Here is a 57,671-nt window from a genome sequence, read left to right as displayed (position 1 = left end):
GTTGGCAAACGCCATCAAGGCCCCTGGGGCCGTCTTGGGTTTGGGGGCGGCGTGCCCCGGCGAGGGGGCATGGCCATCCTCCGCAGCCGGAAGGGTTCCGGGCAGATTGCTGAAGTCCAGCCTGGCCGCCTTGTCCAGTAACTTGTTGCTCTTCATCTCATCCCTCCATCTGTTCGATCTGGGCCGCCCACACGGCCACGATCTGCTGCTCGATCAGTTCGCACATCCGGTCGAACGCGTCACGGGCGCGTCCGAACGTCTTCGAATTGACGGCCCCTCGGGGCAGGTCATAGACGGTCCCGAATTCGGCCGAAGCCGTGGCCGCCACCGAGGTCTTCGGAATCTCGATCGGCAACACCTTGTCCGTGTAGGCCTCGAGCACCCACTGCCGAACCACGGAGCTGGCCGCGTCCGAAGATTCGACCCGTGACAGCAGCACGTCAATGAACTCGAAGGTCTTGTCCTGACCCCGACTGCGGATCAGCTGGTTGCAGAGGTCGCTGAACAGATCCCAGAACTGGGCCGAGGAGGCAAAGTCGAGTGCGGAGGGGGGCAGGGGCATGATGACCCCATCGGCCGCCATCAGCGCGTTGATCGTCACGTAGGACAAGGCGGGCGGCGTGTCGATCAGGATGACGTCATAGTCCATGCGCGCCTGATCGAGTCCACGGTCGAGACAGCGCCAGAATTCGAACCCCGGATCCCGGGTCTGCCGTGCGGGCAGAGCGAACTCCGCACCAAAGAGCAGGGGGGCGGCGCAGATGAGATCGATCCCTGGCCAATAGCTCGGACGGATCGCATAGCTCAGATCCTCTTCCTCGCCGGAGAACAGCAGCATGGCCGTGTGCTCGGGTTCGACTTCAGCGCCTGGGAGGACGCCAAACAGGGTGGTGGCCGAGCCCTGTGGATCCAGGTCCACCACCAGCACCCGGTGGCCCCGCATCGCAAGTCCTTGTGCCAGGGTGACCGCGGAGGTTGTCTTGGCCACCCCGCCCTTGAAGTTCGCGACAGTGATGGTGGTCCCCGCCGCTTGAGCCGGACGCATGTGCTCGTGCCGCAGGTCGCGCACCCAGGTCCGCGCATCGGTCATGGCCCACTCGCGCCGATTGCCGACCATGGTCCCTGCTGGCAGATCACCACGGGTGAGCCGGTAGGCGATCTTGCTCTTGTCCACGCCGCACAGTTCGGCAAGCTGCGCAGCGCTCACGGCAGGCGCCTGCTTGACCGAAGCCGGTGGAAGCATGGCCGTGCGAATCTGACCCATCATGGCCGCGATCCTTGCGGCCTGGGCTTCGATATCGGCCAGTGACTGTCGGCGAATCGGGGCTCGGTGAATGCGGATGCCCTCACCAGATGGCGCAAGTTTGGTGCTCATGGGGTCAACGTTCCTGTTGCAGAGGATTTGATTGTCCCCTCAGTTCTCGAAAATTCAACCAGAACCGGGCGGCTGCGTACACCGCCAGCGTCTGATCTGGCGCATCCGTCATTGCCCACGCACTGGCCTGGTGTTCGTGTTCGTTCCTGGCCTTGCAAACTTCTCTGGCGGGAGATTTAAAAGAATCTAAGTCCTTAAAGAGATTAAGGCGGCCAAGGATTAAAAAAAATCTTTTTATATCAATGACTTAGAGAAGATTTCCGCTGCAGTCTGTCCAACTTCTACCCGGAATCGTCCAGCTTTTTCCCGGATCCGTACGGTTTCTACCCGGAAAGCGTCCAGCTGCTACCCGGCTGGAGCCTCCTTGCCGGTCCGCCCACTTTTGCGCGTCGCACAGCGTGGCTGTCGGTTGTTCCTTCCAAGTGTCCAGCTTTTACCCGGTGCGATCCGGTGGCACGGTGGCGCGACCGCCCCAGAAAATGTCCAGGATCTACCCGTTTCATCTCGGCTGTGCGGGGCACTGTGGCGCCGGCGCTGGAATTGTGTCCAAACAGGGTTGGACATATCATGGCGGGCCACTTCACGTCATCACCCATGAACACCCCTGGAAGCCGGGACGCGGTTGCCGAAGGACCGGAACTCCGCAAGCCGCACGAGATGATCGTCATGATCCCGCGGTCACGGCGGGTGACCCTGACAGGGCGGCGGCTCTACAACGCGATGCTCCAGGTTGCCCAGTCGCGGCTGCTGGCGATGGACACCATGCCCCGGGCCGATTACCTGTTCGAGGCGCCGCTGCCGGCGCTGCTGAGAACGACGGGATCCAGTGGCGAGGACCGGACCGCCGCCAAACGCTATCTCCGCGAGATGCGCGGTCTGGAAGTGGACTGGGAATCCACGGCACCGGGCGACAGCGTCAAGTGGCGCGGCTTCTCGATGCTGTCCGAGGTGGCCATCGAAGTGCGCAACGGCGAGAACTGGGTGGCCTGGTCCTATCCCCCGTCCATCATGAGCGTGCTGCGTGAGCCGCAGCGCTGGGCCAGCCTCGATCTGGATGTGCTGGCGCGGCTGGGGACCTACACGGGCATGGCCCTCTACGAGATCTGCGCCCGCTACCGGGACAATCCATCGGGCGTGACCAGCCGCAAGTCGATCGACTGGTGGTCGGATGCGCTGAACCAGGCGCCCGGCGGGGCAGAGCGGCGCGAATGGCGCAAGTTCAAGTCCGAGCGGGTCAAGCCGGCACTGGACGAGATCAACCGCGAGACCGACATCGAGATCGAACTGATCGAACACCGCCAGGGCCGCACGGTGACCGAGGTGCAGTTTGCCGTGCGACGCAAGCATGTGCCGCCTCGGAGTGGCGCTCTCATGGGCGGCCCGGTGGACGCGAATCTGGTGCTCCGGGCCGAATCCCTGGGCATTCGCGAAATCAAGCTGGATGGGCTGCTCACCGAGTTCGGTGATGCGGCGGTTCGACTCAAGCTCGATGTGCTGGAACGGCGCATCGCCAACAACCGGCGCTCGCCGGTCGAAGATGCCTACTCCTACCTGCGCACGCTGCTGCGCACCGATGCGGCGGTGGTGGTCGAGCCGCAGGCGGTGGCGGCTCCTGCGGCCATTCCCGTGGTGCTTGCAGCGACCGTGAAGCCTGTTGCCATCGCCAGTCCGGTGGCGCCGCGTCAGGAGGTCGATGCGCAGGTTCAGGTCGACTGGATGAACGCCAGGATCGCCGCGATCCGGCAGGAACTCCTGGCCATGCCGGCCGCAGAGCGCAAGGTCTGGGTCGATCTGGCGATCAAGGAACTGTCTTCCAAGGGTTCGCTCAGTGCCGTGATCGTGCGGCGCGCGGCCCAGGGGGACGTCCTGCATGGGCTGCTCGGATCGGTGATCGTGCGCCTGTATGCCGCTGCAGTACACGGCGATTCGTGGAACCGTTACCCCGGAACGCCATGATTGGCCAGATACAACATCAAAGCGGATTCATCGAATTGATGTTGCAATTAGATCTTTGAATAGATTTTGCATGAATTGATGTAAAAATGTATTATTCGGACAAGGAGACACACCATGTCCGATGACACGACCGATCTGTCCGACGAGACGATTTCCCCCGGCATGGGGCCACCGCGCGGTGCGATCAAGCTCAAGCTGGCCATGGAGCTGAGCCGCTGGGCCGGCTCGGCACAGTCGTTCAGAGCCTTCTTTCCTGCCCCAATCAAGGGCGAAGGCTCCTACCACAACGTCTACACCCCACTGCAGATCCGGCAAGCCCGTCTGCGCATGATGGGCATCGAGCACGAGCCGCAGCGCCCGCTCGGCCTGATGCCGCCGATCATCTATTGCCGCATGGCCAAGGGCGGGGTGGGCAAGACGACCATCGCGGCGAACATCGCGTCTTGCATGGCGATGCAGGGCCACCGCGTGCTGATGATCGATGCCGATCCCCAGGCCTCCCTGACCAGCCTGTTCGGCATCGACTGGACCTCCGAGAAGATCCGCCACATCGGCCACGCGCTCCGGGACCACGAACAGGGCCGGCCGGTCGTGTTCGACGAGTCGATCCTGCGGCCCATCTACCCCGACGGCATGCTGGACCTGCTGGCCAGCGACATCACGCTGGCCAACATCGAGTCGTGGCTGTCCACCATCATGAACCGGGAGGCGGTGGTCGAGCGCCTGTTCAAGGCCTATGTCGAGCTGTGGTCGGCCTATGACGTGATCGTGATCGACTCGGCGCCCGGGTCCTCGCAGCTCAGCAATGCGCTGATGTATGCCGCCAAGCGTGTGCTGGCCGTGGTCATGCTGGACGGGCAGTCGATCAAGGCCATGGAGGTGCTGGCGCACAACCTGCACGAACTGAACCGCGCCTATCCGGAGCTGCGTGCCACCGTCCACCTCGTCGCCAATGGCTACGACGCGCGCCAGACGACCTGCCAGGCCTCGCTGGAGATCCTGCGCGCGGCCTACCCCGGCATGATCGATCCCTGCATCATCCCGCGCTATGCCTCGTTCGCGCGCCAGGTGTCGCTCTACAGCGATGCCGAGAGCGGCCCCATCCTGGAGCGCGAACCCAACTCCCCCGCCGCCAAGGCCATCATCGACCTGACCCGCTCGCTGGTTGGGTTCTTCGACGTCAAGCTGGCGGAACAGATCCCGGTGGTGCCGGACTCCACCCGTGCCCGCAGGAAGGGCTGAACCCATGGAACCCAGAATCATGCAGGTCAAGTCCTCGGGTCTGCTGAGTGCCGACCAGCAGGCAGAACGCGAACGGCGTCTGGCCATGGCGGTCGGGCGGCTGCCGTCGTTCTCGGCCGCTGCGGCCGAGCCGTCCGACGCGGTGAGCGCGCCGCCCGCGTTGCTGGTGGCCGGCAGCCCGACGCAGGTGCTCGACCCTCGGCTGATCGTGCGCAGCCGCTGGGCCAACCGGCACCCGTCGAACTTCAGCGGCGATGCCTTTGCCCAGCTGCGCGAAGAGATCCGGCAGGCTGGCGGCAATGTCCAGCCCATCAAGATTCGACCGCTGAAATCGCCCGGCACCCCGGCGCAGCCGGGCGAGGTGACGCCCCGCTACGAGATCGTCTTCGGCCATCGCCGGCATGAGGCCTGCCTGCTGGAAGGGCTGCCGGTGCTGGCCATGGTGGCCGATCTGGACGACCGGACGCTGTTCATCGAGATGGACCGCGAGAACCGCGTCCGCAAGGACCTGACCGCCTGGGAGCAGGGCGTCATGTACCGCCGGGCGCTGGACACCGGGCTCTTCCCGTCCAAGCGCGCGCTGGCCGGTGCGCTGGGCGTCGACCACAGCGCCCTGACCAAGGCGGTCACGCTGGCGGATCTGCCGCAGGCGGTGCTGGACGCGTTTCCTTCACCACTCGATCTGCAGTTCCGTTGGGGTCAGCCACTGGCCGCAGCACTGGCGGCCGAGCCGGAGGCACTGCTGGCCCGGGCTGCACAACTGAAAGGCCGGTCGGGGCCGATGCTGGCCAAGCGCGTCTTCGAGCACCTGATCGGACACATGACTGCGGAAAGCGCCGACGCTGCGCCCAGCCTTGAACCGATCCGGATCGAACACGCGGGCAAGCACGCCGAGGTCGTCCTGACAGCCAAGGGCGGGGCCCTGGTCCAGATCGCTCCGGGCTCGATGGCGCCGGAGCGGCTGGACGAGCTGGCGAACCTGGTTGCCCAGTTCCTGGCGGGATGAAGGTCTCTGGGGTGTGGAACGGTTCCACACCCCCCAGGTGGTTTTGCCTGCAGGACCGTCGCAATGGACTGTGTCCGTGGAAATGAGCGGGTGATTGCGACTGGATGGCTATGGACGTCTCTGCGGAAGGTCTTCCACCGTGAACACGATCATGCCGCGCGCATTGCGGCCCTGGTGCAGGTCTTCAAAGGCCTGAGGGGCTTCGTCTATGGTGTAGCGGTGCGTGATCAGCTCGTCGAGCTTCAGCCGGCCACTGCGGTACAGCGACATCAGGCGCGGAAAGTCCTCGCGCGGGCGGGCCGAGCCGAAGTAGCTGCCGGTGAGCGTTTTTTCCTCGAAGGTCAGGCTGGCGGTGCGCACGCTGGTCATGTCCTTGGCGCCCGCCACGCCCACCACGACTGCAGTGCCGCCCTTGCGCAGTGCACCGTAGGCTTGGGCCACCACCTCGCCCCGCCCTACGCATTCAAACGCGAAGTCGGCGCCACCACCGGTGAGCTTGCGCAAGGTCTTGACCAGGTTCTCGTCGCCCGAGGCGTTGACCGTGTGCGTAGCGCCGAACAGGCGGGCCATCTCCAGCTTGCTGTCCACGCGGTCCACCGCGACGATCATCGAGGCGCCGGCCAACGCACAGCCCTGGATGGCGTTCAGGCCCACACCGCCCGCGCCGAAAACGATGGCGATGCTGCCTGCGGTCAGCTTGGCGGTATTCACCACGGCACCGACGCCGGTCATCACGCCGCAACCGATCAGGGCGCAGCAGTCCAGCGCAATGTCGCTGGCGGCGTGTACGACGTTGTCCACATGCAGCGTGGCGTACTCGGCCATCACGCCGCAGCCGGAGAAGACGTTGAGTGGGTTGCCTTGCAGATCCCGCGTGCGCAAGGTCCCGTCGGGCAGCGTGGTGCCCGCCTTGGCAGCCTGGTCGCATAGCTGGGGCCGGCCGGTCTGGCAGTAGCGGCAATGGCCGCACATGCTGACGAAGGAGCTGATGACGCGGTCGCCGACCCGGAAGGCCGTGACGCCCTCTCCGACTTCGACCACCGTGCCGGCGCCTTCGTGACCAAGCACCACCGGCATCGGGAAGGGGATCGTGCCGTTGGTCGCGGACAGGTCGGAGTGGCACACCCCGCAGGCGGCCAGGCGGATCGTGACCTCGTTGCGCCTGGGCGGGTCCACCAGAATGGTCTCCACCGTGACCGGCCCGCCCAGGGTACGGGCGACGACAGCACGGGCTTGGCGGGCAGTGTTCATGAGAGGGACTCCTTCAGGACTGTTGAGGCTTGGCGTCGCGCGCAGCCTGCTGCTCTTGCAGTTCGCGCCACATCACCTTGCCGGTGCCCGATTTGGGCAGGCCGCTGACGAACTCCACCAGGCGCGGCACCTTGTAGGCCGCCATGTGCTCATGGCACCAGGCGCTGATGTCGGCCGCTGTTGGCGGCTGGTCCAGCCCCGGACGCAGCACCACCAGCGCCTTCACCGTCTCGCCTCGGCGTTCGTCGCGCGCACCGATGACGCAGGCTTCCTGGATGGCCGGATGGCGGTACATCATGGCCTCCACCTCGGAAGGCCAGACCTTGAAGCCGCTGGCATTGATCATGCGCTTCAGGCGGTCGGTCATGAAGAAGTAGCCATCCTGGTCGGTACGCGCCAGATCGCCGGTGCGCAGGAAGCGCTTGCCGTCGAGGGTGATGAAGGCCTCACGCGTGCCCTCGGGCTGACGCCAATAGCCCTGCATCACCTGTGGACCGTGCACCACGATCTCGCCGTGTTCACCGGGGGCGACCTCGGCCAGCGTGTCCGGATCGATCAGGCGCGCGTCCACGTCGTAGACGGGAATGCCCAGACATTGCGGCTTGGGCCGGTGCGGCGGATTGATGTGGGTGGCGGCCATGGTCTCCGACATGCCGTAGCCCTCGATGAAATCCAGCCCGGTCAGCGACTTCAGTTTCGCGCACACGGCCGCCGGCATGGCGGCGCCGCCGCCGCGGATGCCGATCAGGCTGGACAGGTCGTACTCGCCGATGCGAGGGTTGTTGACGAAGTCGATCACCATGGTGGAGATCGACTGCCAGGTGGCCACGCGGTAGCGCTGGATGCACTGTGCTGCGGCGTCGCGGTCCCAGCGCGGCAGCACGACGATGGTGCTGCCCACGTAGATGGGCCCGTTCATGCCGCCGGCCATGCCGGTGACGTGGAAAAAGGGCAGCACCGACAGGGCGACCCAGTCCTGGTTGCGGGTGAACCATTGCACGCCCGCCACGGCTGTGCTCATCACGCTGCGGTGCGTGTGCATGCAGCCCTTGGGCAGCCCCGTGGTCCCTGAGGTGTAGGGCATCACCGCCAGGTCATCGGGGCCGGCCTGGCAGGGTCCAGGCGTGCGCGCCGCAGCCAGCATCGCCGACCAGGACACCAGACCGTCACCCTTGAGGACGACGGGCGGGGCAGCCACCACCTCGGGAACCTTCAAGTCGGTGGGCGTGCGCAGATGGTCGCTGTAGGTGGCCACGATGAGGTGTTGCAGCCCGCCGGGCTCGCCCAGCATCGGTTGCAACTCGGGCAACAATTCCTGGGCGGTGAAGGCGACACGGGCACCCGAATCGGCCACGTAGTGGCGCAGTTCGTCGTGCTTGTTCATCGGGTTGACCGGCACCACCACGGCGTCGGCGCGCAGGATGCCGTAGTAGGCCAACACCCACTGCGGACAGTTCTGCATGTCCAGCAGCACGCGGTCGCCCTTGGCCACACCGCAGTCGTGCTGCAGGAAGCCGGCGATGCGTTCGGCTTCGGCCTGGAAGTCGGCGTAGCTCAGCGCACTGTCGTAGAAGATGGTGAAGGCCTTGTCCGGAAAGCGGGCCGCCGAGACCTCGACGTTGTGGAACAGGTGCGTGGCGGGCAGCGTCAGGTGACGCGACTGGCCCGCGGGCCAGTGCTGGAAGTGCAGTTCATTCATTTGGACGCTCAAAGGTAACGTGCCAGTTCCACCTTGGCGATGGCATTGCGATGCACTTCGTCGGGACCGTCGGCATAGCGCAGCGTGCGGGTGCTCGCATAGGAGCGGGCCAGGCCGAAGTCCTGGCTCACGCCGGCACCGCCGTGCACCTGCATCGACCAGTCGATCACCTGCAGCGCCATGGCGGGGGCCGCCACCTTGATCATCGCGATCTCCTGCCTGGCGCCCTTGTTGCCCACCTTGTCCATCTTCCAGGCGGCATGCAGCACCAGGAGGCGCGCCTGGTCGATCAGGATGCGCGACTGCGCGATGCGCTCGCGCGTGACGCCCTGGTCGGACAGCTTGCGGCCGAACGTGGTGCGCGAAAGGCTGCGCCGACACATGTCTTCGAGCGCGCGCTCGGCGCGACCGATGGCGCGCATGCAGTGGTGGATGCGGCCCGGCCCGAGGCGGCCCTGCGCGATCTCGAAGCCACGGCCTTCGCCCAGCAGCACGTTGCTGACGGGCACGCGCACATTGACGAAATCCACTTCGGCGTGGCCGTGCGGCGCATCGTCGTAGCCGAACACCGAGAGGTGGCGCAGCACCTTCACGCCGGGCGTGTCCATGGGCACCAGCACCATGGATTGCTGCTGGTGACGGTTGATGTGGTCGGGGGCGGTCTTGCCCATGAAGATCAATATCTTGCAACGCGGGTCGTTGGCGCCACTGGTCCACCATTTGCGGCCATTGATGACGTAGTCATCACCGTCGCGAGTGATGCGGGCTTCGATGTTGGTGGCGTCGCTGGACGCCACGTCCGGCTCGGTCATCGCAAAGCCCGAGCGGATTTCACCGGCCAGCAGGGGCTGGAGCCATTGCGCCTGCTGCTCGGGCGAGCCGTAGCGCACCAGCGTCTCCATGTTGCCGGTGTCCGGCGCCGAGCAGTTGAAAGGCTCGGACCCGATGGGCGAGCGGCCCATGATCTCGGCCAGCGGCGCGTATTCGGCGTTGGTCAGCCCGGCACCCAGAGGCGATTCGGGCAGGAACAGGTTCCAAAGCCCCTCGACCTGGGCCTGGGCCTTCAGCGCCTCCATCACCGGGGCCGGTTGCCAGGCGTTGCCGGCGGCGCGGAAGGCGGTCATCTCGGCTTCGAACCGCGCTTCTGCCGGGTAGACATGGGCTTCCATGAAGGCCGTCAGACGCTGTTGCAGGTCGCGAACCTTGGGGGACAGATCGAAATCCATGGTGCTGCTTTCTCGCTCAGAGTGTTCGGGCCAGGGCCCAGGCCTGCTCGGCCAGGGGCCGTGCGCGCTTTCCGGTTTCCACGGCGGTGGCGTTCGAGGCGTTGCCCTGGCAGGCCCGCTTGGCAATCCCTTGCAGGATGCCCACCAGCCGGAACATGTTGAAGACCAGGTAACAGGTCCAGTCCGCGTCCGATACCGGCGCATGGCGCCCGCATCGGGCCATGTAGAGGGCACGGTATTCGGCCTCGGTCGGGATGCCGAGTGCGGCCAGATCGGCCCCTGCCAGGCCGCGTGCGGCGCCGGGGGCCATGCGCCAGCTCATGCAGTGGTAGGCGAAGTCCACGAGCGGGTCTCCCAACGTGGACAGTTCCCAGTCGAGCACTGCCAGGATGCGAGGCTCGCTGGGGTGGAAGATGACGTTGTCGAGCCGGTAGTCGCCATGCACGATGCGCGTCTCGCTCTGCGCCGGCAGGTGCTGCGGCAGCCAGGCGATCAATGCATCGGCGGCGGCGATGGGCTCGGTCTCGGCCGCCTTGTACTGCCGGGTCCAGCGGGCTACCTGGCGCGCCATGTAGCCGCCGGGCTGACCGTAGTCGGCCAGCCCTGTCGCCGCAGGATCCACGCGGTGCAGTGCGGCCATCACGCGGTTCATCTCGTCGTAGATGGCGCCGCGCTCCGCGCCGCTCATGCCGGGCAGCTGCGGGTCCCAGAAGATGCGGCCATCGACGTGGTCCATCACGTAGAAGTCGGTGCCGATGACCTCCGGGTCCTGGCACAGCACATGCACCTTCGCCACCGGCACGTCGGTGCCGGCCAGTGCGCCGATGACACGGTATTCACGGTCCACCGCATGGGCCGACGGCAGCAGCTGACCCGGCGGCCTGCGGCGCATCACGAAGCGCCGTTCTCCTGCTGCAAGCAGGAACGTAGGGTTGGACTGGCCGCCCTTGAACTGCGCGATCTGCACTGGTCCGTCCAGCCCCGGCATGCGGGGGCGCAACCAGGCCAGCAAACGCGCTTCGTCAAAGGCGTTCCGGGCCACCACCGGCTGGGTGCCGGTGTAGGCGTTCGAGGGGTCGTTGTCGTTGCCCATTGGTGCCGCCTTGGGCCTGTGGCTCGGCCCTTCCGATGGCGGATTCGCCCCTTCGGGCGGCCGTGCGGGGATCATGCGCGTCAGATGGCCGAGGCGCCGCCGTCCACCGCCAGGTACTGGCCGGTGACGTGGCGCGAGGCTTCGCTGGCCAGGAATACCACGGCGCCCATCAGGTCCTCGTTGCCGCCCAGGCGCTGCAGGGGCGTGCGCGCCAGCACGGCGTCGCCGATCTTGTCGAGCAGGCCTGCCGACATCTTCGAGGGGAAGAAGCCCGGGCAGATGGCGTTGACGTTGATGTTGTAGCGACCCCATTCGCTGGCCAGCGCGCGGGTGAAGTTGATGGACCCGGCCTTGGAGGTGTTGTAAGCGATGGTGTGTACGCCCGGGCCCATGCCCTTGAGGCCTGCTGCCGAGGCCACGTTGATGATCTTGCCGTGCCGCCGCGGGATCATGCTGCGGCGGCCCACCTCGCGCGCCAGGAAGAACGGTGCGTTGAGGTTCAGGTTGATCACCTTGTGCCAGGCCTCGTCGGGGTAGTCCTCGGCCGGCGCGCCCCACGTGGCACCAGCGTTGTTGACGAGGATGTCGATCTCGCCCAACTGGTCGCGCACGGTCTGCACCAAGGGCGCAATGGCCTCGGATCGCTGCAGGTCGGCGACCACGGAGAGCACCGAGAGGCCGGCGGCCTCGAGGCTCGCCTGCGCCTCGGCCAGCTCGTCTGCCTTGCGCGCGGTGATGGCCAGCCTGCAGCCCATCTCGCCCAGCGCGCGGGCCATCTGCAGACCCAGTCCGCGCGAACCGCCCGTCACCAGGGCCACTTGGCCGTCGAGCTTGAACAGGTCCTGGATGGCCATCTCAGCACACCTCGAAGAGACCGGCCGCGCCCTGACCACCACCGATGCACATGGTCACCACCACGTACCTGGCGCCACGACGCTTGCCCTCGATCAGCGCATGGCCGGTCAGGCGCGAGCCGCTGACGCCGTAGGGATGGCCCACCGCGATGGCGCCCCCATTGACGTTGAGCAGTTCGTCAGGGATGCCCAGCTTGTCGCGGCAGTACAGCACCTGGCACGCAAAGGCTTCGTTGAGTTCCCACAGTCCGATGTCGCTGACCTTCAGGCCCGCGCGCTGCAGCAGGCGGGGCACGGCGTAGATGGGGCCGATGCCCATCTCGTCGGGCTCGCAGCCAGCCACGGCAAAGCCGCGGAAGATGCCCAACGGTGCCAGGCCCAACTGCTCGGCGCGCCGTCCGTTCATCACCACGCAGGCCGAGGCACCGTCACTGAACTGGCTGGCGTTGCCGGCGGTGACCACGCCGCCGGGCAAGGCCGAACGGATCCGCGAGACGGCCTCGAAGGTGGTATCGGCACGGATGCCTTCGTCGGCCGCGATGGTCACCTGCTTCGTGGTGATGCGGCCGCTGGCCTTGTCGACCACGCCCATGGTGGTGGTCATCGGCACGATCTCGGCGTCGAACCTGCCGGCCGCCTGCGCGGCCGCGGCGCGCAACTGGCTGCGCACGCCGTACTCGTCCTGGGCCTGCTTGCTGATGGCATAGCGCTTGGCCACCGTCTCGGCCGTCTGCAGCATGCTCCAGTACAGCTCGGGCTTGTGCTCCTGCAGCCAGGGGTCACGCCGCATGTGGGTGTTGGCCTCGTTCTGCACGCAGGAGATGCTCTCCACGCCGCCCGCCACGATGGCGGGTGCACCCTCCAGGATCACGCGCTGGGCCGCCAGCGCAATGGCCTGCAGGCCCGACGAGCAGAAGCGGTTGATGGTGAGGCCGGCGGTGTTGACGGGCAGGCCTGCCCGCAGCACGATGGCCCGGGCGATGTTGCCGCCGGTGGTTCCTTCGCCAAAGGTGCCACCCATGATGCAGTCTTCGATCTCACCAGGATCGACGCCGGCTCGGGCGACGGCGTGCGCCACGGCGTGGCCACCCAGCGTGGCGCCATAGGTCATGTTGAAGGCGCCCTTCCAGCTCTTGGCCAGAGCTGTGCGGGCGGTGGAAACAATCACTGCGTCGGTCATCTCGAAACTCCGGAATCAATTGAAGCTCTTGCCTTCATCGGCCAGACGAACCAGCAGGGGCGCGGGTTGCCAGCTGGGGTCGGCGCCGGGCTCGGCGGCGAAGCGGCGCAAGGCCCGCACGACGTTGGCCAGACCCATCTCATCGGCATAGCGCATCGGGCCGCCGCGGTGCTTGGGAAAGCCGTAGCCGTTGAGGTAAACCAGGTCCACATCCGAAGCACGCACGGCGATGCCCTCCTCCAGGATGCGTGCGCCCTCGTTGACGAGCGCGTAGATGCCGCGCTCGATCACCTCTTCGTCGCTGACCGTGCGCGGCGTGCAGCCCTTGGCGGTGCGGTAGTCGGCAACCAGCTGATCCACCACCGGGTCGGCCAGCGGCTCGCGCACGCCGGGTTCGTATCGGTACCAGCCGGCGCCGGTCTTTTGGCCGTAGCGGCCCAGCTCGCAGAGCTTGTCGGCCACAACCGGCTCGAAGGGTCTGCCCGCCTCGGCGGCCTTGCGCTTGCGCGTGGCCCAGCCGATGTCCAGCCCGGCCAGATCGCCCACGCGGAACGGCCCCATCGCAAAGCCGAAACGCTCCAGCGCCCTGTCCACCTGCTGCGGCGACGCACCGGCGTTGACCGAGCCGTAGGCCGCGGCGCCGTAGCGCGCCAGCATGCGGTTGCCGATGAAGCCGTCGCAGACGCCCGACACCACGGCGACCTTCTTGATCTTCTTGCCCAGCGCCATGGCGGTGGCCAGCACGTCGGGGGCGGTTTGCGCACCGCGCACGATCTCCAGCAGCCGCATGATGTTGGCCGGGCTGAAGAAGTGCAGGCCCAGCACGTCCTGCGGACGCTTGGTGAAGCTGGCGATGGTGTTGATGTCCAAGTAGGAGGTGTTGGAGGCCAGGATGGCACCGGGCTTGCACACCGCGTCGAGCTGGCTGAAAACCTTCTGCTTCACGTCCATCTGCTCGAACACCGCCTCGATCACCAGATCCACATCGGCGAAGGCGGCGTAGTCCAGCGTGGGCGTGATCAGGCCCATGCGGTGCTCCACCTGCTCGGCGGTGAGCTTGCCCTTCTTGGCGCTGGATTCGTAGTTGCGACGCACCGTGGCCAGGCCACGGTCCAAGGCCTCCTGCGAGGTTTCCAGCACCACCACGGGCAGGCCGATGTTGAGGAAGTTCATCGTGATCCCGCCACCCATGGTGCCGGCCCCGACCACGCCCACCTTGGCGATGGGACGGGTGGCTGTTCCGTCGGGCAGGTCGGGGATCTTGCCGGCCGCGCGCTCGGCTGCGAACACGTGGCGCGCGGCACGCGACTCGGGCGTGTTCATCAACGCGAAGAAGGCTGCGCGCTCGCGCCTGAGGCCTTCATCGAAGGGCTGCGTCACGCTGTCGGCCACGCACTCCACGCACTGCACCGGTGCAGGCAGGCCCTTGGCGGCAGCCTTCGCGCTGTTGCGGGCGAACTGGACAAACGCATCAGCCCCGGCGGTGGCCATCTTCACGTCGCGCAGGCGGCGCAGTGGCCGGCTTTCTGACACCACGCGCAGAGCGAAGGCCACGGCCGCCGGCAGCAGGTCGCCTTCCACCAGCTCGTCCACGAGGGCGGTCCCGGCAAAGCCGGCGGCCTGCTGCGGCTCGCCCGAGACGATCATGTTCAATGCCGCCTCCAGACCGATGGCGCGCGGCAGCCGTTGCGTGCCTCCGGCCCCGGGCAGCAGACCCAATTTCACCTCGGGCAGGCCAAGGATCGCGTCCTTCCTGGCAACGCGCCAATGGCAGCCCAGCGCCAACTCCAGTCCACCGCCCAGCGCGTGTCCTGCCAGCGCCGCCACCACAGGCTTGGACGAGCCCTCGAGCGCGCGGATCACATCCGGCAAGTTGGGTGACATCGCCGATTTCGGTGTGCCGAACTCGCGCACATCGGCGCCCCCCGAGAAGACCTTGTTGCCGCCGGTGAGCACGATGGCTGTGATCGCCGGATCGGCCAGCGCCTGATCCAGCCCGGTCACGATGTCACCGCGAAGGGCGTGGCCGAGGCCATTGACGGGCGGGGTGTTCATTGTCAGCACGGCCACCGTGCCGTGCAGGGCGTAGTCGAGGTTGTCCATGGTTTCCTGGGCAGCGATGAGAAGAATGGGGGAGGGCGCGACGATGACCCCTGGTTTTGTTCTGCTGTGCAGTTTTCTATTCCGCAATACGGTCTATGATAGTGAGGTCTTATCAGGTTTGTAAAGCGGGGCAACGCGGAATGCCGTCCCGCCAACGAGCGATCCACCGGCACTGGGCTGAAACAGATGACCCCTCACGACCTCATTTCTTCTCGCGACTTGTCGTTCCAGCTTTTCGAAGTACTGGATGCTGTGTCACTGACCCGGCGTCCCCGCTACGCCGAGCACAGCCGTGAAACCTTCGAGGCGGCCATTGCGACCGCCCAGGCCATCGCCCTGGACCTGTTTGCGCCCCACAACCGCGAGGCCGACGAGACAGAACCCCAGTTCGTCGACGGTCGCGTGCAGATGGTGGCGGCGGTGGCACCCGCGTTGCGGGCCTTTTGCGAAGCCGGCTTTCTCTCTGCCACCGACGACGAAGCCAATGGCGGCATGCAGTTGCCTGTGCTGGTGGCGCAAGCCTGCTGGTCGCTGTTCCGCAGCGCCAACATCGCCACCACCTCGTATGTCGGCCTCACGGCGGCCAACGGCAACGTGATCCGCCGTTTCGGCAGCGAAGCCCAGAAGCGCCGCTACCTGGGCGGGCTGCGCGCAGGCCGGTTTTTCGGCACCATGGCCCTCACGGAACCGCAAGCCGGCTCCAGCTTGTCGGATCTGTGCACCCGCGCGACTCCGCTCGCTGACGGTCACTACGCCATCCGCGGCCAAAAGATCTTCATTTCGGGCGGCGATCATGAACTGGCCGAAACCATCGTGCACTTGGTCTTGGCCCGGCTGCCCGACGCGCCGGCCGGCGTGCGCGGTCTGTCGCTCTTCATCGTGCCAAAGCATCGGGTGGATGACCAGGGCTGTGTGGGCGAGCCCAACGACGTGGCGTTGGCCGGGCTGATTCACAAGTGCGGCTGGCGCGGCACCACGTCCACCATGCTGTCGTTCGGCGAGAACAACCAGTGCGTGGGTGAGTTGATCGGATCACCCAATGAAGGCCTGGCCTGCATGTTCCACATGATGAACGAAGCTCGGATCGGCGTGGGCATGGGCGCCATCATGCTGGGCTATCGCGGCTACCTGGCCTCACTGGCTTACGCGCGCGAGCGCGTGCAAGGCCGGCACCCCGGCGCCAAGGATCCCACCGCACCGCAGCTGCCGTTGATCGAGCACGCTGACGTGCGCCGCATGCTGTTGGCGCAGAAGGCCTACGTCGAGGGGGCCTACTCATTGGCCATGACCGCGGCTCGACTGGTGGACGAGCAGAAGACCGGCGAGACCGAGCAGGCCCGCTCTGAGGCGGCGCTCCTGCTGGATCTGCTCACGCCGGTGGTGAAGTCGTGGCCCAGTCAATGGTGCCTGGAGGCGAACAGCCTGGCCATTCAGGTACTGGGTGGCTATGGCTACACCCGTGAATACCCGGTGGAACAGTACTGGCGCGACAACCGGCTGAACATGATCCACGAGGGCACCCATGGAATCCAGGCCATGGATCTGCTCGGTCGCAAGGTACTGATGAAGCAGGGGGCTGCGCTCGACTTGTTCGGCAAACACGTCCAGACGACGCTCGACCAAGCGGCCGACTTGCCTGAACTGCGTGTCTACGCGCTGGAGTTGGGGGCGGCCTGGGCAGACGTCAGAGCCACCGTAGAAACACTGCGAGCCTCGTTGGTCAGTGATCCCCGCACCAGCCTGGCCAACGCGCATTTGTTCCTCGATGCCTTTGGACATCTTGTCATCGCATGGTCTTGGCTACGTCAAGCCGTCGTGGCGGAACGGGCCCTGAAGGCCGGCGCCAGCGAGGCTGATCGGTCTTTCTACCGCGGCAAGCTGCAGGCCAGCCGCTGGTTCTTCCGCTGGGAACTGCCGAGAGTGACCTCGCAACTGGCCTTGTTGCGGAGTGCCGACGACACGGTGCTGACCACTTCGGCCGACTGGTTCTGAGCCGCACCACTTTCCAGGTGTGGCGCGTCCATCCAGCCACGCGCGGTGGGCAGTCCGATCAATGAGGCAATGACGCTTCCAGGCGATTGACGAGGTCGATCAACCGGGGGCGCACTTCCTGCAATAGAAACTCGGGCGAGAGACTGAAGGCAGGCCCACCGACGTTGATGGCCATCATGGGCAAGCCGTTGCCGGGATCGAAGGCCCGCGCGATGCCGTTCACGTCCTTTTGCCAATCGCCGAACGAGCAGGTGACACCCAGTTCGGCGTAGTCTCGCAAGGACTGCTCGATGCCCCGCTGGATCGCGGGCCAGGCGAAGTCGTCCAGTTCGCGAACCTGCTCCATCACGTTCAGCCGCTCACGCTCGAACACCGTGGCCAGCCATGCGCGGCCCATGGCCGACGTTGCGATCGGCATGCGCGAACCCACATCAAGCGTGAGCGTGAGGGCGGCAGCGCTGCGGCAATGCTCCACATAGATCATTGACAACTTGTCGCGAACCCCCAGCGAGACAGTGGAGTTCGAGTAGGTGGCCAGTTCCTGCATCAGCGGTCGGGCGATCTTGCGTACATCCAACCGGGTCAACATGGCGCTCCCGAGCGCCAGGCACGCCGTGCCGAGACGGTAGCGACCGCTGTCGGAGACGTGTATGAGGTAACCCAGCTTGGTGAGCGTCATGGTCAGCCGCGTCACCGTACTCTTGGGCAATTTGCAGCGCTGTGCGAGTTCCTGATTGCTCAGGGCACTCTCGCCGGTCCGAAAACAGGACAACACCTCTAGCCCACGCGCCAACGCCGTCACAAAATGCCGGTCTTCCTTGGCCCTGGGGGGTGGGCCGCGCCGGCCCGTGCGCTTGGGGGTTTCGCCAACGTCCCCCTGGTCGTCTACAACCCGTGGCTCCTGCGATGTGGTCTCGGCTGCCTTGCTGATCAAAATGGAACTCCGTTCTGCAGGATGACCTAATGTACGCGATGCAAAGTGTGTGCCACGCCTACAGTGCGCGGACCCAAGCGTGCCCACCGACAGTCTAGGCCGTCTGAAACGACGACCCAGACCGTGGGCCTGGGCTTGCAGATCGCCTACCGAGGGGGGCGCCCGGCGGGATGGCTCGATCGGTTACTTGGCCAGTTCACGCAGCTTGATTTCTCGAACCTTGCCACCTTCGATCACGGCCACGCGGGTGTTGGCGAGCGAGCCTCCCTTGTCATCCACACCATCCAGGTCGTTGGGGTTCACGGCATCTGGCAGAGCCTTCATGGCCTTGTCGAGATGGGCGCGAATAGCGGCAGCATCGGTGGTGGTACCGGCCAGCTTCATGGCCAAGGCAGTGGCGTGCACGGCGGTGTAGTTCAGAGAGATTTCAGAACTCGGGTCACGGCCCGGATGCGCCTTGAGCCAGCGCTCGGTGAAGGCTTTGGCTGTTGCACTGCTGTCGTCGACCATGGGCAGTACACCGATCGATCCTTCAAGGGGCCCGTAGCCGCCGACGATGGGCTTCATCTGGTCCATCTTGGCCTGGTCGATGATGACGAATCCACCCTTGAAGCCCAGTTCGCGGGCCTGCTTGGCCACCAGGCCTGTGGGCTCGCTGGCGCCGCCGATGAACAGCACGTCAGGCTTGGAGGCCAGCGCCTTGCTGACGCCGCTATAGAAATCGGTGGAGCGGTTGTAGCTCATGGGGTTCTCTGCAACCACTTTGCCACCGGCCGCTTCCCAGGCCGGCTTGAACACAGCGATCCACGCTTTGGCGTAGTCATGGTCGGCGCTGGCGATGGCCAGATTCTTGCCGTACTTGGTCATCGCGTGTTTCAAGAAGGGCTGTACGTAGGTGGTGAACTCCGGCGGGATCCGCAAGGTGAGCTTGTTCCCGCGTGAGGTGACCTGCGGCACGCTGGTGTAGGACAGCAGCAGCACCTTCATCTGCTCGTTTGTGGTCTGGATCGCAAAGCTGCCCCCCGAGTGCGGGCACATCACCACGGGCGTCTTGTGTTCTTGCACCAGGCGCTGGAAGTTGATGGCGGTTTCACTGGGGTTGTACTTGTCGTCCAAGGCCACGATCTCGAACTTGACCTTCTTGCCATCCACCTGAAAGCCACTGGCATTGAGTTCATCGGCGGCGAACTTCATGCCGTCCAGCGTGTTCTTGCCGTACTGCGCGGCGCCGCCACTCAAGGGGCCTGAATAGCCAATCTTCACCACCTCTTGCGACCATGCGGTCGAGGCTGCGAACAGAGCGCTGGTGGCCAGCAGGTGGCCGGTCCAGTGGGCGAGCTTTCGGGATGTCGTCATAGGTGTCTCCAGGTTGTGTCAGGTTTGGCAAGGGTGGACGGACTGGTTGCGCTCAGGAGCCAATGTAGGCGCGGCGCACGGCTTCGTTGTTCATCAGGCTGTCGCAGTCGCCTTCCAGCACGATGCGACCACGCTCCATCACGTAGGCCCTGTGGGCAATCTTGAGCGCTGCGAATGCGTTCTGTTCGGCGAGCAACACCGTGGTGCCGGCCCGGTTGATGCGCTGGATCACCTCGAACACCTGTTTCACCACCAAGGGTGCAAGTCCTAACGAGGGTTCATCGAGCAGCAGTACCTTGGGGCGACCCATCATGGCGCGGCCGATGGCCACCATCTGCTGCTGGCCACCGCTGAGCGAGCCGGCAGGGTCGTTCTGCTTCACGGCCAGGATGGGGAACAAGGCCAGGACTTCGTCCAGGCGTTGCCGGTTGCCGACCTTGTCGCTGCGGTGCACGTACGCGCCCAGCATCAGGTTCTTCAGCACCGACATCTGCGGAAAGAGCTTGCGTCCCTCGGGGCATTGCACGAGGCCCTGGGCCACGATCTGGGAAGGTTTCATGCCCACCAGCTCGGTGTTGCCGCCAAAGCGGATGCTGCCGGACGCCGCGCGATGCAGACCGCTTGCAGTGAGGAACATCGAACTCTTGCCTGCGCCATTCGCGCCCAGCAGCACGACCAGTTCGCCGGGCTTGGCGTGCAGGGTCACGTCGTCAAGGGCCCTGAAGCTGCCGTAAGAGAGCTGGACCTTGTCAAAGCTCAGCATGGTCGCTTCCCAGGTAGGCGTCGATGACAGCCGGGTTGGCACGCACCTCTGCGGGCGTGCCCTCGGCGATCTTCTCGCCGTAACTAAGCACGAGGATCTTGTCGGCCAAGCTCATGATCATGTCCATCTTGTGTTCGACCAGGCACACGGTGATGTGGTGCTTGACGATCTTGCGGATCAGCTCCGCCAGGCCCAGCGTTTCTTCGGGATTGACACCGCCGGCGGGCTCATCGAGCAGCAGCAGCTTCGGTCCGGTAGACAGGGCCAGGGCGAACGCAACTCGCTTGCGTTCCTCTTGCGTGATGTCGCCGGCCATGCGGTTTTCCAGGTGCGCGAGGCCGACGAAGTCGAGCGCCTCGCGTGCCTTCTCGCGGCACACGCGCTCTTCCTCCTTGAGACGGGGAGAGCCCACCAGGACATCCCACAGGCCCGACTTGGTGCGAAGGCGATGACCGACGATGAGGTTGTCCAGCACCGTGGCCATGTCGAACAAGGTGGTGGCCTGGAAGGTGCGGGCGATGCCCAGGCGGGCGACCTGATCGGTGCGCAGCGTGGTGATGTCTTGCCCATCAAAGGTGATGGTTCCGCCAGAAGGCAGGTGCACTCCACTGATCAAGTTGAAGAAGGTCGTCTTTCCCGCACCGTTCGGGCCGATGATGGCGTTTACCTTGCCTGTCTCGATGCTGGTGCTGACATTGTTGACGGCCGTGTTGCCGCCGAATCGTTTGGTCAGGTGTTCAATCTCAAGCACGGGTGCGCTCCTTGGCCTGGTCGGCATCCGCCGCTTGCCGTGCACGCCAGCCCAGCCATGTGCCGACGATGCCGTGGGGCATGAAGATCACCAGCACCACGAGGATGGGGCCGAAAATCAGGAATCGGTACTCCTGCAGGAACTGGAGGTACTGTGTGGTCCAGGGCACCAGGAGTGCGCCTAGCAAGGGGCCGAGGAGCGTGCCCAGGCCACCGATGAGCATGAACATGGTCATGTCGAAGGTGTGCGCTGCACCGGCCAGATCCGGTCCCAGGAAACGCACAAAGCCCGCATACAGTGCCCCAGCCCAGCCGGCGTAGAGCACAGAAAGCAGGAACGCCGTGAGCTTGTTGCGCATCAGGTCCACGCCCAGTGCCTCCGCGAGGTCATCTCCATTGCGGATCGCCACGAAAGTACGCCCCAGCAGAGAATTGACGATCCGGCGTTTGACCCACACGCCAAGCACCAGAAAGGCAAGCACCAGGTAGTACAGCGATAGCGGCGTCTCGAAGCTGAGCGGACCGATCGGACCGGGCGACGGGATGCCGATGAGGCCTGCGGTTCCGTGGGTGAGGTCTTCCCACTTCTCGATCAACATGAACAGGATGGTGCCGACACACAGCGTGAAGATGGAGAAGTAGTGCCCTCGCAGTCGCAGTGACACGCGACCGAGTGGATAGCCGATGGCCACGGTCACCACGCCAGCGGCGAGGAAAGCCCACCAGAACGGCCACTGATGGTCCACCGTGAGAATGCCGAGCGTGTAAGCCCCGATGGCCATGAAGCCGGCATGTGCGAGATTGAACTGGCCCGTGTAGCCGGTGATGATGTTCAGCCCCAAGGTCGCGATGGCGAAGATGTAGGCAGTGGACATCACGGTAAGGTGATAGTCGTTTCGGGCCAGAAGAGGGAATGTGATGCCGGCGGCAAGCAGCAGCCACCAGCCGAGTGCAGCTTTGAGCTTCGACATGTCAGCGCGCTCCATTGGTGAACAGGCCCTGCGGGCGCAGTGAAAGAATCACCACCAGGAGCACAAAGGCGATGATGTCCTTGTAGTCGGTGGAGATGTAGAAGGCGCCCATCGATTCTGCAAAGCCAATGATCAGGCCGCCCGCGATGGCACCAGGCACACTGCCCATGCCGCCCAGGATGATGATGACGAAGGCCTTGGTGATCACGAGGTGCCCCATCGCCGGATACACCAGATTGATGGGCGCATAGAGCGTTGCGGCCACCGCGGCCAGCGCACCCGAGATGGCGAAGGTCAGCATGGTCACTCTGCTGGCGTCGATGCCCACCAGCGAGGCGCCATCCCTGTTCTGTGCCATCGCCACGATGGTCGACCCCGCCACGGTACGCGTGAGGAACCACTGCAGTACGGCCATCAAGGTGAACGCGCCGGCGATGATGAGCAACCTCTGCACCGGCGCGGTGATCCCGCCGATCTCGACGACCCCAGTAAAGGGCGTGGGCATGCGCAGGAAGTCGGCACCCCACAGGGCTTGGGCGCCGGCTTCGAGAAACAGCAGCAGACCGATGGCCGCGATCATGGGGTGCAGGCCGCTGGCATGGCGCAGCGGATGAAATACAAGCCGCTCGGACAGGGCCGCCAGACCCGCGACCACGATGGCAGCCATGATCATGGCCAGCCAGTAGTTCAGCTCCCACCCGGTCATCAGCTTCAGCGCCACGAAGGCACCCACCATATAGAAGGCCCCGTGCGCGAAGTTGGGCACCTCCAGGATGCCGTATACCAACGTGAGTCCCAGGGCCACGAGGCTGTAGATGCCGCCGAGGGTGAGCCCATTCAGCACCTGTTGCAGGAAGACGTCCATCGCTCAGGCCCCCTCATTCCGGACGGCTCGGCAGCGCGTCGGCGCAGAAGCAGATGACGCGAACGAGAGTGGCACTGAATGCATGTGGGTATGCTCCGGTTTCGATGTCAAAAATGGTACTTTAGACTGCATGGTGGAACTTTATATTGGGGCTACCACCTGTTGCATTGGCGACGACACCCTTGAAATCTCAGTTGAGGGCCTTGATATGCGCCGCAACAATTCCACCATGCAGTACACTGTTTCATTATTTGAGGCACAATGGACGTGCTGGTCGCGGTCATGCGAGTCGTCGACTACACCGTCAAGGTGCCCGATGTGGCCACCCTGGTGAACAAGCTGCAGGACGAAGCGAAGGTGATCTGAGATGGTTGCTCTGGCCATGGCCGAACACGAACTCGGCCGCCCGAGCTGGTCAACGCACTGCGCTGATGGTCCCGGAGTTCGCCCGCAGGTCCCATGCACCTTCGCCACGCGGGCCATCGCGCCTGGACTTGTACATCTTTCGAGACTTCAACGAGGACATCCCATGGATCTGAGTTTCTCCCCTGACGAAGAGGCCTTCCGGGCCGAAGTGCGTGCCTTTCTCGCCCAGCAGTTGCCTGCCGAGCTTTCGGGCAAGGTCCGTCTGGGCCGAAGTCTGAGCAAGGCGGACATGACCTTGTGGCATGACCGACTCAACCAACGCGGCTGGCTCGCGCCCCATTGGCCCGTCGCCTGGGGTGGACCCGGATGGGGGCCGATCAAGAACTTCATCTTCGAGAATGAGTGCGCTCTGGCCCATGCGCCTCGCATCGTGCCCTTTGGGGTGAACATGCTTGGCCCCGTGCTCATCAAGTTCGGCTCGGAAACCCAGAAGGCACGGTGGTTGCCGCGGATCTTGGATGGCTCGGACTGGTGGTGCCAGGGGTACTCCGAGCCCGGCGCGGGTTCCGACCTGGCGGGCGTGAAGACGCTTGCGGTGCGATCCACCGATGCGGAAGGCGATCACTACATCGTGAACGGCCAGAAGACATGGACCACTCTGGGGCAGCACGCCAACATGATTTTTTGCCTGGTTCGCACGGACCGCGAAGCAAAGAAACAGTCGGGCATCAGCTTCTTGCTGATCGACATGAGCTCCCCGGGCGTTGAGGTGCGGCCCATCATCACGCTGGACGGCGAGCACGAGGTCAATGAAGTGTTCTTCACCGACGTCCGCGTGCCTGTCGAGAATTTGGTCGGCGAGGAGAACCAGGGTTGGACCTGCGCCAAGTACTTGCTGACTTACGAGCGCACCAATATTGCAGGCGTAGGTTTTTCGATCGCTGCACTTGAGCAACTCAAGCATGTGGCAGCCAAGCGGATCCGGAATGGTCAGCCCTTGGCTCGAGACCCGCTCTTTGCCGCTCGGCTGGCCCGAGTAGAGATCGAATTGGAGAACATGAAGACCACCAACTTGCGCGTGCTGGCCGCCGTGGCCGGCGGTGGCGTTCCGGGGGCGGAAAGCTCAATGCTGAAGATCTGTGGGACCGAGATTCGGCAGGAGATTTCGTCGCTGCTGCGTCGTGCCCTGGGTCCGAACGCGCGCGCGATGGAGGAGGAGGGCTCGGGAGCCGCGATCGGTGCAGGCACCGATGAAGCCTTGCCGGCCGCCACCGCGCGCTATTTCAACAACCGCAAGCTGTCGATCTTCGGCGGCTCCAACGAGATCCAGAAGAACATCATCTCGAAGATGATCCTGGGCCTTTGATCCGGCGTGCGAGGAAAAAATGAATTTTCAACATACCGATGACCGTCGCATGCTGAGCGACTCCCTGAACCGCTTTGTGCGTGAGAAGGTTGACTTTGGGGTGCGGCAACGTGCAGCCGCCTCGAGCGAGGGGGGATCCCGCTCCACCTGGGCCGGCCTGGTCGAGCTGGGCGCGCTTGCAGCGATGTTCACTGAAGACCAGGGTGGCATGGGGGGCACCGGCTTTGACATCGCCGTCGTCTTCGAGGCCCTGGGGCGTGGCCTCGTCGTGGAACCGTTCGCTGGCGCCTTGATGGCAGGCCAGGCCCTGGCGGCGTCGGCGTCGGCGAGCGAAGCTGCACGTGCAGAACTGGACGCGCTCATCGCTGGCGAGCAGATGGCGTTGTTGGCTCACGAAGAGGCCGACACCGGCGCCGACCCGAGTCGCGTGAGCGTGCGCGCGGCCCGCAGCGCAGAAGGATGGCGACTGTCCGGCACCAAGGTCAACGTCCATCAGGCCGAGATGGCGGATACCTACGTGCTCAGTGCAAGGACTTCCGGACAAGTCGGGGATACCGCCGGCATCAGCCTGTTCCTCGTCCCGGCCAACGTACCAAACTTGGTCCGACGCGGCCATGCCCAGGTGGATGGCGGTCGTGGCGCAGACTTGATCCTGGACGATGTGAGCCTTCCCGAGAGTGCGTTGCTGGGTGCCGAGGGGCAATCCTTTGCCGCACTGGAGCGTGCGGTGGGATGCGGCCTGCTGGCGTTGGCGGCGGAATCGCTCGGGGCCATGGAAGTGGCCAAGGACCAGACGCTTGAGTACCTGAGAACTCGCAAGCAGTTCGGTGTGCCGATCGGAAGCTTTCAGGCGCTGCAACACCGGATGGCCGACCTGCTTCTGGACGTTACCCAGGCGCGCTCGGCTGTCATCAATGCAGCAGCCGCCCTGGACAATGATGCACGGCTGGTGCGCGAACGCGCACTCTCGGCCGGCAAGTACACCGTAGGCCGCGCAGGCACGAAGATGGCCGAGGAGTGCATTCAGTTGCACGGCGGTATCGGAATGACCTGGGAGTTGCCCCTGGCTCACTATGCCAAGCGCCTGGTGTTGATTGACCACCAGCTCGGCGATGAGGATCAACACCTGCAGCGCTATATCACCTTGTCCCTGGTGAATAGGAACTAGGAACGGCTGATCTGGGCGATGGAGCGGTGCGGCTGCTGCGCGTCACACCGCAGCAGCTTGGCTACGCGCTCCTGAAGCACCGGATCGAGGTCGAGGTACGGAAGTTTTAAAAAGAGACTAACGGCTTTCTTTTGAGTTGAATTTCTTCTGAATCTCGGCGACGAACAAGCAACTCTGTTTGACGTTAGTGTCAAACGGAGCGTCGCCGGGCCCACTTGATGCCTTCGAACCACCCCACACTCAGCAAGCCCAGCGCGCTGGCCGCTGCCAGTTCGTGCATCGGCAGGGGTGCGAACCTCAGCACGCCGACGGCCCAGGGGATGTAGAGCGCCCCCAGCAGCAGCCCCCACGCCAGGCCGACCACCACCCACAGCGTCCTGTTCGGTGTGCGCAGTGTCGTCCACAGCGACCGAGTGGCCGAGCGGTTGGAGAGGATCAGGGCCAGGTTGCCCACCACCAGGGTGGCGAAGGCAAAGGCGCGGGCTTCAGGCTCGGGAATGCGCGTGTGCGCCCAGGCGAACGCCGCCATCACCACGGCCAGCACGCCCAGACCTTGCACCAGGGCCAGCCACAGCGTTGCACCGCCGAACAGCGGTGCGGCGGCATCGCGTGGCGGGCGCTGCATCACGTCGCTTTCCGCCGGCTCGTTCTCGAAGGCGATCGAGCAGGCCGGGTCGATGATGAGTTCGAGAAAGGCAATGTGCATGGGGAACAGCAGCGCCGGCCAGCCGAACAGGACCGGCAGCATCGCCATGCCGGCGATCGGAATGTGCACCGCCAGGATGTACGACATCGCCTTGCGCAAGTTGTCGAAGATGCGGCGCCCCAGCCGAACCGCTGCGACGATGGCCGCGAAGTTGTCGTCGATGAGCACCAGCGAGGCCGACTCGCGGGCCACATCGGTGCCGCGACCGCCCATCGCCACGCCCACGTGTGCCGCCCGCAAGGCCGGGGCATCGTTCACGCCGTCGCCCGTCATCGCGACGATGTCGCCCCGGGCCTTCAGCGCCTGCACGATGCGCAACTTCTGCTCCGGCGCGATGCGGGCACAGACGCTGACGGTGGCCATGCGCTCGCGCAGCGCGTCGTCCCCCAGTGTGGCCATCTCGTCGCCCGACAGCACATCGCCGTCGCGCTCGGCCAGTCCGGCCTGGTGCGCGATGGCCCGCGCCGTGGCCGGATAGTCGCCGGTGATCATGACCACGCGGATGCCGGCCGCACGGCATTCGGCCACGGCGGCGGGCACCTCGGCACGCACCGGATCGGCCAGACCCAGCAGCCCGATGAACTCGAAATCGAAGTCGTGTTCGGTTGTCGGCCAGTCCTGCCCCGTGAACGACCCACGCGCCACTGCCAGCACGCGCAACCCCTCGGCGGCCAGTTCGTCGACCACGCTGGCGATGTGCGCCTTCTGCGCATCGTCGAGGTGGCACAGATCGATCACCGCTTCCGGCGCGCCCTTGGCCGCGACCGTCTGGGCGCCATCGCCCGCGGCGGCCCACACGTGCGACATCGCGCGCAGCGCCGGGCTGAGCGCATAGGTCTGCACCAGGCGCCAGTCGCGGTGCAGGTGTTCGGTGTCGGCCAGGAAGCGTTCACCGAGCTGGTGGAAGGCCTTCTCCATCGGATCGAACGGATCCACCACGCTGGCCAGGATCGCCACTTCCACCAGGGCGTGGAAGGCCTCGGGCAGATGGCCGGCAGCGACTGAATCCAGCGCGAGCCTGTCCTCCAGATCGACACCACCCGCGGCCAGGTGCGTCACCGTCATGCGGTTCTCGGTCAGCGTGCCGGTCTTGTCGCTGCAGAGCACCGTGGTGGCGCCCAGCGTCTCGATCGCATTGATGCGCCGGGTGAGCACGCCTTCCTTCGATAGCCGGCGCGCCCCGAGGGCGGGGAACACGGTCAGCACCACCGGGTATTCCTCGGGCAGCATCGCCATGGCCAGCGCGATGCCAGCCAGCAGGGCCTGCAGCCAGTCGCCCTTGATCAGCCCATGCACGACCACCAGGGCCAGGCTCAAGGCCAGCGCCAGGAGGGCCAGGTTGCGAACCAGCCTGGCCGTCTGCTTCTGCAGCGGCGAGCGCTCGTTGTCCACGGTGCCGAGCGCGGCGCCGATGCGGCCGATCTCGCTGCGCGTGCCGGTGGCGGTGACACGCGCCAGCGCGTGGCCCTGCACGATCAGCGTGCCGGCGTAGACCGCCGGCTGGTCGTCGCCCCCGGGCACAACGCGCGCGGTGTCCGCAGGCTTCTCCAGGACCGCCAGTTCATCGGGCTGCGCCACCCGCTTGCCGACCGGCACAGCTTCGCCCGTCAGCAAGGACTCGTCGGCCCGAACGCCATCGGCCGATACCAGCAAGGCATCGGCCGGGACGCGGTCGCCCTCGCTCAGCTTGAGCAGGTCGCCGCGCACGACGTCGCTCCCGGCGATGCGCTGCGGCTGCCCGTCCCGGATGACCAGGGCGCGCGGACTGGTGAGATCGCGCAGGGCCTCGATGGCGCGCTCGGTCTTGCCTTCCTGGTACAGGGTGAGGGCCACGGTGACGAGCACGAAGCCGAAGAGCGTCAAGCCCTCCTGCAGGTCACCGAACACCATGTACAGGGTTGCCGCCGCGAGCAGCAGCAGGAACATCGGCTCGCGCACGGTCTCCACGGCGATCGACAACAAGGAGCGGCGCTGCCCGCCGGGCAGTGCATTGGGGCCGTCAGCGGCCAGACGCTGGGTGGCCTGGGCGGCAGACAGCCCCGCGTCGGGGATGGGCAGATCAGTGTGGTTCGCAGGCATTTTTGTCAGAGCCAGTATTCCCAGAGTCGCCCGAACCATTCCTGAAGGTGCAGTGTCGGGCTGCGGCGCTCCCATGCGGCGAGATCGATGGCATCCGACGCCGCCAGATCGCGCTCGAACATGGTCTGCACCTGCTGCCCGAATTCGGCACCCAGCATGACGGCGTTGAGTTCATGGTTGTGGAGGAAGCTGCGCCAGTCCAGGTTGGTGGAGCCCACGGTGGCCCACACGCCGTCCACCAGCGCTGTCTTCGAATGGAGCACGACGCCGCGGCGCTCGAAGATTTTCACACCTGCGCGCAGCAGGCGGTCGTAGTGGCTGCGCCCGGCGTGGAAGACCAGCCAGGAGTCGGTCCGCGAAGGCAGGATGAGCGTCACCTCCGTGCCACGCGCCGCTGCAGCAACCAGCGCGGCCAGCAACTGCGGGTCGGGCGCGAAGTACGCGTTGGTGATGCGCACGCTGGTTTCGGCACTGCCGATGGCCGACAGCAGGACGGCATAGATCAGGCTGTAGGCCTCTTCGGGCGAGCTGCCAATGGCGCGCACGACCTGCTTGCCCACGGCCGGCAAGGGTGGAAAGTAGGCACGTGGCGGCAGTGGCGGCCCCTGCTGGTCTTTCCACGCAGCCAGGAAGAGTTTCTGCAACTCGGCGACCACAGGGCCCTGCACCAGCAGATCGGTATCGCGCCAGGCCAGCGCGGCGTCTGGATCGACTCTCTTGGCCTTGCCGAAGGAGCCGCCCGAATACACGCTGCTGATGTTGATGCCACCGAGGAACGCCGTCTGGCCATCGACGATGAGCAGCTTGCGGTGGTCGCGCTGGTTCCATTCCCAGCCTTCGCGCGCCGTCAGCGGATTGACGGGGTTGAACTCCAGCACCTGCACGCCGGCTGCGCTGAGGCGCTGGAAGAAGGCCTTCGGGGTGCCAAACGTGCCGACGCTGTCGCGCAACAGGTTGACCTGCACGCCCTGCGCCTGCTTGGCCAGCAAGGCCTGTGCAAACTGGCGGCCGACGGCGTCGTCGTCCAGGATGTAGGTCTCCATGTTGATGTGGTCCCGCGCGCCGGCGATGGCCGCGAGCATGGCGCGGTAGGTGGCCGGACCGTCCTGCAGCAGGCGCACGGCGTTGCCCGTGGTCAGCGGGCTGCCGACGATGGCTTCTTCCAGCGCCAGGTGGCGGCTGAAGATGTCGGTCGGCTGCCCGCCGCTCTGCAAGCGCTGCAGGATGGCACGGCTCTGCGCGGCCGACAGCGGGCCGTGCACCCCCTCCAGCGGCACCGGCCGCACCGGCTGGCGCGCCAGATCGGGAATGAAGGTGGGCAGGCTGCTGCAACTCAGGCCCAGCACCACGGTGGTGGAGAGGGCCGCGTACAGCCAGGGAGCACGGCGGTGGCTGTGCGAGGTCATCGGGTCCATTCGAAACGGCGCGCAGCACTGCAGGTGCCGCTGAAGCCGCTTATCGGACGAATCGATGCGTGTGTCTGTGCGCTAGCTGACGCAGGCCGCAAAGCGGATGCGGATGACCGGGCAGCGTTCCGGCCAGGTGCGTCGCATGCGGTTCTTGCCCACGCAGTCATGGCACTGCTCCCCCGCGCAGATCCTCCAGCAGCACCTCGATGACCGCTTCTTCGGCCACCGCACAGCCCTGTGCCTGCAGCGCCGCCAGGTGCATGAGGCCGGCCGCATGGGGCCGGCCGACTTCACCGAGATGGGCGACCTGGCCATCAAGCGTCCAGCAGCAAGCTCGCGAACAGCGCCAGGAAGCCGCTGCCATCCGGATCGACGCCGTCCGGGTCGGCGATCGCGTCACTCTGCGGGATCACCTTGGTATCGGTCGGTCCGGCCCAGACCGGCGAGCAGCGCCCCAGGCCGCCCGTGGCGAGCAGGTCGGCCAGCACGTCGAAGGCCCCTTCCGGTTCGGCCAGCCGCGTCCACAACGCACTGCTGTTGCCCGGACCGGAGGGCACCGCCACCCCGAGATTCTGCGCCATCAACTCCTGCCGGAAGCGGGCGATGCCGGTCGAGGTGCCGCGGGCATTCAGTGCTCGGTCAAGGCTGACCACGTCGCAGCCGCCGTCGAAGGTCATGCCGCGGCGGCGGAAATGGCTGCTGCCGACCAGCGCCCAGACATCGTCCACGATGACCACCGTGCTCCGGATCGCGGTCGGCCGTCCCGGGAAACCGATCGGGTGGAAGGCGGCCACCCGCTGGCGGTCCTGGGCGGTGAGGGTCTCGATCGCCTGCTTGCGGTGCGCCAGGGCGGCGCGCACCCAGTTCGCCTTCGCGTTCACGAAATCGGGCTGGCGCGGCACGCAGACCATCACCTTCAGCCGCCGGTTGGCCTGCAGACGCGCGCGCAGGCTTTCGACCAGATCGATCTCGTGCGGCTGCGGCGTGCCGCCCGGGCGGGCGGTGCGCGCGAAGGCCGGGCTTTCGATGTAGACGAACTCGCGGGCCTGGCCGATCGCGCGCGTCAGCGCCCACAGGGCGTCGCGCTGGCCTTTCTTCGCGGTGATCATCTCGCGCTGCAGTTCACGGCGCAGGCGGCTTTCGTTGGCGAGGTTGATCGTCTGGTGCGGCACGCCGAGCGCGTCGGCCAGTGCGTTGACGGCGCCCTGGATCGTGTCGGTCGGCTGCGGCACCGGGATGCCGGACAAGCCCAGCTCGGGGCTGTCGCAGAACGGCGCGATCGTTTCGAGCATGGCGGCGGACACGGTATTGGCCGCGATCGGGTCGGGTGCCGGATCGCTCCAGTTGTCGCCGCCGGTGGTGACCAGCCAGCCGGTCGCCGCGGGCGCCATCGGCAGGATCGACTGGGCGCGCTTGAGCGCGTGGAGCGCCAGGTCGTAGGCGAGCTGTCCTGCGACGTGGACCCCCGCGGCGTGCAGGTCGGGGCCGGGCGGGTTGCCGGGGTCGCCGAGTTCGGGCTGGGCGCAGCGGCTCTCCAGGCTCCAGCGCGCGCCGCTCAGCACCGCGCGCCACGCCAGCGGTTGCCCCGCCGCTGGCGCGGCGCCGAGCGCGAACACGGTCTCGAAGCGGCCCTGCGTCGGCAGACGTGGCCCTTCGCGTGGCGAGGTGGTCTCGTGCGCGAGGCGGCGGACCAGATCCAGAATCGTGCCGGGTGCACCACCGCCCGGGGGCGTGGTGGGTGGGATGCCGAAGAGCGAGGCCGGCGCGACCGAGGTGCTCGCGGAGGCGCTCATCAGCGCAGCCAGCGCCGGCAACTGCAGCAGCGCCGTGCCGCCGAAGCGGGCGCTGTTGTCGACGAAGGGCTGGGGCGTGGGGTTGACGGTCAGCGGGAGGGCTGAATGCAGGCGGCGGCGCCCGTCGCGGCCGGTGGCGACGACATCGACTTCGAGCTGCGCCGGGGACGGCAGCGGCGCCACCGGTGCCAGTCCGTACGGGTTGACCAGCAGGATCGGCGTCGGCTGGCCGGCGACCGCGACGCTGGAGCCACCGTCGCCGCGCACGAATGAGGGCTGTTCACCGATCGCGTCGATCTCGACGAATCGCCGCGGGAAGACGCGCAGATGAACGCCCGCCGGGACCGCGTCGGCCGCGATCGTGACGATCACGTCCAGCCCGGCGTTCGGGCCGTCACCCGGCGCGCGGAATGCGGCGGTCATGCCTTGCGTGGCGTCGGCCGAGGGGGGCAGGGTGCCGCCGGGGTTGGACGAGGGGAACGCCGGCCAGTGACCGGTCGCCCCTGGGCCGGGCGGCACCGTGGTGGCCGGGTCGATCTCTGCGGAGGCCAGCAGCGCGAGCACGTCGGTGCCGGTCGGAGGAAAACCAGTCGCGATCTGCCCGGCCGCGCCGAGCACATCCAGACCGTCGATCAGATAGTCGAAGTTCGGCACCGCGGTGCGTACGACCGGCCGCGCGAAGTCGGGCACGCTGCCGTCGTCCGCCGGGATGCCGTCCAGGGCGCTAGCGCTGCGGTTGCCGAGCAGGTGCCAGTCCAGATCGACCGCGACGACGCGGAAGAACTGCGTAGCGAGCGTCATACCCGCGGGCAGGTCGGCCGGGTCGGGCAGCACGAGCGGCGTGCGCCCGAGCGTCCCGTGGGGCGACAGGCCCCACTGCAGTGGGGGGCGCTGCGGCAGGTTGGTCAGTGCGGTGTTTTCGGCGGTGTTGTCGGCCGCGGACCGACCCAGGCGCTGCCCGGCGACGAGGTCCACGAGCCCGCTGTCCGGCACGGCGCTGACTTCGGCGTCCGTGCTGTCGATCACCTTGAGCCGCGCGACATCGCGGGTCGCGTGGTAGCGGCGGCCGTGCGGGTCGATCACGTGGCCGCGCTTGGCGGCCGTCACGAGGGCCACGATGCCGTTCAGCCCGCCGGCGGCGCCCACCGCCGGCATGCCGGCATCCCCCAGCCGCAGCGCCGGACGCCAGCCGATCAGGTCAAGGAACAGCGCGGCGACCGCGAGCGGGTCGATCGGTAGCCCGCGTGCATCATGGAATGACACAGGCTGAGTGCCCGCCAGTCCGAGGGGGGCGCCGGCCTGGAACCAGTTGATGGCGGTGGGGGCCGCGGGCATGGTGACCCCATGCACCAGCATCGCCACGGGCACCGGCCGGTTCAGCGGCGCGCCCAGCCGCACCTCCACCAGCTTCGCCAGGCGCCGCGCGGCCTCCGGGTGCAGCGCCAGCACCGCGACCGGACCCGCCACAGGGTCTCCCGCCACGTCGCTCCACACCGTGGGGGTGGCTTCGAAGCGCAGCGGCGCGCGAAACGGTGCGAGCGGCGTGTCCAGCGTCAGCCGCAGCGCCGCTGCATCGACATCCCCCGCGCCGGGCGTGACGGTCGACCAGCCGCTGGCGAGGTTGGGCGCGACCAGGCCCAGCACGTCGAGTTGCCGGGACTGCAACTGGTTGGTCGCATCGGTCTGCGTGAGCACGGTCTGCGGGGTCATCAGGGCGGGCATGGGGGGATCCTTTTCCAGTGCTTGCCGGTGCGGGTCAGGCGATCCTGCGGGTCAGCTTGGCCGTGCGCCCGTCGGGGGACGCGAGCGTCACGGTGACGTTGCCGCCGGTGCCGCGCAGGGCGACGGTGATCGGGGTGCCCTGCAGCGTGGTCCGGCTGCGACGCAGCGGGATCGCGGCCAGGTCGGCGAACACGTTCTCTCCCGGCACCGCGAGCGGGATCTTGTCCAGTGTCTTCGACGTCATGGCTGCCGGCGTGTACTGCACCGTCAGCGTGTACGGGCCGATCGGCGTCGGCGCGATAGGGACCGTGGTCAGGAATGACAGCAGGAAGCCCCTGCCCGGTACCTTCATGACCTTGGGCAGCATGATGTCCGGGGCCTTGATCGGCGATCCCGGCGGCACGTCGAGCACCTGTTCGGTGGCGCGGCCGAGCGGGTCCGACAGCAGCCAGCGCACGCGCAGCCGATCGTCCACCCTGGCGCGGCGCAGCAGCAGGTGCAGGCCGGTCGAACCTGATGCGCCGGGCGTGCGCCACAGCCCGTGCGCGCCCGGCAGCGGGGGCGTGGTGCCCACCCGGTCGAGGCGGTCGGCGCTGCCGGGAATGTCCGGGTGGCTGAACAGCGTGTCGCTGCGGCCATCGGCATGTTCGGCGATCACGGTGATCTGCAGGCGGTGCGGGCCGAGCGGGGTTTCGTCCACCGGGGCGAGGCTGGTGGCATCGACCTGTACATCGGGCAGACCGCCGCCTGGCCAGTGCCAGGCGAGCGCCGACAGGTCCGGGGGCGTCGCGGGCGGCACGATCACCTCGCGCAGCGCGCTGGCGAAGGACCGGCCGCCGTACAGGCCGCGGGGCGGGTCGTCCGCTGACCAGGCCACGGCGCGGTAGAACACCCGTTTCCACGAACCTTCGACCGGGTCGCGGCCGTTGACCGTGCCGATCACCTGCGCCACACCGCCGTCAGTCGGCACCGTGGGCGTGACGGTGTAAGGACCGGTCGAGCCCGTGAGGCGCGCGATCGGCGGCCCCATCGTGTCGAGCAGCAACGCGGCTTCGGGCACCCGCACGCGGTGAAGGTCGATGCGCGACACCGCGGCCCCTGGCTTGCTGCGCACGCGCAACTGCGCCCGCCAGGCGGGGGGGGCCACGCTGTCGTCGAGCACGCGGGCGACTTCCAGGTCGGGGGGCGATGGCAGCACCACCTGCGGCGCCGCATACGCGATGGGCCGCTTGCGCAGACCCGCTTCACCAGGCTGTGGCCAGGCCGACTCCACCAGACCGGCGCTCTGGCCCAGCACGACATAGAGATGGATCTCCTTCGAGCCGCGCGGCAGCGTGACCTGCAGGCTGGTCGTCGTCACCGGCTGGGCGTTGACCCGCGTGAACGAGCGCCGCGACGCGTCGGCCTCGAACGCATCGCGCAGCGCCACCAGCCGCTGCGACAAGGTCAGTGACTTCGACGCCGAGGCCAGGCCGCGGTCCGCCCGCAGTTTCTCCTCGGTGGTGGTGTAGACGAAGTACCCGGCTGCGCCGGCGGTGACGGGCCATTCGATGCGGGCGTGGTGTTCACCCGCGGCGTCGGCCATGCTCGCCAGCAGCACGTCCTCGTGCTCGATCAGGACGACGGGCGGCCGCGGATCGGCGGTGCTGGCCACCGAGGGCTCGCCGCTCCAGGGGCCTTCGCGGTTCGGCCAGCGGTTCTCGATCGCGCGCGCCCACAGCGCCAGGCCGATGCGCGGCGCGGCGTCGAAGTCGAGGCTGAAGCCGCTGACCGTGAGGCGGTAGCGCCGCGGGCCGGCGGTCGTGGGGGGCACCGTTTCGAATTGCTGGCCGTCCTGCGACAGGTATTGCAGCGTGACCGTGAACGCGGGGTTGGCCATACCGGATGCGGTGCCGTCGTGAACGACCTTGAGCACGTCCGGCCCCAGGTCCCCCAGCGCCATCGACAGCCGGACGGGGATGCTCAGGTCGGCCGGCGCGGTGCCGAGCTTGGCCTGCGCATACAGGCGCCCGACGAACTCGAAGCGCTGCGGGCTGCGGGCGGCCCAGTCCCAGGCGTATTCGAGCACCAGCACCGCCGGACACCGGCCCGCGGCCACCGGCGTCACATCGAGCCGCGACGAGAGGATCGACACGGGCCGCACCGGTGGCTCGCCGACCTGGAACGGCGCGCTGGTCCAGGCGCTCCACAGGCCGAACAGGTCCTGGTGCGCAAGGCCGTAGAGGAGGGCGTTCGGGTTCGGGGCGCTGGCGAGGGCGTAGCGTTCGTCGAGCGCCAGCAGCCGGCCGGTGGCTTCCTGCACAGGGCTGGTGGTGGCGCTGATCGGCTGCAGCGCGGTGTCGTAGGGTCGCGGGTCCATCAGCGGTGTCACCGGTCCGACGGGCGCCTGCTGCGCGCGGGCGAACGCGTAGCTGCCGACGCGGAACGGCAGCGTGTCGTTGAGCTTGTCCCACGAGACGCGGGTGACGCTGAGCCAGTCGGCGTCCGTGCCCTGGGGCGAGCGCAGGCCGTCGCTCGCGGCCAGCAGGTTCGTGGGCACCGGTGGCGGGTTGCCGAGGCCGGGCGCGAACACGAAGGCCGCGTAGTCCACTGTGTCGCTTCGCCCGTCCGCGCCCCGCTCGAAGCGGGCGGTGACCATGTAGTCCCAGTCGCTGCGGCTCGGGTCGCCGAAGAGCTGGCGGTCGCCGAGCGTGATCGGCGGGAGGTCGATGTCGACGAAGGCGGTGCCGTAGCCGCTGATCAGCGACGACAGCGGGTCGGTGGCGGCGCCGAACAGCAGCGTCTGCAAGGGCTTGAAGCTGGCGTGTGCCGGGTTGCTGCCAGCGCCGCCGCCGACCAGCGGCAGCATGTGATCGACGGCAAACTCGCCCTGGGCATCCGGCGGGAAGTTCTCGATCATCTTGCGCAGCGGCTCCAGCATGCTGATGTCCATGACCTTGAGCATCGCCTTCGGGTTGGCGAGTTGCCAGGCGGGCGCGGCCACCCCCGCGGCGATCTGGCCTTCCCAGCCGTAGAACGCCGCGCCGCGCTGGAAGCGGTCCAAGGCGGCCGCCCGGGGGTCGCCGAGCGCGTTGACGAACCCCTGCTTGGTCATCCGGGCAAAGCCGCCGCCGGACTGGGGGTCCACCGGCAGGCCGACGATTTCCACCGGCCGCCATTGCGGGTCATCGGCGGCCTCGGGCCCGATGCCGGTGATCGACACCAGCGTGGCGCCGGCCGACAGCACCAGGCACTGGACCGCCGGCCCCGACAGCCCCTCGGTGTGGAAGCCCGCCGTCAGGCTGCGCGTCGCGACGATCGACGAGGCGAACGGCGCCCCGGCAAAGGCGATCAGCGTCTCGGTGCCGGCGCACTGGAGGGTGACGCGCACGAACACACGCGGCCGGTCAAGGTTGAACAGCCGCAAGCCGAGAAAGTTGACCTGCGTCACGGTGACCTTGGCCTCGCCCTGCGCCGGCATCGCCGGGCGGCGCCAGACGGTGAACGGCTCGGTCGGGTAACCACGGTCGGGTGCGAGCAGCCACCGCAGCTGCACGATGCGGTCCGGCCTCGGGGTGCCGACGTCCTCCTTGAAGCGGTCGAGTCGGCGCTCGGTGATGATCTGCTTGGGCGACGGCGCGCGCTCAATGTAGCGGCGGTAGACCGTCGTCCAGTCGATCAGCGCGCCGAGCAGCAGAAACTTCGTGGGGTCGACGATGCGCTTGGGGTTGGCCATCGTGTGCTCCTCAGAGTTCTTCCCAGGGAGCATGGTCGAGGACCCGCTCGATGAGGGTGGCGCGCTGTTCGCCCTGGTTCAGGAACGGCAGCGCAGGGAAGGCGAGGCTCACCAGATCGATCTTCAGGGTCTTGCCTCGGGCGTTCGGCGCCAGCACCACGAGGGCGCGCTGCCCGCCCGGGGCGCGGATCACGCCGTTTGGTGCGACCACGCCCGCGGCGCTGAGGTCCTGCAGTTGCAGCCACTCGGTGTCGGCCAGCACCCAGCGCTCGGCCTTCACCGGCCCGGTATCGTCCTCCACCTGGCATGGGTACGGCCGCGAGCGCCACATCGGCTCGGTCGCGTCGATCAGCACCGCCTCCGGCTGCGGCGGGTTCGCGCCCTGCTGCGACCAGAACACGACGATGCGCGCGCGGTCCGGCACAGCAAGCGGCTCCAGCCCCTGCGCGCGCCACTGGTTGTCCAGCTCCGGCCCCTGCGGCACACGGCCGTTGAACCAGGCCCGCACGGCTTCGAACGCGCCCGGCTCGCAGTACCGGCCGCTGACCTTGGGCGACTGCAGCGCCGTGGCGAAATCGGCCAGCGTCGCGAACCCGCCGGTGGAGAAGTGGCGGCGGAACACGCTGGGCCCGCGTGCGGTGTCGGGTGCGCCGGCCGCGACCAGTTCCACGTCAAGGATGTAGTCGGTGAAGGGCTCCAGCGGGATCGGGATGTCCACCATGCTGTGGCGCACGCGGTCCTCGTCCACCGGAATGCAACTGCCGTCGAACATCTCCGCGACGATGTCTTCCCAGGGCGACAGGACCGTCGCCTTCATCGGCCGCATCGTCACGCTGTTCAGCGGGAACGGGTGCGGCACGCCGCTCGGCGCCGGGTGGCGCGCCGACGCAGCCTGGAAGCGCAGTCGCAACTCCTTGCCGTAGGCGGCGAACACGCGGTCGACGTCGTGGGTATTGAAGACCAGCCGCGTCGGCTCGCCCCCGAAGACCGCCGTCTCGCGGTCGGCCGGCAGCGTGACGAGCAGCCAGGGCTCCAGCCGCACCGGCAGTGGCGGCGTCGAGGCGAAGACCGGGGCGGGCGGCACGGCGCTTTCGCCTTCGATGCGGTCGGTCTTGAACCAGAAGGTCTGGGCTTCGGGCGTGGCCACCGTGCCCCGTTCGGTGCCGTCGCCCTTGCGCTGGCCGTGCCAGTGCGCGGTGAGGCGGTACAGCGCATTCGGGAACAGCAGCACGTTGTCGCTGCTGGCCGGGCCCAGTGCGCTGACGATCACCTTGCGCTCCTTGTCGATCTGGGTGGTGTCCCAGTCGCTGCGTTGCAGCTCGGACTGGCGCACCGCGCAGATCGCGGCGACGAAGTAGCTGGGCGTGCCCATCTTGTCCTGGAGGCTGGTCGACTGATCGGTGTGCCGCGTGCCGATCTCGACGCGCGCGGCCTTCGGCTGCTTGCCCAGCCGCAAGTACACCGGCACCCAGCCCGGGTGGTTCCACGACAGCAGTTCGGCGATGTCGTCGGCCCAGGGCCCGTTCGAGTCGGTCCAGTGCGGCGGCAGGGCCTTGGGCGGCACCAGGTCGGCGGTGCTCGCCGACACCGAGTCCAGTTCCATCCCGGCGGGGTCGAGTGTTCGGGCCACCAGCCGCTTGCCTTCGAGCAGGTCGCGGCGCACGAACACCAGCAGGTCCAGTCGCGCACAGGCGCCCAGATCGAGCGTGATGACATCGTCGAGCGGGCCGCGGGTCACGCCCAGCGCCTTCAGCCGCTTGCGGACCTCGTCGCTCTTCGCGGGATCACCGAAGACGATGGGGCGGCCGTCGTCGTACATCGGGGCTTCCAGCAGCCGCACCTCGCACTGCCGGGGCGGTGCGGTGGCGGCCTGGACGTTGAGCGCCGCCTGTGCGGGGGCGCCGGGGCCGAACGTGCGGTCCAGATCGGCGCGGCTCAGCGCCTCACCGTGCTGGAGGCGCCGGGTCACTTCGGCCAGCGGCAGCGTGGCGGCTTGGCGCACGAGGAGATCGGCCGCCACCTTGGCATGGAGTGCCGGGCTGATGCGCAGCGGCACCTGGTCTGTCGACTTGACCAAGGCGCGGTGCACCGGGTCAGTGGAGGCAACCGCCGCGCCCGAGGGACCCGCGGTCAGCGACTGCACCGGCCCTTGCCCCCCGACGACGAGCCGAGGGGTGTTGACTGGGCTGTTGCCGATGTTGCTGCCGGGGAGGGGCAGTCCAGGCACGGGGCCCTGGGGCTTCTGGTAACACGGTACCAGACCGCCCACGACCAGCGCCGGGAAGATCCCGCGCAGGGCGTCGAGCGAGGTGTCACCCGAACGCCAGCGCTCCGAGACATGCAAGGTCGTGTCGGGCGGGGTGGAGCGGCGCGTGCCGGCCGGGTCGGGCCAGGCGGTGCCTTCGAGATCCCATCCCACCGGCGAGGCGCCATAGCGCTCCCAGCGGAAGGTCCAGAGCACGTCGGCCGGCGGTGCGGGGTCCTCGCAGACGCGGCCCCAGCGCTCATGGATGGTTTCTTCGAGGCGCTCGTTCTTCTCGATCGCCTTGGTCGCGGGCGTCGGCTCCCAGGTGAAAAGCGCGAGCTGGGCGATGGCGTTGGTGCCGGTCGCGTCCTGCAGCGCCCACCAGACGACCGGGGCCGTGCTGCCCTGGACCGCGGGGCTGATGACCGAGCCGGTGGCAGGGTCGATGCGCTCGATGGCCACCTCGACCAGCTCGTAGCGGTAGCGCTCACCCCCGCGTTCGGCAAAGCCGTCGGCCGGGAGGCCCGGGGCGTTCGTCACGTCGGTGCCCAGGCCGGTCACCTTGAGCCCCGCGGCGGCCACGGGCGGGACCTTCATCGAGACCACCGGCACCACGTCGATCGGCACGGCGAGCAGGCGCGGGTCGTCGAAGGCGGGCCGTCCAGGCAGCGCCAGTTCCAGCGCGTCGCCCAGGCTCGCGTCGATGCCGCGGTCCACGCCCGTGCCCTGCAGCAGGGCAGGAGAGCGGCTCTTCAGCGACACCTTGTCGATCAGGATCGGCATGGGGGCGGGCGGCGGCTCGGGCTCGCTGATCGTGATCGACACGCAGCCCCGCACCTCGAAGAACAGGAAGCTCACATGGCCGCACGCTTCGCCGTGGACGTAGAGCGCCAGGTCGCCGCCGGGTTGTTCGCGGACGATGACCGTGAGCTGCGCGTCGGCGCCGATCGAGACGATGAACAGGCGCAGTTCGCCGCTGACGTACACCGTGCCCGCGAGCACAAAGGGGTCGAGCCCGAGCACCGCGTCCATGCCACCGCCGATGCGCAGGTACAGGCCGATGTCGGTATCGCCCCAGGTGAACGAGGCGGCCACCCCGAGGCCGATGCCGAAGCCGGTGATGGCGGGCAGCGTCGCGTTGTGCGCCGTGTAGGCGGGCAGGCCGTCGCCCTTGAACATCAGGTAACCGGTGCCCTTGACAATCCCGAGCACATCGACCTCGACCGGGTGGCCCAGGTCGCTGCGCGCACCGAGGTAGATGTGCCACTTGTTCGCGTCGGCGCCGAAGGGGAAGACGGCCTCGATCGGGATGACAATCTTGATCAGGTGCTCGATGTCCCACTGCACGAGGATGCCGATCAGGAAGTGCTCGGGCGTGATCTCGATGACGGCGAGGATGCCGCCCGAGCTGCCGATGGCGTCCATGCTCGGCGGGGGCGTGACGATGCGCGCGTTCATCATGATCAGCACGCGCGGGCCGGGCAGCTCCAGCAGCAGCGTGCCGTCGAGGTTCATGATGACCCCGCCCTCCATCGTGCCGATCAGCATGCCCAGGCCGAAGGCCCAGCGGTCGACGTGCGGGGTCCAGAGCTTGACCTGGGTGTCCGGGTTGATCAGCAGGTGGGGCTTGCCCCCAGCCGCGGCGAGCCAGGCGAGTGCGGGCACGCCGCTGCCCTGGCCGATGGCCGGGTTGCGCTCGTAGTGCATGCCGAAGATGCCGCGGAAACCGAAGATGCCCAGCCCCGTCGAGCCCAGCGGCAGCCCGACCGGCAACACCACGTTCAGCCCGACGTAGACGCCGGTCGCGGGGCCGCCGGCTTCGGCCGGGATCGTCGCGATCTCGAGCGCGGCGGCGATGCGCAGGTTGATCGGCCGCAGCGTGATGTCGATCTGCCCGCCGATCGTGGAGATGACGTGGCCCTGCGCGTCGGTGGTCGAGCCGACCTGCATGTAGCCAGAGCCGACCAGCGCGCCGGGGATGTCCACGCTCGCGGCGAGCGCGGTGAGTTCGGGCGGGCGCGGCTCGTCGAGGTAGGCGCGCACGCTCGCGCGGTCCACCGACACCACGCCGAGGTCCACGCCCAGGCCGATGTCGATCTCGAAGGTGAGCGGGTTGGTGCGCGACAGCCTCGCCCCGAGCACGCGCAGGATCTGGCCCAGCGGCTCGGCAATCTTGAGCGCGCCGCCGTTGGCCAGGTCGATGGTGTAGCCGCGCGAGCTGTCGAAGATCGGGCGCAGCACGAACTGCTCGGTGCCGTCGTCGCCCCGGTTGCCGAAGCGCAGGCCGATCGCCTTGTAGCGCACTGACAGCGGGTGCTCCTTCTCGATCTTGATCAGGTCGAGGATGTTGGCGGTCCAGTCGATGCCGACGTCGAACAGCAGGTTGCCCTCGAACTCGTCGCCGCGGTCGCGCTGCAGGTACTCGGCGCCGAAGACGATGACGCGCTCGACCTGGAACCACGGCAGCGCGGCCACCACGCCCGGCAGCGCGAGCGCCGTGCCGGTGAGCACCGCGTCGCCTACTTCGCCCTTGCCGCCCGCCGCCGCGCTGGCGGCCAGCGGCCAGAAGCTCAGGTAGCTGCCGAGCAGCGTCAGGCCGAAATCCTTGCCCGCGGGCGGCGTCTCGCCGGGCATCCAGCCCCAGCAGGCCAGGCCGTTCTTGTCGGCCGGGTCGGCACCGACCGAGATCAGCGTGGTCGTGCGGCCGGTGCCGGGGTCGGCCTGGCAGAGCAGATGGAGCTTGGTGATGCCGTCGGCCGGGTTGTCCGGGCCGAGCGGGGCGCCGTTTTGCAGGGTGCGCCCCTGTGGCGGCGGGTGGCCGTCCAGTTCACCCGAGGCCGCGAGCTTCTGTTCGGAGGCGGTCTGGAAATCGACCTCGGCCTCGATCTCGCCGGCCACGAGCGTGCTGCGCACCAGCCGCACCTTGAGCTTGACCGAGCGGAACCAGTCGGGCACCGGTGGTGACGCGACCGGCGGATCGACCGGCTCGATCGTCACCGGCTGGGGCGGCGGCGCCGTGGGCCGGTTCAGCGTGCCCTGCGCGTCGTCTTCGGCGGTGCTCAGGCCGGGCGGCAGTTCGACGCGGGCGAGCCACCAGTTGCGGTCGCCCGGGGCGACATGGCTGGCCCAACCCGACCCGGTGATCCAGGCGTTGACCGCCATGGTGTCGGGCGGGGCGTCGCCGGGGTCCATACCCGTGAAATTGAAGTTCTTCGCCGGGAAGGCGGCGGCGATGCGCTCGCGGGCGGTGATCGCGCGGCGCCGCGCCAGGTGGTAGTTGTACTGGCGGTCGCTGGCCTCGTTGTGGCCCTCGTAGCTGGCGTGGCCGCGGATCGTCAGGGTGGATGCGGCGGGCGCGAGGTCGAAGTAGCGGCGATAGGCGTCGATCGGGTCGCGGTGGGTGCCTTCGCGGTGGTGGTCGATGCGGCTCACGGCCCGCTGGGTCGAGAGGTTGTCGCCGACGCCGCCGTAGTGAGCCAGGTCACCGGCTTCGTTGGCCGACGGCACGGCCGCGGGCTCGTCGAAGTAGAAGAAGACGTCGAGCGTGCTCGGCACCGCCATGCCCGGCCGGCGCGCGCGCACCGTGTGCGTCTCCCCGGGGGCGAGGGGCACCGACAGGCTCGCCTGCGGCCCTTGCTCGGCGCCGCCGTCGACGCTCCAGAAGAGGGTCGGATCAGCCGGATCGGTGGTGACGAGCACGGCGTCATCGGTCTGCGAGGCGATGACGATGTGGGGCGTGTCCGCCGGGGCGCTGAGCGTGGCCACCAGCGGCGGGGCGGGCGTGGGGCCGGGGGTGGGCAGGGCCAGGGTGGCGGTGCGCCGCTCGGCGTGGACGGTCAGCGTGGCGTGGACCGGGGTGGCGCTGGTGTCGTCCACGGTGATGACGATGTCCTGGGGCGACGCCGCGCTCAGGTCGATGGCGAAGGCCATGCCGCTCTGCTCGGCGCCGCCGCCGACGCGCACCTTGCGCTGGTACGGCGCCCGCCCCCCGGAGACATCGACCACCATGCGCGTCAGCGCCGGCACCCGGGCGCGGGCCTCGGTGTCACTGACGCGGTCGATGCCGTAGGTGCGGCCATCGGTGTCGATGAAGCGGGCGGTGAGCTTCAGCTCGCCCGAACCCTGGTTGACGAGCGCCGCCTCGAAGTCGCCCCAGATGCCGTCGCCCGACCCGAAGCCGATCAGCAGCTCTCTGGCGCCCGCTTCGAAGGCGAAGTCGCGCGCCCCTTCCGGCGAGATGAAGATGCGCACCTCGGGCAGGTACAGGCCGGTCCAGTCGTCGCCGACGCCGCACTTGCTCATCACCGCGGGCGGGGTGGAGTCGTTCGAGAGATCCAGCGTCGCGCTGCGGAAGCCGATGCCGAAGACCCGGTCGTGGTCGCCGCCGACGAAGGCATAGGGCGGCGTCATCCCGATCAGCTCCGCAACGCCGATGTCGCCGGGATCGTCCAGGCTGGACACGCCGGCCGACACCAGGTCGAAGGTCAGCTGGCTGCCGATGGCGTTGCCGTGTGTCAGCCGGAAGCGCAGCTTGGGCAGGCTGAGCGACACCTCGCGCACGGCGGTGTCGGGCGTCAGCAGGCCCTGGTCGTTCAGCTTGGCCGGGTGAAGAAAAGGCGGGCGCAGCGACGGGGCATCGAGCAGCAGGTCCAGTGTGAAGCCGGTGGTCGGGTAGTCGCTGAAGTCAACTTCGATGGGCAAGGTGTCCCAGGCGTCGAAGACATCGCGGGTCGGCGAGAACGCGGGGGCGCTGATTGCCATGGCCCCGGCGGCCACGATGGCCGAGCCGGCGCGCGGCACGAACAGTTCGAACGCGATCGTGGTTTCGCGAATGTCGAAGACCGGGTCGCGCCGACTGGGGTCGAAGGCGGCGGCACCTTCATCCACGCCAGCGTCGATGCGCAGGCCTCCTGCGGTGGGGTCGATGCTCGCGTGGCCGTTGAACTCGCACCGGCCACGCACGACGACGCCGAAGTCATCGGTGGCTGTCTCGAACGACACGACCCGCACCAGCGACAGCGTGGCATGCGTGGCCCCGAGGTTTTCCCCGCGCAGCACGTAGGGTGCCACCAGATCCAGCAAGGCAAGGTTCGGCATTGCACGCTCCCCGCTTCAAGAGTCCCAGACCACAACCCCGCATGCGCACCCGATTGGGCGGGACGAACCTCGGCGGCGATCCTTGTGAAGGCGAAAGAGGATTGTGCGCAGTTGAGTTGCCACGGGCATCCTCAACCTTGTGGAGGCGAGGAACAAGGCGATTGCACGAAGCCAAGCGCTGAAACGGGGCAGGCGAATGCGGGTCAAATGAAGGCATCACAAAGGCACTTCAATGGCGCGAGCGAGGCGGACATCCGCGCGGCCTGCGGCTTTGGTCGATCGCACATCTACCGCTACCGTCTCATTACTGAACGCTGCTTGGCGCAGCATCCGGACGGGAACGTGACCCGCACGCATGGAACACAACTTCGCTTGAAACTTGGACACATCTTCTGTTGTGTGAGCGACCTCGACCGGCCTGGCCACATTTTTATCACCAACAGACGCCCTGATAATCACCCTTCTCAGGGTGTCAGAAAAATATGCTCATCGCCCACTTGCCAGATTGACGGGGGTGGTTTTTGAGCCCCACAGAGGCCGCACGACCCCGTCTGGCCGCCGTGACAGGCCTTGAGTACGCTCAGTGCGCCTTCCAGGCCTGACGCCGGCTCGCCATCCCCGCCGCCGCCGCACTGCCCCGCAAGGGGCGGCTGATCGATATTATCGTTATTTAATAACTTTTATAAACTCTCTACACTTGACGCATGGACGCCGTCAAGAACCCCTTTGCCCCTGGCGCCGGATCCCCGCCGCCGGAACTCGCTGGTCGCGATGACCTGCGAGAAACCGTTCGCGTCGCTGTAGAGCGCACGCGAGCGGGGAAGTCCGCGCGCAGCGTGCTGATGGTCGGCTTGCGCGGCGTGGGCAAGACGGTGCTGCTTGACCGCATGCGCTACGACGCGGAAGCCTCGGGCGTGCACACCGTCCGCATCGAAGCCCCCGAGGATCGCTCGCTGCCCGCCTTGCTGGCGCCGCGGTTGCGCGTGGCGTTGCTGCGGCTGAGCAAGCTGGCGCATGCCAAGGACTTGGCCGTGCGAGGCTTGCGCGCCCTGGCGGGCTTCGCCAAGGCCCTGAAGGTCACCTACGGCGACATCGAGGTCGGTCTGGACTACGAAGGTGAGCCCGGCCTGGCCGACAACGGCGACCTGGAGCACGACCTGCAGGAACTGCTGGAAAGCGCCGGCGCGGCGGCCAAGGCGGCCGGCACGGCCCTGGTGCTCTTCGTCGACGAGCTTCAGTACGTGCCCGAGCCCCAGTTGGCGGCCCTCATCACCGCGATGCACCGCTGCGCCCAGCGCCAGGCACCCGTGCTCCTCGTGGGTGCTGGTCTGCCGCAGTTGCGCGGGCGCATGGGCAATGCGAAGTCCTACGCCGAGCGCCTGTTCACGTTTCCCGAGATTGGCCCGCTCAGCGCTGACGCAGCGGTGCGTGCCATCACCAGGCCCATCGAGGCGGAGGGCGCTGAAATCACCTTCGGCGCCGTCGAGCGGATCTTGGCCGACACACGCTGCTATCCCTACTTCCTCCAGGAATGGGGCCAACGGAGCTGGGAAGCCGCTGTCGAGTCCCCCATCAATGCCGATGACGTCGAGCAGGCGACGACCACGGCCGTGGCGGCGCTCGACGAGAGCTTCTTCAGAGTGCGCTTCGATCGGCTGACGCCCCAGGAAAAGCGCTACCTGCGTGCCATGTCCGAGCTGGGTCCCGGCCCCCATCGATCCGGGGCGATCGCCGAGTGTCTCAAGCGTGAAGTCAGTTCGCTGGGTCCCGTGCGCAGCTCGCTGATTGTCAAGGGCATGATCTGGAGCCCCAGCCACGGCGACACCGCGTTCACGGTCCCGTTGTTCGATGAGTTCATGCGGCGGATCATGCCCAGCGAAGATTGGCGCACGTAAGTGCACATGGGAACGCGGTGGCCGCAAGCCCCACCTGACGCCGCATCGCCAGCCGACCGCCCCCACTACACTTGTCCCATGAGCCCCGCCACCCCTGCACTGCCCCGCAAGAAGCTCCCCGTCGGCATCCAGACCCTGGCCAAGTTGCGCGACCAGGACTGCTACTACGTGGACAAGTCGGGTCTGGCGATCGACCTCATCGAGTCGGGTTCGTACTTCTTCCTCAGCCGCCCCCGGCGCTTCGGCAAGAGCCTGCTGGTGGACACCTTCAAGGAACTCTTCGAAGGCAACCGCGGGCTGTTCGAGGGCCTGGCCGCCGAGACACGCTGGGACTGGTCGCAGCGCCATCCGATCGTTCGCATCAGTTTTGCTGGTGGTGGGCTAGGGAGCCCGGAGCGCCTGGAGCAGCGCATCTTCGAGATCCTGGACGAGAACGAAAAGCGTCTGGGTGTGCAGTGCCAGCACCAGAGCGTTTCCGGCCGGTTCAGTGAGTTGATCCAGCGCACGCGCGAGCGCCATGGCGCCACCGTGGTCGTGCTGGTTGACGAATATGACAAGCCCATCCTTGACCACCTCCATGACCGCACCCTGGCCGCCCAGATGCGCGAGGGCGTCAAGGCGCTGTACGAGAGCCTGAAGTACGTCGACGAGCACCTGAAGTTCGTCTTCCTGACCGGCGTATCGAAGTTCAGCAAGGTCAGCCTGTTCTCAGGTCTGAACCAGTTGGTCGACATCACGCTGGACCCGCGCTGGAGCGCGCTGTGCGGCTACACCGATGAGGACATCGACACCGTCTTCGCGCCGGAACTGCCGGGGCTGGACCGCGACGAGATTCGCCGCTGGTACAACGGCTACAACTGGCGCGGCACCAGTGTCTACAACCCCTTCGACGTGCTGCGGCTGTTCGACCGGCGCGAGTTCCACCCCTACTGGTTCGAGACGGGCACGCCCACCTTCCTGGTCAACCTGCTGGCCGAGCGCCGGATCTTCACCCCGGACCTGGGTCGCATCGTGGCCAGCGAGGCCTTGCTGTCCACCTTCGACGTGGACACGATGCAGCCCGAGGCGCTGCTGTTCCAGGCCGGCTACCTGACCATCGGCCAGGTGCGTGCCATTCCGGGGCGCATGGAGTTCACGCTCAAGTACCCGAACCTGGAGGTGGAGGCCAGCCTCAACGACAGCCTGCTCAAGCGCTACATGGGCGACGCGGCCGCCTCCGAGGCGCAGATCAGCCGGCTGTGGCGCGTGCTGCAGGCCGGCGACGTGGCGGCCTTGCGCGAGCTGTTCCACGCCTTCTTCGCCAGCATCCCCAACGACTGGTACCGCAACAGTCCGATTGCCCAGTTCGAGGGCTACTGGGCCAGCGTGTTCTACAGCCACTTCGCCGCGCTCGGGCTCGATATCCGGGTCGAGGACTCGACGAACAAGGGCCGCATCGACATGACGGTGCTGGCAGGTGGTGCGGTGTGGGTGTTCGAGTTCAAGGTGGTGGAACTCGTCCCCCAGGGCAAGGCCCTCGCGCAGATCCGCGACCGGGGCTATGCGGACAAGTACCGCGGCCGGGGTGAGCCCATCCACCTGATCGGCGTGGAGTTCAGCCGAGTCGACCGCAACATCGTGGGCTTCGAGGTCGAGACCCTCGCTGGGTGACCGTGACGCCAAACCGCCCACGCGGCCGTCCACGCGGCACCCAGACCCGGCTGCTGCACGAACACGCCGGCCACCTCGGGCGTCACCACTTCGCGTTCCTGCGCGCGCTGCTCGATGGCGTCGAGCTGGAGCAGGCCTGGACGCGCTACCTCGCGTTCTCGGGCGGCCCGAGCGACCGGCGGCACTTTGTCAGCCGCCTGCGCCAGGTGGTCGAGGCGATCGAACACGCGGGGGCACGGCAGGCGTGCGCGGCTGAGTTGGCGGTGGCGCTGCCAGCGCTGCGCGCGCTGCCGGACTTCGTGCCGGCCCGGGGGGCACGGCAGGACACCTTACCGCCGACCGCCACCACGTCGGCCGCCCCTTCCCTGGACGACTGGCGGTCCGCGCAGTGCGGCGCCTCGGGCATCGAGGAAGATTTTTATACGCAGGCCGAGTGGATCGACCTCTATGGGGAGGCGTTCGGCCACGCACCGCCAGCGTCGGCGTCGGCATCCATGCCCGCCCTCTCCCCTGAGCCCGCCCCTGCCCTCTCGGCCACAGTCCACGCACGCCTGGCCGAGACCGCTCACCCCGAAGTGACTCCACGACTGACCCCGGCGCAGCGCCGCGCCGTGATCGACGCGCTGGCCACCCTGGAGCGCGTGCTGGCCCGCGAGGCGCGGCTGGACGACGAGACCGGGTTCTGGCTGGGCGCGGGCCTGCCGCGCGCGCTGGCCCGGGTGGGGGTGCAGTCGCTGGGCGACCTGGTTCGCTACATCAACCTGCAGGGTTTTCGCTGGCACCGCACGGTATCAAGGCTGGGCGCGGTGCGCGCCGTGCGGCTCGTGGCGTGGCTCGTGCCGATCGCGCAGCAGGGGGACCAAGCGATTCGGGACTCGGCGCTGCGGCCCGAGAGCGACCTCGCACGGCTGCGCCAGCGTGACCTGGCAGGTGCGCCGGTGACCGATCTGGCTGATCTGGCTGATCTGACCAGTGGCACGGATCCTCTGATGCCGGTCGCGGTCCCGGTCATGGACATGGCCCTCCCAGATGCGCTCTCCGGACGCGACGGCCTGTTCCGCTCGCCCGACACCAACGTCTGGGGCGCCCAGACCGATGTGCAGGCCATCCAGCAGTGGCTGAGCCGCTACCAGGGCCAGACCCGGCGCGACTACGCCCGCATCGCCGAGCGGTTCTACCGCTGGTGCCTGCAGGTGCGGCGCAAGGCGCTGTCGTCGCTCCAGGAGCCGGACCTGCAGGCCTACCAGGCGTTTGTCACGGCACCGCCGCCGGACTGGGTGCAGCCGCGCAAGGTGCGCCGGGAGGACGCCGCGTGGCGACCGTTCCGGGGTCCGCTGGGCCGCAACAGCCAGCGCCACGAGTTCGCGGTGCTCGGCGGGCTGTTCGCGGCGATGCACGACAAGGGCTACCTGCGCGCCAACGCGATGTCCGGCCTGGGCCGCACGCTGGGGCTGGTGAAGCCCAGCATCGACGTGCGCCGGTCGCTGAACGAGGCCCAGTGGTCGTTCGCCATGGCGGTGCTGCGGGAGCGGCCGGACACGCCGGCGCGGCGGCGGCTGCAGTTGCTGCTCGAACTCGCGAGCACGACAGGGCTGCGGCTGTCGGAGCTGGCGACGACCCGGATGAAGGGTTTGCGGCAGGAGCTGGTGGACGGGGAGCCCGCGTGGCTGCTGGACGTGATCGGCAAGGGTGGCAAGCTGCGCACGGTGATGGTGTTCGACGACATCAAGGTGCTGATGGCGCGGCACCATGCGGACATGGACGCCGCGGGGGTGGGGTTCGAGGATGCCGTCAAGCGGGTGCAGGTGCCCAACAGCCTGCCGACCACGGCTGCGGGCGAGCGCATGGCCGCGAACGACCAGGGGGCAGATGCAGTGGTGCCCACGAGCAACGCGCTCCAGGACGCCCTGCGCGCCGAACACCTGCAGGGGTGGCGGCCACTGATCGGGATCCTGCGGCGACCGCCGCCGAGGCGGGACCTGGACGCGCGCGGCGTGCCGTTCGTGGACCGGGAGCGCCCCGCGCAGGCCGATCGGTACGGCGCGCTGGAGCGCTCGGCGATCTACGGGCTGCTGCGGCGCTTCTTCAGGGACGTGGCGAACGAAGCGGCCACGCGCGAGGGGGCACCGCCAGCGGCCGAGTTCACGCGGGCCTCGACGCACTGGCTGCGTCACACCTTCGCCAACGAGGCGATCAAGCAGATGCAGCCGCAGGTGCTGCAGAGCCTGCTGGGGCACTCGGATCTGCGGGTGACCTCCGTGTACGTGAAGGCGCAGGCGGCTGACCTTGTGCGGGGCATGCGGGCGATGCCGCGCCGGGGCTGAGGGTTGCGGGCGCGCAGTTGCTCGGCAGGAGAAACCACGTGCCAGCGATCCAGACCCAGGAACGATTGCGGGTCGTGCACTCACCCGAGCGCCACAAAGTCCCGCTCGACCCTCCGGGTCTCCTCTACAGGCAGACCAGCCTACCGGGCGAACACCGGCCGTTGACGCTCATCAGGTGCTGGTGCGTCCAGGCCCCCTGCGGATCGTCGCCGCGGTGTCGCGCGCGCTCGGCCTTGGCGCCTTCTTCGATGGCTTGGTTCCGCCCGGTGATGCCACCCGCCAGGCCGGCGTACCCGGGATACAGCGCTCGTGCTGCCTCGTCACCAGTTGCTCGGTGTCGATGTCCGGGCTGTTCTTGACCTGCTCCCTGGTGACGGCGACCGCATTCGGGTGTGCGGTGGCGAACGGACGAGCGGGTCGGTATGGCCGCAGCATGACGAGATGACAAGCGCACCCACGAAGGCTGCACCGCGTCATCAAGGTGTTTCGCTACCGTAACCCGACCGCTGCCGTGGTCGTCTCAGAAAGGCTTCACCATGATGCACCCCCATGCGGAACTGGCCGCCGAAGCGTCCGAGGCTGCGGCGGCGCAAGGCCAGTTCTGGGCGATGCACCGCAAGCTCTTCACCCAGACCCACGACCTGAGCTTGCCCGGACTGACCGCGTGCGCAGAGTCCATCGGGCTCGACATGAACCGCTTCAACGGTGAGATGGCCGATCGGATCTACACGCAACGGATACAGGAGCACCGGCGAGCCGCCGTGCAGAGCGGCGTCCACACCACGCCCACCTACTTTTTCAATGGCAAGGTGATCGATGTCTCCGCCGGCGTTGACCGGCTTGACCAGGCGGTCCACGCCGCACTGATGGGCCACTGAGTCGAGGTCGAACAGACGTACTGGTCGAGTGCGCAGTCACTCTGACACGCTGTTCCATTCGATCGAAGTTGGCGAGTTCTATCGCAATGACCCTGGAGCTGAACAGTGACACGACGGCTGGTGATCATCGGCGGCGATGCCGCAGGAATGTCCGCGGCGGCGCAGGCGCGGCGGATGAAGACGGTGGACGAGTTGGAGATCGTGGCTTTCGAGCGCACGTCCAGAACGTCCTACGCCGCCTGTGGCCTGCCCTACCTGGTCGGCGGCATCGTCACCTCGCCGGACAGCCTGATCGCCCGCACCCCGGAGCAGCACCGTGCCAAGGGCATCGACGTGCGCACGCGCCATGAAGTCACCGCCATCGACGTCAAGGGCTCCGCCGTGACCGTGCGCGACCTCGATGCCGGGCTCGAGTCGACGGTGCATTTCGACGAACTCCTGATCGGCACCGGCGCGTCGGGCCTCTGGCCGCGCTGGCCCGGCATCGACGCGAAGGGGGTGCTGCAACTGCGGACCCTCGACGACGCGGCGGAAGTGGAACGATGGCTCGTGGCGGGCGCACGGCGAGCGGTGGTGGTCGGTGCGGGCTACATCGGGCTGGAGGTCGCCGAAGGCCTGCTCAAGCGGGGCCTTCACGTGACGGTGGTGGAGCGGCTCGATGCGCCGATGGGTGCCGTGCTCGATGCCGACATGGCCACCGACGTCGCGGGCGCGATGCGGGCCGCAGGGATCGACCTCCGGCTGGGCACCGCGGTCACCGGTTTCACTGTGATCGACGGGCGTGTCGCGACCGTGGAGACGGCGGCGGGCGCGGTGACGGGCGCGGTGGAGGCCGACATCGTGGTGATCGGACTGGGGGTGCGCGCCAACGCCGAGTTGGCGCGGGCGGCCGGCATCGGCGTGGGCGAGTCTGGCGGCATCCACGTCGACGACCGCCTGCGCACCGACCAGCCGCACATCTGGGCCGCCGGCGACTGCGTCGAATCACGCCATCGGATGACGGGGCAGTCCGTCGTGGTGGCGCTGGGGACACACGCCAACAAGCAGGGCCGCGTCGTCGGCACCAACATCGCCGGCGGCAACGCCGCATTCGGCGGCGTGCTCGGGACGGCGATCACCCGCTTCCAGGACCTGGAGATCGCCCGCACCGGGCTCACCGAAAAGGAGGCGGCGGCCGCGGGTTTTGACGCCATCGGCGTGACGACTGAGGCATCGACTCGCGCGCAGTACTACCCTGGCGCGCAGCCGATGAAGGTCAAAGTGGTCGTCGAACGTGGGAGCGGCCTCTTGCTTGGCGCGCAGATCGTGGGCGGGGCGGACGCGGGCAAACGCATCGACGTTCTGGCCACGGCGCTGTGGAACAGGATGACCGTGGCGGAGGTGGCCGGGATGGACCTCTCCTACGCGCCCCCGTTCTCGTCCGTCTGGGACCCGGTCTTGCTGGCTGCTGGCAAGGCGGCTGCCATGATCTGAACGAAGCCGGCGAACTGGTCGCCGTCCGATGTCTTGCCAGCCGTTCCGCCAGTGGCGCCTGGTGCGCTGGTCGTCCGCTTCGACTGTGCGGCATGACACAGACAGATCCGCCTGGGTCTGCCAAGCTGACAGCTTGATTCCACCACTGCAGCGAGGCGTGTGCCGTGATTCGGCACATCAGACACCAACCATGCATGCACCAACCATCTGCCCGCGACCGGACCTGATGTACGGCGCAGCCGGACAGGCTTTCCTGTTCATGCCGTTCGATGCCATGCGGTTCCAGTACGCTGGCGCCGTGAAGGCGGGTCTGATTCAGCGATCCATTCTGGCTTCCGGCCAATTGGAGCGAGCGCTCGGCGCCCTGGAACAACTCGTCCTGGGGCCACTGGCCCGGCAGCGGTGATGTCGCGGGAAGGGCCGCGGTCGCCAATTCGAGTGCATGGACCGAAGGAATGACATGTCCAATCCCTGGTTGAAGAAGAACCCGTTCATGAGCATGTGGCTCAGCGCGGCAAACCGCATGGCCGGCTCGCTCCGTGGTCAAGCCACCGCGCAGACCAATCGACTGGTGAAGGCGGCAGTGACCGAGGCCACGAACGAGAACATCAAGTGGTGGACTGCGGCGATGACCGCACCGGCCGCGAAGAAGAAGGCGAGCCGCAAGGGCTGATTTCGGGCTTCCGCGATCTGGCCTGGAGCCGCAGATCGAGCGCCTGTCCTACGGCGTGTCGGCGTGTCGGGTGCTGGATGGACGGGGGCGTCCCGACGACGATGGGAGCACCCGTTCCAGGAGTGACCCCCATGAAATCACCTGCCGCCGTTCCTGCTGACCGTCCATCCCGCGCACTCCAGGTGGCGGCGGTGATCGCGACAGCACTGGTGCTGAGCGCTTGCAACAAGAAGCCGTCTCAGCCTCCGTCTCCCGTGGTGGCGCCGGCTCAGAACCCGTCGGTGCCGACCTCATCGGGTGCCGCCGACCCGTCGGTGCCAGAGGCAGGTTCGGTGTTGACACCGGCCGTTCCCGCCAAGGCAGACCCTGCTGCCGGGCGGTCCAACAGCGCGATGAGCCGGACCCAGGAGTCCAGTGCGATGCCCCTGCCCGGGCAGAACAACGACCACTCTGCGCCGCTGACGCCCGCCAAGCCGGCCAGCGGGCAGTAAGTCCTCCCAGGTCGGAGGGTGCCCACCCCAGGTCTGCAGGTGTTCCGTTTCGCGACGACCGGGGTGTCCCGGCTGGCAGGGCATCAGGCGCGGCCACCGGGCCGTCAGTCGATCTGCAGGAACACGCGCCCGGCTTCGACCTTCACCGGATAGCTGCGCACCGCTTCCGTGATGGGCGCGCAGCTCGGGCTGCCGTCGCGCACGTCGAACTTGCCCTGGTGCAGCGGGCATTCGATCTCGTGGCCGTCCAGGAAGCCATCGCACAGGCGGGCGTGGCCGTGGGTGCAGAGGTTGTCGGTGGCGTAGACGGCCTCGCCGACGGTGTAGAACGCGATGTCGCGGCCGGCCACGGCCACGCCCATCACGTCGTCTTCGGGCAGGTCGTCGGCGGACAGGGCATCGACCCAGTTGGTGGTGCTCATGAATACCTCGGTTCGGTTGGATGCGGGTCAGGTCAGATCGGGTAGATGATCGAATTCGGGATCATCTCGGAGTCATAGATGCACTCGCGCGAGGCGAATTTCAGCCCCGCCGGCGTGCGCACCACGACGTCCAGATAGCGCCCGGTGTTGAACACGGTCGAGACTTCGGACAGCTTGGTGCGGAACACCGCGTAGTTGGCCTCGCAACGCCAGCGTCCGTCGCCGGCTTCGTGGACCACGGGCGTGCCCACGACATGGCGCTGGTAGTAGGGGTCGTGGAACAGCGTTTCCTGGATGCCGTAGACGCGGTCCTTCAGCATCCCCTTGCTGGTGAACGCGAGCGTCGCCAGAGGGAAGCCGCGCTCGTGGTTCTCGCGGGGCTGCAGGCGGTAGACGCAGTCGTCGGTGAAGAACTCGGGCCAGAGATCCCATTGTCCGGAATCGACGGCACTGGAATAGTCGGTGTAGAGCTGGGTCAGTGCGAACCAGTCTTCAAAGGTCAGGGGGGTCGTCGTGGTCGTCATGGCTCAGGCCTCCATCACTTCGCGCCAGTACCGGTACATGCCCCGGATCAGCGTCTCGGTGACCATGTGCTCGGTGTCCTCCACCGTGCGCCCGCCGAGTTCGGCCACGGCGCGGTGGAAGGGCTTGCTCTCGAACGCCTGCTGCGAGAACTCGATGACCTCGCCGTCGTCCGCCGAGACGAAGCCAGCCGGGCCGAACAGGTTAGCCTGACGCAGGCGCCGCTGGGTCATTTCCTCGCTGTCGTCCTCGAAACCGAAATGGGTCCAGACGAAGTCGAAGCTGCCATGGCCGTTGGGCTGGATGTGGCGGGTCGAGACGCTGTTGACCTGCTGCTGCAGGATCACGCTCGGGAAGATCGTCGTCATCACCGCGGTCGGGCCGTTCCACCAGGGCTCGGGCACGATGTCGAGGAAGCTCGGGTCATGGAGCTGCATGGACGCCTTGAAGCTCGACACCTGCGTGACCTGTGCGGTCTGTTCGGACTTGCCCGCCGTCCCGCGGGTGGAGATCATCGCCGCGTGGCGGTGGTGCTCGTCCATGCGCAGCTGCGACTTGTTGTCGGCACGCCAGAGGCCGAAGGTGACGAACCAGGTGTGCAGCAGGCCCGGGTGGTACGGATCCTTGATGTTCTCCTGCATCAGCTTCCAGTTGCCGGGGATGCGCTGGCGGTTGTAGCCGAGGATCTTGAGCTGGCGGCCATTGAAGAGGCGGTCGAAGTAGCCCAGGATGGTCGGGCCGAGGTAGTCCTCCAGCGACTCGATCTCGTGGTCGAAGGAGGCGAAGACCACCCCGCCGCGCACGGCCACCTTCAGCTTGGTCAGGTTGTGGTCGCTGGTCTTGAAGTCCGCCGGCATCCCGCCCTGCACCTTGCCGTCCTGCTTGACGCCTCGGCGGAAGGGCACGCCCTGCAGATCCCCCTTGAGGGTGTAGCTCCACTGGTGGTAGGGGCAGACGAATTCCTTGCGGTTGCCGTGGCGCTCGCGGCAGAAGCGCATGCCGCGGTGGGCGCAGACGTTTTCCATCACGTTGATCGCGCCGTCCGTGTCGCGGGCCATGATGACCGAGCGCTCGCCGATGACGGTGCGCTTGAAGTCGCCCGGGTTCGGCACTTCGGCTTCGAGGCCGACGTAGCACCAGTGCGCCTTGTAGAAGAAGCGTTCCAGCTCGCGCTTGTAGATTGCTTCGTCGGTATAGGCCAGGAAGGGGATGCGGTGGGTGCCGTCGCCCTCCCAGGTCGGTTCGGTGGGGAAGATCGTCGATGTTTCGCTCATGGGTGTCTCCTGGGTCAGCTGCCTTGGCTGTAGAACGCATCGGCATGGATGTGCGCCGCCTCGATGCCCTTGCGGCGCACCACCACCGTGGCCGCCTCGACCATCGGGGGCGAGCCGCACAGGTAGGCGCGCCAGCCGCCCAGCGCACCGTGGTCCTGCTCGATGGCGTCGGTGACCAGGCCGCAGCGCTGCGTCGCCGGGTCGCCGCCGGACCCTACCACCACGTGCACGTGCAGGGCGGGGTGCACTTGCTGCAGGGCTTCGAGCGCCGGCAGGCCGTAGACATCGCGGGGCGAGCGCACGCCGAAGTACAGGTGGATGGGGTTCGCCATGCCCTGTGCGACCGCGCCGCGCAGGATCGACAGGATCGGGGCCAACCCGGTGCCGCCGGCGACACAGAGCATCGGGCCCTCGTGCTTGCGCCGCAGGTAGGCCGAGCCGAGCGGCCCGCTGACCCGGACGGCATCGCCCACCTTCAGGTCCTGGGCGATGTAGCCGGTCACGCGCCCGTCCGGAACCAGCCGGACATGGAACTCGAACACCGCGTCGCCGCTCAGTCCGGCCATCGAGTACGGCCGGATGTGCTGGGGCGTGAACTGCAGCTGCACGTACTGCCCGGGCGAGAACTCGATCGGCTTGGCCGGGCGCACCACGAGGCGCCGGATGTCGTGGGTCAGCGCCTCGATGGCGACGACGGTGCCCTTGACGATGCGCGCCGGATGCACCACGACCTCGTCGGACTCCGGAATCTCGATCGTGCAGGGCTCGGTGAGGTAGGTCTGGCAGGCGAGCACGTAGCCATCGCCACTGGCGAGCGGGTTCTGCTGCTGACCGCCGCCGTCCATCACCTCGCCTTCCAGCACCCGGCAGCGGCAGGTGCCGCAGCGCCCCGCCATGCAGGAATAGGACATCGGCACCTGGGCCTCCTGCAGGGCCTGGAGGAGGTTGGCGCCGGGTTGGACCCGGATGACGCGGTCGAGGGGTTGAACGAGGATGTCCATGGCAGCTTCGGTGGGGTGAGCCGCATCATTCCCGCTTTGTCTCGATCAGCCAATAGAATCCAGTGAATGTGATTCATCACTGAAAATGATGACTACGATGATGGTGATGTGGATGGAGAAGCCATGGAACTGAGGGACATCGATCTCAACCAGCTGGTGGTGTTCCAGCAGCTGATGGTCGAGCGGCGCGTGTCGAAGGTGGCCGAGAACCTGGGCCTGACGCAGCCGGCCGTCAGCAACACGCTGGCCAAGCTGCGGCGGCAGTTCGGCGACGACCTGTTCGTGCGCACGCCGGCGGGCATGATGCCGACCCCGTTTGCCGAGCAGCTCGGCGACACCATCGGCTATGCGCTGGGCATGATCCACAGCGGCCTGAACCAGCACAGCCGCTTCGACCCGGCGAGCGTGCAGCGGGCGGTGACGATCGGCATGACCGACATCGGCGAGATCGTGTTCCTGCCCCGGCTGCTCGAACGCCTGCGCCAGGAGGCGCCCGGCCTCTCGCTCGGCACGGTGCGCACCACGGCCACGACCCTGCGCGACGACATGGAGGCCGGCAAGGTGGACCTCGCCATCGGGCCGCTGCCGCAGCTCAAGGCCGGCTTCTTCCAGCGGCGCCTGTTCCGCCAGCGCTACGTGTGCCTGTTCCGGCAGCAGCACCCGCTGGACCAGCCTGGGCGGCCCCTGACCCTCGCCGACTTCAAGGCCGCGCCGGTGCTGATGGTCATATTTCTCTCCAACCACTGTCCGTTTTCGCACGCGTCCGAGGCGCGCCTCATTCCGCTC

The 57,671-nt window shown here is 67.5% G+C and carries 39 protein-coding genes (1 of these 39 running past the window's edge); 15 read left to right on the top strand and 24 right to left on the bottom strand.

What is annotated here, in order from left to right:
- Positions 1-156: the beginning of a ParB/RepB/Spo0J family partition protein gene (locus tag AABN02_RS00195; RefSeq protein WP_338412905.1), read on the bottom strand. 969 nt of this gene lie to the left of the window's left edge; 156 of the gene's 1,125 nt are visible here — the first part of the coding sequence; the start codon lies at positions 154-156; its stop codon lies off the left edge, out of view.
- A gap of 1 nt (position 157) precedes the next feature.
- A complete protein-coding gene (locus AABN02_RS00190) occupies positions 158-1,375 on the bottom strand; it encodes an AAA family ATPase (protein WP_338412904.1) in 1,218 nt (405 codons plus the stop codon).
- Positions 1,376-1,969: 594 nt separating this feature from the next.
- Between AABN02_RS00190 and AABN02_RS00185 the strand changes: the two genes are divergently transcribed.
- The 3 genes from AABN02_RS00185 (at position 1,970) to AABN02_RS00175 (ending at position 5,579) form a co-directional block, all read left to right on the top strand.
- The gene (locus AABN02_RS00185) at positions 1,970-3,331 is read left to right on the top strand and encodes a replication initiation protein (RefSeq protein WP_338412903.1); all 1,362 of its coding nucleotides are present in this window, start codon (positions 1,970-1,972) and stop codon (positions 3,329-3,331) included.
- A gap of 114 nt (positions 3,332-3,445) precedes the next feature.
- Entirely contained in the window at positions 3,446-4,573 is a 1,128-nt protein-coding gene (locus AABN02_RS00180) for a ParA family protein (protein WP_338412902.1), read from the top strand.
- Positions 4,574-4,577: 4 nt separating this feature from the next.
- Entirely contained in the window at positions 4,578-5,579 is a 1,002-nt protein-coding gene (locus tag AABN02_RS00175) for a ParB/RepB/Spo0J family partition protein (RefSeq protein ID WP_338412901.1), read from the top strand.
- A gap of 108 nt (positions 5,580-5,687) precedes the next feature.
- Here the strand turns inward: AABN02_RS00175 and AABN02_RS00170 are convergent, their stop codons facing one another.
- From AABN02_RS00170 to AABN02_RS00140, 7 genes are all read right to left on the bottom strand, one after another.
- A complete protein-coding gene (locus tag AABN02_RS00170; RefSeq protein ID WP_338412900.1) occupies positions 5,688-6,830 on the bottom strand; it encodes a Zn-dependent alcohol dehydrogenase in 1,143 nt (380 codons plus the stop codon).
- A gap of 13 nt (positions 6,831-6,843) precedes the next feature.
- Positions 6,844-8,529: a long-chain fatty acid--CoA ligase gene (locus AABN02_RS00165; protein WP_338412899.1), complete on the bottom strand. Its 1,686-nt coding sequence runs from the start codon at positions 8,527-8,529 to the stop codon at positions 6,844-6,846.
- Positions 8,530-8,537: 8 nt separating this feature from the next.
- The gene (locus AABN02_RS00160; protein ID WP_338412898.1) at positions 8,538-9,755 is read right to left on the bottom strand and encodes an acyl-CoA dehydrogenase family protein; all 1,218 of its coding nucleotides are present in this window, start codon (positions 9,753-9,755) and stop codon (positions 8,538-8,540) included.
- A 16-nt stretch (positions 9,756-9,771) separates the two neighbouring features.
- Positions 9,772-10,848, bottom strand: a complete 1,077-nt coding sequence (locus AABN02_RS00155; RefSeq protein ID WP_338412897.1) for a phosphotransferase — start codon at positions 10,846-10,848, stop codon at positions 9,772-9,774.
- 80 nt (positions 10,849-10,928) lie between these two features.
- Positions 10,929-11,702 carry an SDR family oxidoreductase gene (locus AABN02_RS00150; RefSeq protein ID WP_338412896.1) on the bottom strand — a complete coding sequence of 258 codons (774 nt, stop codon included), beginning with the start codon at positions 11,700-11,702 and terminating at the stop codon, positions 10,929-10,931.
- 1 nt (position 11,703) lies between these two features.
- Positions 11,704-12,882, bottom strand: coding sequence for an acetyl-CoA C-acyltransferase (locus AABN02_RS00145; RefSeq protein ID WP_338412895.1), 1,179 nt, complete (start codon positions 12,880-12,882; stop codon positions 11,704-11,706).
- A gap of 15 nt (positions 12,883-12,897) precedes the next feature.
- The gene (locus tag AABN02_RS00140) at positions 12,898-14,985 is read right to left on the bottom strand and encodes a 3-hydroxyacyl-CoA dehydrogenase NAD-binding domain-containing protein (protein WP_338412894.1); all 2,088 of its coding nucleotides are present in this window, start codon (positions 14,983-14,985) and stop codon (positions 12,898-12,900) included.
- 186 nt (positions 14,986-15,171) lie between these two features.
- Here AABN02_RS00140 and AABN02_RS00135 point away from each other — a divergent pair, with 186 nt between their 5' ends.
- The gene (locus AABN02_RS00135) at positions 15,172-16,977 is read left to right on the top strand and encodes an acyl-CoA dehydrogenase (RefSeq protein ID WP_338412893.1); all 1,806 of its coding nucleotides are present in this window, start codon (positions 15,172-15,174) and stop codon (positions 16,975-16,977) included.
- 58 nt (positions 16,978-17,035) lie between these two features.
- On the opposite strand, the gene AABN02_RS00130 is transcribed toward AABN02_RS00135, so the two are convergent.
- From AABN02_RS00130 to AABN02_RS00105, 6 genes are all read right to left on the bottom strand, one after another.
- Complete coding sequence (locus tag AABN02_RS00130; RefSeq protein ID WP_338412907.1) at positions 17,036-17,779, bottom strand: IclR family transcriptional regulator; 744 nt, start codon at positions 17,777-17,779, stop codon at positions 17,036-17,038.
- 315 nt (positions 17,780-18,094) lie between these two features.
- Positions 18,095-19,267: an ABC transporter substrate-binding protein gene (locus tag AABN02_RS00125; protein ID WP_338412892.1), complete on the bottom strand. Its 1,173-nt coding sequence runs from the start codon at positions 19,265-19,267 to the stop codon at positions 18,095-18,097.
- Positions 19,268-19,319: 52 nt separating this feature from the next.
- Complete coding sequence (locus AABN02_RS00120; RefSeq protein WP_338412906.1) at positions 19,320-20,030, bottom strand: ABC transporter ATP-binding protein; 711 nt, start codon at positions 20,028-20,030, stop codon at positions 19,320-19,322.
- A complete protein-coding gene (locus tag AABN02_RS00115; RefSeq protein ID WP_338412891.1) occupies positions 20,017-20,781 on the bottom strand; it encodes an ABC transporter ATP-binding protein in 765 nt (254 codons plus the stop codon). Before AABN02_RS00115 ends, AABN02_RS00120 begins: the two co-directional genes overlap by 14 nt.
- Positions 20,774-21,751 carry a branched-chain amino acid ABC transporter permease gene (locus AABN02_RS00110; protein ID WP_338412890.1) on the bottom strand — a complete coding sequence of 326 codons (978 nt, stop codon included), beginning with the start codon at positions 21,749-21,751 and terminating at the stop codon, positions 20,774-20,776. The genes AABN02_RS00115 and AABN02_RS00110 overlap by 8 nt, the downstream gene beginning before the upstream one ends.
- A 1-nt stretch (position 21,752) precedes the next feature.
- On the bottom strand, positions 21,753-22,616 hold the full coding sequence (locus AABN02_RS00105) for a branched-chain amino acid ABC transporter permease (RefSeq protein WP_338412889.1): 864 nt from the start codon (positions 22,614-22,616) through the stop codon (positions 21,753-21,755).
- 529 nt (positions 22,617-23,145) lie between these two features.
- Here AABN02_RS00105 and AABN02_RS00100 point away from each other — a divergent pair.
- Positions 23,146-24,348, top strand: coding sequence for an acyl-CoA dehydrogenase family protein (locus AABN02_RS00100; protein WP_338412888.1), 1,203 nt, complete (start codon positions 23,146-23,148; stop codon positions 24,346-24,348).
- Between the two features lie 19 nt (positions 24,349-24,367).
- Positions 24,368-25,516, top strand: a complete 1,149-nt coding sequence (locus AABN02_RS00095; RefSeq protein ID WP_338412887.1) for an acyl-CoA dehydrogenase — start codon at positions 24,368-24,370, stop codon at positions 25,514-25,516.
- A 190-nt stretch (positions 25,517-25,706) separates the two neighbouring features.
- Here AABN02_RS00095 and AABN02_RS00090 read toward each other — a convergent pair whose 3' ends face one another.
- The 5 genes from AABN02_RS00090 to AABN02_RS00070 all read right to left on the bottom strand — a co-directional run bounded on the left by AABN02_RS00090 (position 25,707) and on the right by AABN02_RS00070 (position 44,282).
- Positions 25,707-28,301, bottom strand: a complete 2,595-nt coding sequence (locus AABN02_RS00090) for a cation-translocating P-type ATPase (protein WP_338412886.1) — start codon at positions 28,299-28,301, stop codon at positions 25,707-25,709.
- Between the two features lie 5 nt (positions 28,302-28,306).
- Positions 28,307-29,707 (bottom strand): phospholipase D-like domain-containing protein, encoded by a 1,401-nt coding sequence (locus AABN02_RS00085; protein ID WP_338412885.1) that lies wholly within the window; start codon positions 29,705-29,707, stop codon positions 28,307-28,309.
- Between the two features lie 317 nt (positions 29,708-30,024).
- Positions 30,025-33,225, bottom strand: coding sequence for a hypothetical protein (locus AABN02_RS00080; protein WP_338412884.1), 3,201 nt, complete (start codon positions 33,223-33,225; stop codon positions 30,025-30,027).
- Positions 33,226-33,259: 34 nt separating this feature from the next.
- The gene (locus AABN02_RS00075) at positions 33,260-36,940 is read right to left on the bottom strand and encodes a hypothetical protein (protein ID WP_338412883.1); all 3,681 of its coding nucleotides are present in this window, start codon (positions 36,938-36,940) and stop codon (positions 33,260-33,262) included.
- A gap of 10 nt (positions 36,941-36,950) precedes the next feature.
- Positions 36,951-44,282: a hypothetical protein gene (locus AABN02_RS00070; protein WP_338412882.1), complete on the bottom strand. Its 7,332-nt coding sequence runs from the start codon at positions 44,280-44,282 to the stop codon at positions 36,951-36,953.
- A gap of 704 nt (positions 44,283-44,986) precedes the next feature.
- On the opposite strand from AABN02_RS00070, the gene AABN02_RS00065 reads away from it, so the two are divergent.
- The 8 genes from AABN02_RS00065 (at position 44,987) to AABN02_RS00030 (ending at position 53,666) form a co-directional block, all read left to right on the top strand.
- Complete coding sequence (locus tag AABN02_RS00065) at positions 44,987-46,177, top strand: ATP-binding protein (RefSeq protein WP_338412881.1); 1,191 nt, start codon at positions 44,987-44,989, stop codon at positions 46,175-46,177.
- Positions 46,178-46,255: 78 nt separating this feature from the next.
- A complete protein-coding gene (locus tag AABN02_RS00060) occupies positions 46,256-47,827 on the top strand; it encodes an ATP-binding protein (RefSeq protein ID WP_338412880.1) in 1,572 nt (523 codons plus the stop codon).
- A complete protein-coding gene (locus AABN02_RS00055; protein WP_338412879.1) occupies positions 47,824-50,151 on the top strand; it encodes a phage integrase family protein in 2,328 nt (775 codons plus the stop codon). The genes AABN02_RS00060 and AABN02_RS00055 overlap by 4 nt, the downstream gene beginning before the upstream one ends.
- Before the next feature lie 536 nt (positions 50,152-50,687).
- Positions 50,688-51,029, top strand: a complete 342-nt coding sequence (locus tag AABN02_RS00050; protein WP_338412878.1) for a DsbA family protein — start codon at positions 50,688-50,690, stop codon at positions 51,027-51,029.
- A 105-nt stretch (positions 51,030-51,134) separates the two neighbouring features.
- Positions 51,135-52,502 carry an FAD-dependent oxidoreductase gene (locus tag AABN02_RS00045; protein ID WP_338412877.1) on the top strand — a complete coding sequence of 456 codons (1,368 nt, stop codon included), beginning with the start codon at positions 51,135-51,137 and terminating at the stop codon, positions 52,500-52,502.
- A gap of 190 nt (positions 52,503-52,692) precedes the next feature.
- Positions 52,693-52,908, top strand: a complete 216-nt coding sequence (locus AABN02_RS00040) for a hypothetical protein (RefSeq protein ID WP_338412876.1) — start codon at positions 52,693-52,695, stop codon at positions 52,906-52,908.
- A gap of 54 nt (positions 52,909-52,962) precedes the next feature.
- Positions 52,963-53,175, top strand: coding sequence for a hypothetical protein (locus AABN02_RS00035; RefSeq protein WP_338412875.1), 213 nt, complete (start codon positions 52,963-52,965; stop codon positions 53,173-53,175).
- A gap of 131 nt (positions 53,176-53,306) precedes the next feature.
- Positions 53,307-53,666 carry a hypothetical protein gene (locus tag AABN02_RS00030; RefSeq protein ID WP_338412874.1) on the top strand — a complete coding sequence of 120 codons (360 nt, stop codon included), beginning with the start codon at positions 53,307-53,309 and terminating at the stop codon, positions 53,664-53,666.
- A gap of 104 nt (positions 53,667-53,770) precedes the next feature.
- Here AABN02_RS00030 and AABN02_RS00025 read toward each other — a convergent pair whose 3' ends face one another.
- From AABN02_RS00025 to AABN02_RS00010, 4 genes are read right to left on the bottom strand one after another with little or no spacing between them, the layout of a single operon-like run.
- Positions 53,771-54,088 (bottom strand): non-heme iron oxygenase ferredoxin subunit, encoded by a 318-nt coding sequence (locus AABN02_RS00025; protein ID WP_338412873.1) that lies wholly within the window; start codon positions 54,086-54,088, stop codon positions 53,771-53,773.
- A 32-nt stretch (positions 54,089-54,120) separates the two neighbouring features.
- Complete coding sequence (locus AABN02_RS00020; protein ID WP_338412872.1) at positions 54,121-54,612, bottom strand: aromatic-ring-hydroxylating dioxygenase subunit beta; 492 nt, start codon at positions 54,610-54,612, stop codon at positions 54,121-54,123.
- 3 nt (positions 54,613-54,615) lie between these two features.
- A complete protein-coding gene (locus tag AABN02_RS00015) occupies positions 54,616-55,884 on the bottom strand; it encodes an aromatic ring-hydroxylating dioxygenase subunit alpha (protein ID WP_338412871.1) in 1,269 nt (422 codons plus the stop codon).
- 14 nt (positions 55,885-55,898) lie between these two features.
- The gene (locus AABN02_RS00010) at positions 55,899-56,885 is read right to left on the bottom strand and encodes a 2Fe-2S iron-sulfur cluster-binding protein (protein WP_338412870.1); all 987 of its coding nucleotides are present in this window, start codon (positions 56,883-56,885) and stop codon (positions 55,899-55,901) included.
- Between the two features lie 123 nt (positions 56,886-57,008).
- On the opposite strand from AABN02_RS00010, the gene AABN02_RS00005 reads away from it, so the two are divergent.
- On the top strand, positions 57,009-57,671 hold a 663-nt coding region (locus tag AABN02_RS00005), incomplete at its 3' end, for a LysR substrate-binding domain-containing protein (RefSeq protein ID WP_338412869.1).

This window comes from uncultured Sphaerotilus sp. (assembly GCF_963924895.1).
Classification (GTDB): domain Bacteria; phylum Pseudomonadota; class Gammaproteobacteria; order Burkholderiales; family Burkholderiaceae_C; genus Sphaerotilus.
The sequence above is the reverse complement of the archived record's forward strand: the minus strand, read 5'-3'. Positions and strand labels throughout refer to the sequence as shown.

Coding starts and splice junctions, on each gene's coding strand:
- AABN02_RS00190 (WP_338412904.1), bottom strand. CDS start 1,375: ATGAGCACCAAACTTGCGCCATCTGGTGAGGGCATCCGCATTCACCGA.
- AABN02_RS00185 (WP_338412903.1), top strand. CDS start 1,970: ATGAACACCCCTGGAAGCCGGGACGCGGTTGCCGAAGGACCGGAACTC.
- AABN02_RS00180 (WP_338412902.1), top strand. CDS start 3,446: ATGTCCGATGACACGACCGATCTGTCCGACGAGACGATTTCCCCCGGC.
- AABN02_RS00175 (WP_338412901.1), top strand. CDS start 4,578: ATGGAACCCAGAATCATGCAGGTCAAGTCCTCGGGTCTGCTGAGTGCC.
- AABN02_RS00170 (WP_338412900.1), bottom strand. CDS start 6,830: ATGAACACTGCCCGCCAAGCCCGTGCTGTCGTCGCCCGTACCCTGGGC.
- AABN02_RS00165 (WP_338412899.1), bottom strand. CDS start 8,529: ATGAATGAACTGCACTTCCAGCACTGGCCCGCGGGCCAGTCGCGTCAC.
- AABN02_RS00160 (WP_338412898.1), bottom strand. CDS start 9,755: ATGGATTTCGATCTGTCCCCCAAGGTTCGCGACCTGCAACAGCGTCTG.
- AABN02_RS00155 (WP_338412897.1), bottom strand. CDS start 10,848: ATGGGCAACGACAACGACCCCTCGAACGCCTACACCGGCACCCAGCCG.
- AABN02_RS00150 (WP_338412896.1), bottom strand. CDS start 11,702: ATGGCCATCCAGGACCTGTTCAAGCTCGACGGCCAAGTGGCCCTGGTG.
- AABN02_RS00145 (WP_338412895.1), bottom strand. CDS start 12,882: ATGACCGACGCAGTGATTGTTTCCACCGCCCGCACAGCTCTGGCCAAG.
- AABN02_RS00140 (WP_338412894.1), bottom strand. CDS start 14,985: ATGGACAACCTCGACTACGCCCTGCACGGCACGGTGGCCGTGCTGACA.
- AABN02_RS00135 (WP_338412893.1), top strand. CDS start 15,172: ATGACCCCTCACGACCTCATTTCTTCTCGCGACTTGTCGTTCCAGCTT.
- AABN02_RS00125 (WP_338412892.1), bottom strand. CDS start 19,267: ATGACGACATCCCGAAAGCTCGCCCACTGGACCGGCCACCTGCTGGCC.
- AABN02_RS00120 (WP_338412906.1), bottom strand. CDS start 20,030: ATGCTGAGCTTTGACAAGGTCCAGCTCTCTTACGGCAGCTTCAGGGCC.
- AABN02_RS00110 (WP_338412890.1), bottom strand. CDS start 21,751: ATGTCGAAGCTCAAAGCTGCACTCGGCTGGTGGCTGCTGCTTGCCGCC.
- AABN02_RS00105 (WP_338412889.1), bottom strand. CDS start 22,616: ATGGACGTCTTCCTGCAACAGGTGCTGAATGGGCTCACCCTCGGCGGC.
- AABN02_RS00100 (WP_338412888.1), top strand. CDS start 23,146: ATGGATCTGAGTTTCTCCCCTGACGAAGAGGCCTTCCGGGCCGAAGTG.
- AABN02_RS00095 (WP_338412887.1), top strand. CDS start 24,368: ATGAATTTTCAACATACCGATGACCGTCGCATGCTGAGCGACTCCCTG.
- AABN02_RS00090 (WP_338412886.1), bottom strand. CDS start 28,301: ATGCCTGCGAACCACACTGATCTGCCCATCCCCGACGCGGGGCTGTCT.
- AABN02_RS00085 (WP_338412885.1), bottom strand. CDS start 29,707: ATGACCTCGCACAGCCACCGCCGTGCTCCCTGGCTGTACGCGGCCCTC.
- AABN02_RS00080 (WP_338412884.1), bottom strand. CDS start 33,225: ATGCCCGCCCTGATGACCCCGCAGACCGTGCTCACGCAGACCGATGCG.
- AABN02_RS00075 (WP_338412883.1), bottom strand. CDS start 36,940: ATGGCCAACCCCAAGCGCATCGTCGACCCCACGAAGTTTCTGCTGCTC.
- AABN02_RS00070 (WP_338412882.1), bottom strand. CDS start 44,282: ATGCCGAACCTTGCCTTGCTGGATCTGGTGGCACCCTACGTGCTGCGC.
- AABN02_RS00065 (WP_338412881.1), top strand. CDS start 44,987: ATGGACGCCGTCAAGAACCCCTTTGCCCCTGGCGCCGGATCCCCGCCG.
- AABN02_RS00060 (WP_338412880.1), top strand. CDS start 46,256: ATGAGCCCCGCCACCCCTGCACTGCCCCGCAAGAAGCTCCCCGTCGGC.
- AABN02_RS00050 (WP_338412878.1), top strand. CDS start 50,688: ATGATGCACCCCCATGCGGAACTGGCCGCCGAAGCGTCCGAGGCTGCG.
- AABN02_RS00040 (WP_338412876.1), top strand. CDS start 52,693: ATGCATGCACCAACCATCTGCCCGCGACCGGACCTGATGTACGGCGCA.
- AABN02_RS00035 (WP_338412875.1), top strand. CDS start 52,963: ATGTCCAATCCCTGGTTGAAGAAGAACCCGTTCATGAGCATGTGGCTC.
- AABN02_RS00030 (WP_338412874.1), top strand. CDS start 53,307: ATGAAATCACCTGCCGCCGTTCCTGCTGACCGTCCATCCCGCGCACTC.
- AABN02_RS00025 (WP_338412873.1), bottom strand. CDS start 54,088: ATGAGCACCACCAACTGGGTCGATGCCCTGTCCGCCGACGACCTGCCC.
- AABN02_RS00020 (WP_338412872.1), bottom strand. CDS start 54,612: ATGACGACCACGACGACCCCCCTGACCTTTGAAGACTGGTTCGCACTG.
- AABN02_RS00015 (WP_338412871.1), bottom strand. CDS start 55,884: ATGAGCGAAACATCGACGATCTTCCCCACCGAACCGACCTGGGAGGGC.
- AABN02_RS00010 (WP_338412870.1), bottom strand. CDS start 56,885: ATGGACATCCTCGTTCAACCCCTCGACCGCGTCATCCGGGTCCAACCC.